The sequence below is a fragment of the Fertoeibacter niger genome, from assembly GCF_009380135.2.
GTDB lineage: Bacteria > Pseudomonadota > Alphaproteobacteria > Rhodobacterales > Rhodobacteraceae > Fertoeibacter > Fertoeibacter niger.
Genome location: NZ_WHUT02000003.1, coordinates 223,472 through 279,007, shown reverse-complemented (window position 1 = coordinate 279,007; position 55,536 = coordinate 223,472). Strand labels below are relative to the sequence as shown.

Below are 55,536 nucleotides of genomic sequence, written 5' to 3'. Positions count from 1 at the left end.
CGGTCATCGAGGCCGATACCGCCGTCACCCCGTGGTAGGAATTGACCCGGGTGATGATCTTGCGGCGCTGCGGCTTGCCTTCGGCTCCGGCCAGAAACCACAGCATCTTGACCATCGTGTCATTCGCCTCGGACCCCGAGTTTGTGTAGAACACCCGGCCCCGCTCAAACGGCGACACCTCCACCAGTTTTTCCGACAGCATCACCGTCTGGTCGGACATCCGGCCAAAGAACGCGTGATAGCCGGGGAATTTGTCATACTGGTCTTTCGCCGCCTGCGTCAGTCCCGGATGGTCAAACCCTGCGACCATGTTCCACAGGCCCGAATTGGCATCCAGATACTGCCGCCCGTGCACATCGAACACATAGGGGCCCTTGCCATGGGTCAGCACCACCGCGCCGCGTTCGACAATCGAGGGCAGGTCGGTAAAGCCGTAAAGCGAATAGGCATCGGCGCGCGATTCCCAGCTGTTCGGTGCGTCGTCACGCATGGTTTGCATCCTTTGGTTAGGGTTTCGCGCAACGCTATCCGGGTGCGCATGCCGGTTCAATCGGGCTGAGGCGGGCAATGGGCGAAATGGCGGGCTGGCCCGGCGCTTTGCCGCAAATAAACCCGCTCTGCCCGGCATTCTGCCAGCAAGCGCCCGCGATTGCCAGCGTGCTGCCAAGGCCCTAGCGTGGCGGCGAACAGGAAAGGGCGCGGACAATGGCCGAGACACAGGGGCGCGTGACGCTCTGGGGCATCGAGGTGTTCCTTGCCGCCGCCGAGGAAGGCTCGATTTCGGCGGCTGCACGGCGGCTGGGGGCCAGCCCTTCGGCGGTCAGCCAGCAGCTTGCAGGGCTGGAAGGCGCCCTGGGGGCCGTGTTGCTGGACAGGGGCGCAAGGCCCATGCGGATGACACCGGCGGGTGCCATGTTCCGCCGTCATGCGCAAACCATCCTGAACGCCGCGACCGAGGCGCGGGCCGAACTGGCGATGGCCGACCTGTCTGGGCTGACCACGCTGCGGCTGGGCATGATCGAGGATTTTGACTCCGATGTGACGCCGCGCCTGCTGTCGGCGATGGCGGGCGAATTGCGTGGCTGCCGGTTCCTGCTGGAAACCGGGGCCAGCCACCGCTTGCTTGACCTGCTGGATGCCCGCGCGCTGGATATCGTGGTGGCCGCCGATCTGGGCGCGGAAACCCCCGATGCGGGCGAGTGGATGGAGGTTCACCCGCTGCTGGCCGAGCCCTTTGTGGCCGTGGCTCCGCCCGGCACCGGCGACCTGCTGGACCTGCCGCTGATCCAGTATACCGCGCGGCACCATATGGGCCGCCAGATCGCGGCGCATCTGGCGCGGCAGAACCTCCGGCTGGCGCATCGGTTCGAGCTGGACAGCTATCACGCCATCATGGCGATGGTGGCGGCGGGTGCGGGTTGGACAATATTGACCCCGCTGGCCGTGCTGCACGCCGACCGTTTTCGCGACGCGGTAGAGGTGCGGCCCTTGCCCTTTGCGCCGCTGATGCGGACCATTTCCCTGTCGGCCCGCGCGGGGGTGATGCGCGACATGCCCGGCAACATGGCGGGCCTGCTGCGCCCGCTGTTGCAGGCGCAGGTGGTGGACCCGGTGGTGGCGCGGTTGCCATGGCTGAAGGATGCGCTGCGGGTGGTGTAGCGCGACAAGCATCGGAACATTGCCTGCGCCGGGCGGCGTCAGGCCATCACGCTTTCCGCGGCACCCAGGATCACATCGGCGATCACATCCAGTTCCGGCACGGTTAGCCGTGTGGGCAGGCGCACGTCGCAGGCGCGCATCAGCATGGCGCGAGTCTGCGGCAGGTCGGGCTGCGGGCCAAGGAACTGCCAGTTCCAGAAGGCGCGGGCATTGCCCTCGGTCAGACCGAAAATCTGCACCGAAACGCCGCGCGCCTTGGCCTCGGCCTGAAAGGCCAATGCCTGCGCATCGCTGTCAAATCCCACAAGGTTGAATTGGATGGAATCCGGTGCGCGCATTTCGGGGGCCAGGGGCGGGGGCACATCGAACCAGGCCGATCCATTCAGCCGCTCGGCCACATGATCATGGTTGGCGCGGCCCTGCGCCACGCGGCGTTCCACCTCGGGCAGTTGCGGGCGGATCACCGCTGCGCTGAGGTTCTGCATGCGCATGTTGTAAAGCGGCAGGCGGTTCTGCCAATGGCCGAAACTGTTCTGCAAACCGGGATGCTTCTTCCAGTTCTGCTCGTAAGCGCCTGACATGATGATGGCCCGGGCGGCAATTTCGGGGTCATCCGTCACCAGAATGCCGCCTTCGCCCGCATTCACCATCTTGTAGGACTGAAAGCTGAAACAGCCCACCTTGCCGATCGTGCCGATGTTCCGGCCATTCCAGACCGTGCCCAGCGAATGCGCCGCATCTTCGACCACCGGCACGCCGCGCGCATCGCACAGCGCCATGATCGCATCCATGTCGGACGTGTGGCCGCGCATGTGGCTGATCAGCACCGCGCCGATGCTGTCATCCAGTTTGGCCGCGAAATCCGCCATGTCCACGCGGTAATTCACACCCACCTCGACCAGCACCGGCTCACACTCGGCATGCACCACGGCCGAGGGCACGGCGGCAAAGGTAAAGGCCGGGATCAGCACACGGGCGCCGCGCGGCAGATCCAGCGCCTTCAGCGACAGGAACAGCGCGGCGGAACAGGAAGATACGGCCAGCGCGTAACGCGACCCCAACAGCGCGGCAAACTCGGCCTCCAGCAGGGCCACCGGGGCACCTTCGGGCGCGGTGTAGCGAAACAGGTCGCCCGAGGCCAACAGCCGGTCAATCTCGATCCGGGCGGCATCGGGGATCGGTTCGGCATCATAGACATTGGGGGTGAGGGTCTGTCCATCATGGGCCATGTTGCGGCTTTCCTGAATGTCTTCTTCGGGAAAGCTGTAAAGGCTGGTTGTCACATTGGGAAGCGGGAAGTTGGCCGATGGGTCAATCTTCGCCGAAACGTCACAATTGGCCTTGGCGGTGCAGGCCTCCGGCGGGGATACTTGAGGGCAGAAAATGCGTTAAAGGCCCAGGCGGTCGCGCATCGCATACCATGTCATCGCCAGCACCAGAAGCGGCCAGCGCAGCGCGGGGCCGCCCGGAAAGCGGGATTGCGGCAGGTGGGCCAGCAGGTCAAACCGCTCGGCCTGGCCAGCCACGGCCTCGGCCAGCACCTTGCCCGCCAGCGTGGCCATGGCAACGCCGTGGCCGGAATAGCCCGAGGCCGACAGGACGTTGGCATGGGTGCGCGTGAAGCAGGGCAGGCGGTTCATCGTGATGGCCAATGTGCCGCCCCAGGCATGGTCGATGCGGGTGCCGCCGAGTTGCGGATAGACTTGGAGCATCGGTTTCAGCACGGTTTTCGCAATATCGGCAGGAAAGCGGTAGCCATAGCTTTCGCCGCCGCCGAACAGCAGGCGGTTGTCATCCGACAGCCGCCAGTAGTTGACCACGAATTTCGTGTCGGCCACGGCCACGGGCTCGGCCAGAATGTCACGCGCCCGGTCGCCCAAGGGTTCGGTGGCGATGATGAAATTGTTGATCGGCATGACGCGGGCGGCCACCTGCGGCTCCAGCCCGCCCAGATAGCCGTTGCAGGCCAGAATGACATGATCGGCGCGGATCTGGCCTGCGGCGGTATGGACCACCGGCATCGGGCCGTGGTCGATGCGGGTGACGGCGCTGTTCTCATGCAGGCGCACGCCCGCCGCCGCCGCCGCCTGCGCCAGACCGATGGCATAGTTCAGCGGATGGATATGGCCCGCGCCCCGGTCAATCGCCCCGCCCTTGTAGACATCAGACCCGATCAGCGCGCGGATACCCGCGCGGTCCAGCGGTTCGACCAGCGGGTAGTCATAGTCGCGGGCCAGTTTTTCGGCGATGGCATGGGTATGGGCCACCTCGCGGTCGTGCCAGCAGGCATGGGCCACGCCGGGGCGATAGGTGACGGGCATGGCATGCGTGTCGATCAGGCCGCGCAGCAGGGCCTTGGCCTCTTCCGCCAGATCCCACAACCGGCGGGCCTGTTCGCGGCCCATCATGCGTTCCAGCTCGTCCTGTTCCAGCCGCTGACCCGATCCGACCTGCCCGCCGTTGCGCCCCGACGCGCCAAAGCCCACGCGATGCGCCTCCAGCAGCACCACGTCAAAGCCCTTTTGCGCCAGATGCAGCGCGGCGGAGAGGCCGGTATAGCCGCCACCCACCACGCAGACATCGGCCCGCGCCGCCCCCGCCAGCGGGGCAAAACCGGCCAGCGGCGTGGCAGTAGCCGCATAGTAGCTGGGCGGATAGCGGCCCTGCCGGTCGTTGGCGTAAAGCAGGTTCATACGTTCAGCAGCAGATGTTCGCGTTCCCACGGGCTGATGACTTGCAGGAATTCCTTGTATTCGTTGCGCTTGACGGAATCGTAGATGCCGCAGAACTCGGCCCCCAGCACCTGTTGCAGGGCGGTGTTCTCTTCCAGCAGATCCAGCGCGTCGCCCAGATTATAGGGCAGATCGGTTTCCGACATATAGGCGTCGCCGATGCATTCGGGGCGGGGGGTCTTGCCTTCTTTCAGGCCCAGATAGCCGCAGGCCAGTGATGCCGCCAGACCCAGATAGGGATTGCAATCCATCCCCGCCAGCCGGTTTTCCAGCCGCCGCGCCTCGGGCCCGGAAATGGGGATGCGCAGGCCGGTGGTGCGGTTGTCGCGGCCCCATTCCAGATTGATCGGTGCAGCAAAATCAGGGACATAGCGGCGATAGCTGTTCACATAGGGCGCCAGCAGGGCGATGGCCCCGGGCAGGTGGTTCTGCATGCCCGCGATGAAATGGTGAAACGCCTCGGTTTCGCCGCCTTTCTTGTCGGAAAAGATGTTCTTGCCGGTTTTCATATCCACCACGGAATGATGGATGTGCATGGCCGAACCCGGCTCGCCCTCGATCGGTTTGGCCATGAAAGTGGCGAAACAATCATGGCGCAGGGCGGCTTCGCGGATCAGGCGCTTGAAGAAGAATATCTCGTCGGCCAGACGGATCGGGTCGCCATGGGCAAGGTTGATTTCCACCTGCCCCGCGCCACCCTCTTGCAAGATGCCATCAATTTCAAAGCCCTGCGCCTCGGCGAAATCATAGATGTCGTCAATCACCTTGCCGTATTCATCCACCGCCGACATCGAATAGGCCTGTTTGCCCGCCGCCCTGCGGCCCGAGCGGCCCATCGGCGGCATGACCGGCATATTGGGGTCAAGGTTGCGGGCGGTCAGGAAAAATTCCATCTCGGGGGCCACGATGGGTGCCCAGCCTTCGGCGTTGTAAAGCTCGACGATCCGGCGCAGCACGTTGCGCGGCGCGGTGGGCACCGGGTTGCCCTTTTGATCCTGCGCGTCGTGGATCACCTGCAAGGTCACGTCCGCCGTCCAGGGCGCGGCGGTGGCGGTGGTGAAGTCGGGCACCATGATCATGTCAGGCTCGGTGAAGGCACCCGAGGGGTTGTCGGCCCATTCGCCGGTGATGGTTTGCAGGAAAATCGAGTTCGGCAGGAAAAAGAACGCCTGCTTGCCGAATTTCGACGCTGGCATCGCCTTGCCCCGGGCAACCCCGGCAATGTCGGACACGATGCATTCCACTTCATCCAGACGGCGGCCTGCGATGTAATCACGCGCGGCTTCGGGCAGTTTGTTGGTCCAGTCGGACATGGGTCACACTCGGGGGTTTGCCGCGCGTCAGGTGCGCGGCTGTTTGAAGAAAGCGGCGATGCGGGCGGCGATGGTCTGGTCATGCACGGGCGTGCCCAACCGCGCCCCGGCATCGGCCAGCACCTGCTCGGGCACCAGACCCTTGCCACGGGTTTTCATCAGCCCGTCAACAAAGGCGTCCTGAAACTCGGGGTGGGCCTGCACGGTATAGGCGCGATCATCATAGACCAGTGCGGCATTGGCGCAGAAATCGCTGCTTGCGATGACCCTGGCTTGTGGCGGGGCCACCGTCACCTGATCCTGATGCCAAGCGTTCAGGGTCAGCATCGTGCCATCAAAATCATAGTCGGTTGGGCCGACCGACCAGCCGCCCTTGTATTTTTCGACCTTGCCACCCAGTGCCTGCGCGATGATCTGATGACCAAAGCACACGCCGACCAGAGGCACGCGGGCCGCATAGGCGCGACGAATGAAATCTTCCAGCGGCGGGATGAAGGGCAGATCCTCATAGGCGCCGTGGCGCGAGCCGGTCAGCAGCCAGCCGTCGCATTCCGCCACATCGGCGGGAAACTCCATCTCCACCACGCGCCAGGTGCGAAAGGTAAAGCCCTGACCGTCCAGCAGGCGGGCGAACATGTCGGGGTAGTCGCCCATCGCACCCGACAGACTGTCGGGCGCAAGGCCGGTTTGCAGGATGCCGATCAGCATGAAATATCCGTGGTTGTTTGCCGCAGCCTAACCCCGCGCCCCGGGCGGCGGCAAGGGGCGGCTGTCAGACCGTATCCAGATACAGTTCCACCTGCTCTTCGGGCGAAAGCTCTGCCAGATAATGCGCCTCCTGCCGTTTGGTCAGCACATAGTTGCGGATCAGTTCGCGCGGCAGGATGCGGGGCAAGACGGCGCTTTTCTCAAACGCGTCGATCGCCGCATCCCATGTGGCCGGAATCTGTGGCAGATTTTCAATGGCATAGGCATTGCCGGTGACGGGGGCAGGGGGCTCATCCCCGTCCTCGATGCCGGTCAGGGCCGCGCCGAGGATGGTGGCCAGCAGCAGATAGGGGTTCACATCGCCCCCCGCCACGCGATGCTCGATCCGCCGGGCTGAAGGGTTGCCCGCCGGAATGCGCACAGCAGAGGTGCGGTTTTCATAGCCCCAGGAAATCGCCGTGGGCGCATGCATGCCGGGCACCAGCCGATCATAGCTGTTGGCATGCGGGGCGAAGATCAGCGTGCTGTCGTGCATCGCGCTGAGACAGCCTGCCACGGCATGCCGCAGCATCGCCGTACCCTTCGGCCCGCCGGAGTCGAAAATGTTGTCGCCCTTTTCATCCAGCACCGAAAAATGCACATGCAGGCCCGAGCCGGAGTATTCCGCATAAGGCTTGGCCATGAAGCTGGCGGCAAAGCCGTGCCGCCGCGCCAGGCCCTTGACCAGCATCTTGAACAGCCAGGCATCATCGGCGGCGCGCAGCGCGTCATCCGAATGCATCAGGTTCACCTCGAACTGCCCCAGCCCGGTTTCCGAGGTGGAGGTGTCGGCGGGAATGTCCATCGCCTCGCACGCGTCATAAAGATCGGTGAAGAAGGTATCAAACGCATCCAGCGCCCGGATGCTGAGCGTTTCCGCCGCCTTGCGCCGCTTGCCCGACCGGGGGGAAAGCGGTGCCTGCAACGTCTTGCCGGAATCGTCGATCAGGAAAAACTCCAGCTCCACCGCGCAGACCGGGGTCAGCCCGCGCGCCTTGTAGCGTTCCAGCACCGACCGCAGGGCGTGGCGCGGATCGCCGTCATAGGGGCGGCCATCCTCGCGGAACATCCAGATCGGCAGCAGGGCGGTGGGTGCCTCGAGCCAGGGCATCGGCATGAAGCCGCGTTCGGTGGGTTTCAGGATGCCATCGGCATCGCCCTGTTCAAACACCAGCGGGCTGTCGTCGATATCCTCGCCCCAGATGTCGAGGTTCAACACGGAAAACGGAAACCGTGTGCCATCCTTCACCACCTTGTCGGCGAACCGCGCGGGAATGCGCTTGCCGCGCGCCTGCCCGTTCAGGTCAGCCGCTGCCACACGGATCGTGCGCACTTCGGGGTGCTTTCTCAGCCAGTCTTTCATGTTTCACCTGATGATCTGCGGTCGCAACCTGATGCGCGCCCGCGTATTGGCCGGCAGATGCCGGTTGAGCCGCGTGTTCACAACCCCGAACAGCCAGATGACCAGCAGTGTCAGACAAATGAAATAGAAGGCGACGATGGGATAGGGGATGAAGGGGTTGAAGGTCTTGTCAGCAAAGTAATTGGCATAGTACAGCGCATCGCCCCGCTGCTGAAAGGCCGGAAAGCCGGAAAAGAACACCAATGTCGTGGCGTGAAACAGAAATATCGCCTCATTCGTGTATCCGGGCCAGGCCAGCCGCAGCATTGTGGGCCATTGCACCCGAATGAACTTGTTCCAGCCGGTCAGGCCATAGGCATCAGCAGCCTCCAGATCGCCCTTGGGGATCGCGCGCAGCGCGCCATAAAAGATCTCGGCCGAATAGGCGGCGGTGTTCAGGAACAGCACGATCAGCGCGCCCGCCCAGGCCCGGGTCAGCCATGCCGTTTCAACCGTGATGCCGAAGACGTCGATGCCCGCGCGGGGCAGCATCACCAGCGCCTCATAGGCCAGAAAGAACTGGATGAAGAGTGGCGAGCCGCGAAAGACAAAGATGAACCATTCGGCAGGTTTGCGCAGCGCCGCATGTCGGCTGGCCTTGGCCATGGCCAGTGCGTTGGCAAAAAAGAACCCGCACAGCAGCGCCAGCAGGCCGAAATAGATGTTCCAGATCAGCCCCGACCCGATCAGCGTGAATTGCTGGCACAGGGTGAAATCGCTGCGCGGCAGCAGTTTCTCGCCATAGCCCAGGCTGCGGAACGCATAGCCGGTGACAGTTTCCCAGCAGGTCATGCGGCGGCCTTTCGCTGCGCTTCGCCCGCCGCCGTGGCCTGCCCCAGGCTGAGCCGCTGCGACACCCGGCCCAGCACACGCTCTGACCCCCAGGTCATCAGCAGGTAAAAACACAGCAAAAACAGGAAGTAATACAGCCGCCAGTCCGGATGCGGGTATTCATAAGCCTGCGTCTTTGACCCGCCCAGTTCGCGCGCCCAGTAGACGATATCCTTGACCCCCAGCAAAAACAGCAGCGGCGTGGCCTTTATCAGGATCATCCACAGGTTCGACAGGCCGGGCAGCGCGTAAACCCACATCTGCGGCACCATGATGCGGCGAAACACCTGCCGCGGCGTCATGCCATAGCTTTCCGCGGTTTCCAGTTGCGCGCGCGGCACGGCGGCCATCGCGCCGGTCAGCACATTGGCGGCAAAGGCCCCGAACACCAGCGCAAAGGTGAAGACCGCCAGCCCGAAACCATACAGGCTGTGCCAGGTCTGCGCGGCATTGCTGCTGGGCACCTTGGCCTCGGGGCAGACGCGAAACTCCAGCCCCTGCCGCACGGGTTCGGTCCAGTCAGGGCAGCGCACCTGATGCACCATCCATTCGATGCCCTGATCCAGCGCGATGACGAAAAACAGGAAAAACACGATGTCGGGAATGCCCCGCACCATGCCGGTATAGCCTTGCCCCAGCAGCCGCAGCGGCAGCATTGGCGAACGCGCCGCCATCGCCCCGAAAAAGCCAAAGGCCAGCGCGGTGGGCGCGGTAATGGCCAGCAGCGCCAGCACCGTGCCGAAAGACGCATAGAAATCAAGGTGCTTGCCCGAGGTCAGGTAGCACAAAAGCCAGGTCAGGCCCTCGATGGCCTTGGGGTCGGCACAGCTTGAAAACATGGGATATGCGCGGGCAGGGTGCGTGGCCCCGCCCGTCCTTTTGCTGCGATCAGAACTTCGCGGTTTCCGGGCCGAAGTGCTTTTCGATCAGCGCGTTCAGGCTGCCGTCATCCTTCATCGACTGGATGGCCGCGTCGAACTTCGCCTTCAGCTCGGTGTCGCTTTCGCGCAGGCCCAGACCCACGCCGCCGCCCAGTTGCACAGGCTCGCCCACTTCCATCAGTTCGCCATTGGACTCTGCCACGATCGGCGCCAGGAAATCCTTGTCGGCGAACACGGCCACAGCCTCGCCGTTGCGCACGGCGGCCACGGTTTCGTCCGGCGTGGCGAATTCCAGCAGCGTCGCGCCCGATTCAGCCACATGGCCCGCCTGGATCGTGCCGACCTGTGCCGAGACGACGCCGGTGGCCACATCGGCCGCCGGATCGGTCGCGACATAGACCGAAGCTGCCGGCGGGAAGTAGTTCTGGCTGAAATCAATCACCTTGTCGCGCTCTTCGGTGATGCTCATGCCCGCGATGATCACATCATAGTTCCCCGATTGCAGGTTGGGGATGATGCTGTCCCACTCGTTCGTCACCCATTCGCAGGTCAGTGCGGCGCGCTTGCAGATTTCGTCGCCCACGTCACGCTCAAAACCCGCAACCTCGCCCGCGTCGTTGATGAAGTTGAAGGGCGGGTAGGCGCCTTCGGTGCCCAGCCGCACGGTCTGCGCCGCAGCGGCCCCGGTGGTCAGCGCCAGCAGGGCGGTGGTGAGAAGGATGTTTTTCATGGTCGTCTCCCGGTTGGTGGTTTCTTGATTATGACAGGCTCAGGCGGTGGCGGAAAGGAAGCCGCGCAGCCGTTCGGTCTGCGGATTGGCGAACAGCCGGTCCGGCGGGCCCTCTTCCTCGATCCTGCCCTTGTGCAGGAAAATTACATGGTCCGACACGTCTGCGGCCAGTCTCATGTCATGCGTGACCAGAATCATGGTGCGGCCTTCTTCGGCCAGCGCCTTGATAACCTTGACCACTTCCTGTTCCAGTTCAGGGTCCAGCGCCGATGTGGGCTCGTCGAACAGCAGGGCGCGCGGCTCCATGCACAGGGCACGCGCGATGGCCGCGCGCTGCTGCTGCCCGCCCGACAGCATGGCCGGATAGGCATCGGCCTTTTCCGCAATGCCCACCTTTTCCAGATACTTGCGCGCCGAGGCCTCCACCTCTGCTTTCGGGCGGCCCAGCACTGTCACCGGCGCCTCCATCACGTTTTGCAGGATGGTCATATGCGCCCAGAGGTTGAACTGCTGGAACACCATCGACAGGTTGGTGCGGATGCGGATCACCTGCGCGCGATCGGCGGGGTGCCGGGCAAGGCCCGCGCCCTTCCAGGCCACGCTCTCGCCCTCGAACAGTATGTCGCCATCCTGGCTGTCTTCCAGCAGGTTGCAGCAGCGCAGCAGCGTCGATTTGCCCGACCCGGATGACCCGATCAGCGACACCACATGGCCGCGCGGTGCCGTCAGATCGACACCCTTCAACACCTCAAGGCTGCCGTAGCTTTTGTGAAGGTTGCGGATGGCGATGACGGGCACGTCAGACGGCTGGGGTGCAGGGCTGGGGCGGGCTGTCACGATGTCTCGCATCTTGGGTGTCTTGGCATGGCAGTAGGGCTGAATTCCGGCCCCTTTGCAACGCTCTTTGTGGCAATTCGGGCAGGGGTATGTGCCGGATCGGTCAATGACCTTGCGCAAACTGGTCAGGTGCTGGCGGCGTGGGCACGGCAAGGTAGCTTTCGGGCGGAATGCGAACCAGGCCGCGCAGGCCCAGAACCGCCATGTCATCGGCGCCGAGTGCGGCAATGGCGCTGCTGATCGTGGCAAACATCAGGTCGGCATCCGCACCCTTGGCGCTGATGAAGGGCAGTCCCGGGGTGGGCTCGGTCTGCGCAATCACCCGCAACTCGGTCGCGACCGGATCCCAGCGTTCCAGCATGCGCCAGGTGACGGCATCCAGTGCGGCGATGTCGGCCCGCCCCCCGGCAACGGCCAGCGCCGACAGCCGGTGGCCCCCGGTGGCCAGCGCAGGCGGCAGGCGCAGGCCCAGTTTTGCCGCATGGGTCTGCGGCGCGGCCCAGCCCGATTGCGACATTGGCTCGTTATAGGCGAAGGGCGCGCCGCTGAAATCTGCCAGAGTTTCGCGCGCATCGTCGCGGCGTGTCACGAAAACCGAACGGTAGTGCCCGGGCGCGCAACCCACGACCCCATAATCCGGCGTTCCGATCAGCGTGACCTGGCCATGCAGGCGGGCGCGGTAGGGAAAGCCACAGGTTTGCGACAGCACCAGATCCGGCGCTGTCCATTGCGGCCACAGCGTTTCCGCGCCCCTTGTCAGCGCATCGGGGGCGTCGTGCCCCCCGTGCCGCAAGCCGTCACGGATCAGCGCCCAAAGCCGGTCATTTGCTGGGGCGGTTTCCGGGCGGTCATACATCGGCAAAGAAGCTGTCATCAGCGCCCCGTCTGGTTCTTGCAGGTTGCATGGCTGGCCAGCCCTGCCTGGGCGGCAGGACCAGCATAAAAGGAATTCCCGTGAGAGATGGATCGGCTGGCACGAACGGATTGCGTCAGAACCAGGGGGTGGGGCCGTTGCGGCATTGCGATCAGGCTTCCCGCGCCGCGCGCTGCCTGGCCAATGCCGATTCCTGGTCTGTCAGCCCCAAGAGGCTGGCCACCAGCCGCAATAGCTGATCCTCATCATCATCGCGTTGCCCGTCTGCCAGTGCCACAGCCCAAAGAGCCTGCATAAGGGCTGCACGATCATCACGCGCCACGGCGTCCTTCAGCGCGCGGGTGAACCGCACGGTGTCAGGCGCTTCGGCCTCCAACGCCTCGGCCTCGCGCCGCAAAGCCGCCGCTTCAAACGCGGACATAGCGTTGCGATTGGCCAGCACCCGGTCAATCCGCGCCGTCTCGGCGGGGTCATAGCGCCCATCGGCGCGGGCGATACGCACCAGCAGCGCCGCTAGCGCTACTCGCGCATCGGGTTCTGGCAGGCGGGCGGGGGCGGGGGCCAGCAAGCGGCGCAGCAGGTTATCCAACATGGCGCAGATATAGGAGGGGACTGCGGCCTTGCCAATGCCGTAGCTCGGGGCAAAAACTCCTTTGCTTGTTGAGCCATGATTGGCCCGGTGCCGTGGGTGCGGATTGATGCGCGCGAATCGTCCATGGTTTCGTTGCACAAGTCTGCAGAAGAAGCGCTAACAGGACGTTACCTTTTGCAAACGCCCCGCTTTTGCCCGGCTGCGACGGATATCATCACAAGCTGCTGAAAACGCGTGTCAATTCTGCGGTTTGCTCGGCTGTGCCATAGGGCGGGTTCACGATGAAAAGGCCCGAGCCCAGCATCCTGTGCCCCTCGCGCGCGGGGGGGAAGCGGACTTCGTGGCACAAAGCCTCAGGGAAGGTCTGGTGCAGCGCATCGGTCATCGGGCGGTGCGGGGCATTGGCCAGCAGCGGATACCACAGGGCCAGCGTGCCCACGTTCCATTTCCGAGCAACTGCTGCCAAGTGGCTGGGAATATTAAGATAATCGGCCTTCACCTCATAGCTGGGATCAACCAGCATCAGCCCGCGCCGGGGCGTCGGGGGGGCGATGGCAAGGGCCATTTGAAACCCGTCCTGCTGGTGGATATGCGCGCCCCAGGGGGCCAGGTTGTCACTCAAGATGCGGTGTTCCTGAGGGTGCAATTCAGCCAGATGCAGTGTATCTTGCTCGCGCAGCGTCATCACCGCCAGCAAAGGCGAGCCGGGATAGGCCGCCGCCCCATGCCGCGCGCGCACCTCGGCCAGCCGCAGCCGGTAGGGGTGATCCGGAGCAAGCCGTTGTTCCAGAACGCCGATTCCCTGCGCCGCCTCGCCTGTTTTCGCCGCCTCTGCGGCGTCAAGATCATAGAGCCCTCGCCCGGCATGGGTTTCGATATAGGTCAGGGGTTTGTCTTTTTGTGCCATGTAATCAAGCATATGGCACAAAAGCGCATGCTTGTGGACATCGGCCAGATTCCCGGCGTGGAAATGGTGTTGATAACTGAGCATGGCCCGTGGGGTAATGCGGATCACCGGATAACGCAATCCGCCCTGTGATCGGCAGGCACGCCAGATGCTCTGGGCGCGCGACTGGTAAGGCCGCAGGGACGGGGAACAGCGCGCATCCGGCCGAACGGCGAAGGCTAGACCAGCCGCGACACCTCGACCGCCGCGCGCACGAAATCGGCAAACAGCGGGTGAGGGGCGAAGGGTTTCGACTTCAGTTCGGGATGGAACTGCACACCGATGAACCACGGGTGGTCGGCAATCTCGACGATTTCCGGCAGCCGGCCATCCGGCGACATGCCCGAAAACGACAAACCACAGGCCTCCAGCCGGTCGCGGTAGGCGATGTCCACCTCATAGCGGTGGCGGTGGCGTTCCTCGATTTCCGTTGCGCCATAGATGTTTGCAACCCGCGACCCGGCCGTAAGGGTGGCGGTGTAGGCCCCAAGGCGCATGGTGCCGCCCTTGTCATCGCCCAGTTTGCGCGCGACGATGTGGTTGCCCTGCACCCATTCCTTCAGATGATAGACCACCGGGGTAAAGCGTTTCGCGCCGCTGTCGTGGTCAAACTCTTCCGACCCCGCATCGGTGACATGGGCCAGATTGCGGGCGGATTCGATCACCGCCATCTGCATGCCCAGACAGATGCCCAGATAGGGAATCTTTTTCTCGCGCGCATATTGCGCCGCGCGAATCTTGCCCTCGGTGCCGCGTTCGCCAAAGCCGCCGGGCACCAGAATGGCGTGGAACGGCTCCAGATACGGCCCCGGATCTTCGCGCTCGAAGATTTCGGCGTCGAACCATTCGGCCTTCACCCTTGTGCGGTTGGCCATGCCGCCATGGGTCAGCGCCTCGGCGATGGATTTGTAGGCATCTTCAAGCTGGGTATACTTGCCGACGATAGCCACCCGCACCTCGCCCTCGGCCTGGGTCAGACGTTCCATCACGTCGGTCCAGCGGGCCAGATTGGGGCGGGGGGCGGGGGAAATGCCGAACGCATCCAGCACCGCCTGGTCAAAGCCCTCGCGGTGATAGGCGAGGGGGGCCTCGTAGATGGTTTTCAGATCGGGCGCGGCGATCACCGCCTCTTTGCGCACATTGCAAAACAGCGAGATTTTCTCGCGTTCCTTTTCCGGGATCGGATGTTCCGAGCGCAACAGCAGCACATCGGGCGCGATGCCGATGGAGCGCAGTTCCTTGACCGAATGCTGGGTGGGCTTGGTTTTCAGCTCACCCGAGGCGGTGACATAGGGCAGCAGCGTGAGGTGCACGAAAATGCACTGGCCGCGCGGGCGGTCCTGCGCGAACTGGCGGATCGCCTCGAAGAAGGGCAGACCCTCGATGTCGCCCACCGTGCCGCCGATCTCGCACAGCATGAAGTCAACCTCGGCGTCGCCGACGCGCAGGAAATCCTTGATTTCATTGGTGACATGCGGGATGACCTGAATGGTCTTGCCCAGATAGTCGCCGCGCCGTTCCTTTTCCAGAACGTTGGAATAGATGCGCCCCGAGGAGACTGAATCGGTCTTGCGTGCCGACACGCCGGTGAAACGCTCGTAATGGCCCAGATCAAGATCGGTTTCCGCACCGTCGTCGGTGACAAACACTTCGCCATGTTCAAAGGGCGACATCGTGCCGGGATCGACGTTCAGATAGGGATCAAGCTTGCGCAGCCGCACGGAAAAACCGCGCGCCTGCAACAATGCCCCCAGCGCCGCCGAGGCGAGGCCCTTGCCAAGGGACGACACCACCCCGCCGGTGATGAAAACGTAACGTGCCATGCGGAGGGCCTCCCGTGACTGCGGTGCGAACTGCGGTTTTGAGTGCGGGGATCCGCCGGGGCGAATCAAAGCATCACGGGATTTGAGATATAGCGGAGGAAATGGAAATCCGCAACCTGACCGCAAGATGCAGTCATTTTCCCGGTGATGCCGTCAAAAGGTTGTGGCGCGTCAGTTGCCTGCGCCGGTGGCCGGTGCCGGTGCCGGTGCCGGTGTTGCGGGTGCGGTTTCGGCGGGGGCTGTTTCTGCCGGGGCCGGTGTGGCTGCGGGTGCTGCGGCCTCGGGGGCCGGTTCCGCGGCTGGCGCTGCCGGTTCGGATGCGGCGGGTTCGGCGGCGGGGGGTTCGGTGGCAGGTGCATCCGCAGCAGGGGCTTCGGTTGCGGGCGCGGTTGCCGCGGGGGCGCCATCCTCGGCGCGCGGCGGGGTCAGGGGCGCATCGGTTGGCGCCGGGGGCAGCAGGTCGGTGCCAAGCGGGGCTTCGGCCTCGGGTGCCCGTGCCGTGCCGCCGATCTGGTCGATGACCGAGCCGCCGGCCGAATTCTGTGCAGCGATCACCGTCAGCGTGATCGAGGTGCCGATGAAGGCCGCCGCGAAAATCCATGTCAGCTTGGTCAGGGCCGTGGCCGCAGCCCGGCCCGACATGGCACCGCCGCCACCGCCGCTGCCCATCCCCAGGCCACCGCCCTCGGACCGCTGCAACAGCACGACGCCGATGAGCAGAAGGGCCAGAATGAGGTGGATGGTGAGGATGACGTTTTCCATGCGGGGCCTTCCGGTGCTGACGCGCCTATCTAGGCGGATGCGCCCCCGCCCGCAACCCCTTCACGTGGCCGGGCGGCGTCACTCGTCCAGATCATCCACATCGACCTGGCCGGTCAGGCGACGCTGCACGATGCTCCACGACAGGCCGATGCCCAGGATCAGCGACAGCACAAGGATGCCCAACCACAGGTTCACATCCTTGTTGGCCAGCGTCAGCACGCCCCAATCGACCAGCACCCAGATGGTGCAGCCGAAAATCGCGGCGATCGTGACCATGCCGAAGGCCCCGATGGAGCGCAGCGTGGCATGCAGGCAAAAGGCATAGCCCACCGCCAGCAAGAGGCCCAGCAGCATGGTCAGCGGCAGCTCGTCGGTGTAATGGCCCTGCGCCCAGCGGACAAAATTCCACTCGGTCGGGTTGAAGGTCAGGGCGAGCAGCATGAACGCCCCCAGCCAGCGCAGAAAAATGCCCATCGGCCCCTCCGGTGTTTTGCCTTTCCTGCCGCAGGCGGTGGCGGCTGTCCAGTGGTGCGCGCCCGTCACGGCGAATTAGCTGTTTCACCGGGGCGGAGGGGCGTTTATAGGAGGGCGGGTTTCATTCAGTGAAGGATCAGCCATGGCCAATGTCGTCGTCGTGGGCGCCCAGTGGGGCGACGAGGGGAAGGGCAAGATCGTTGACTGGCTGTCCGAACGCGCCGATGTGATCGCGCGCTTTCAGGGCGGTCACAACGCCGGGCATACGCTGGTGATCGACGGCAAGGTCTATAAGCTGTCGCTGCTGCCAAGCGGAATCGTGCGCGGCGGCAAGCTGAGCGTGATCGGCAACGGCGTGGTGCTGGACCCCTGGCATCTGGTGCTGGAGATCGACAAGCTGCGCGGGCAAGGGGTGGAGATTACGCCGGAAAACCTGATGATCGCGGAAAACGCCCCGCTGATCCTGCCGGTGCATGGCGAACTGGACCGCGCGCGCGAAGGTGCAGTGGGTGTGGCCAAGATCGGCACCACCGGGCGCGGCATCGGCCCGGCCTATGAAGACAAGGTGGGCCGCCGCGCCATCCGCGTGGCCGATCTGGCCGACAATGCCACGCTGGAGCTGCGGGTGGACCGCTTGCTTGCACATCACGACGCGCTGCGCCGGGGGCTGGGCATCGCGCCGATTGACCGTGACGGCCTGCTGGCGGCGCTGCGCGAGATCGCGCCGCAGGTGCTGCCCTATGCCAAGCCGGTCTGGAAGGTGTTGCAGGACGCGCGCCGGTCGGGCAAGCGCATTTTGTTCGAAGGGGCGCAGGGCGCGTTGCTGGATATTGATTTCGGCACCTATCCCTTTGTCACCTCGTCCAACGTGATTGCCGGGCAGGCGGCGACGGGCACCGGTCTTGGCCCCACGGCGATTGATTTCGTGCTGGGCATCGTGAAGGCCTATACCACGCGGGTCGGCGAAGGCCCGTTCCCGGCGGAACTGAAGGATGCCGATGGCGAACGTCTGGGCGAGCGGGGGCATGAATTTGGCACAGTCACGGGCCGCAAGCGGCGCTGCGGCTGGTTTGATGCGGTGCTGGTGCGGCAGACCTGCGCGACATCGGGCGTGTCGGGCATCGCGCTGACCAAGCTGGATGTGCTGGACGGGTTTCCGGTGCTTAAAATCTGCGTAGGCTATGAGCTGGACGGCAAGCGGCTGGATTACCTGCCCACGGCGGCGGATGCGCAGGCGCGCTGCACCCCGGTCTATGAGGAAATGGAAGGCTGGTCGGAATCGACCGCCGGTGCGCGGTCCTGGGCGCAACTGCCGGGTGCTGCGATCAAATATGTGCGGCGGATCGAGGAATTGATTCAATGTCCGGTGGCGCTACTTTCGACCTCACCCGAGCGGGACGACACCATCTTGGTGACGGATCCTTTCGCGGATTGAACCTGCCATTCTTCCGCCCTGCCGGGCGATGTCATCGCCCTGCGACATCGCCCGGCAGGGCGGAGGAGCGGCCAGACCGGAGGTACCGATGGCCCTGAGTTACCGCGCGCGCAAGCGCCTTTCGCTGCTGATCCTGCTGGTGGGCATGCCGCTTTATATCGTGGTGGCCGTCAACCTGGTGGGGTTGATCGACCGCCCGCCGATCTGGCTGGAACTCGTGATCTATGTGGCGCTGGGCGTTGTCTGGGCGATCCCGTTCCGCGCGGTGTTCAAGGGCGTGGGGCAGGCCGACCCCGATGCGCAAACGAAAACGGAGGGGCAGGGCCCCTCCGCATGATCGGTTTTTGGCAGGGTTCAGCGCGCCAGCTTGCGCGCCTCCAGCAGGAAGTGTGACGATTCCGTCAGCGCGAACTGGCCGCGTTTCACCTTTTCGATCCGGCCCGTGCGCATCAGCGTGCCAAAGCTGCGCAGGCCCGCCTCGCGGGTGTATTCGCCTTCGGGGGCCAGGGCCGCGACATGGCGCATCAGTTGCGGGCGCGAGAAATGCGGGCGGCCCTCGATGCAGGCGGTATAGGCGGCAGCCGCCTCCATGATGTCGGGCAGGCCATGGGCACCCAGACGTTCGGCGAATTCGGCAAAGTCCTTGGCATCACCGAACAGGTTCTCGCCATCATCCTCTTCGTCTTCATCCTCCAGCACGGCGGTTTCCATGGCCAGATTGCCCGCCGCTGTCACGCGGCGCGGGCGCACATAGGCCCCAGTGCTGGTGGCCATGGCGGGTTGCGCTGCTATGGCCTGGGTGGTGGGCGTCTGGAAGGCCGATCTGTCAAACGCGGGTGTATAATTGACCGGCGGGGGTTTCGGGCGGTCGATGCGCTGTTCCGACACCAGCACCAGGGGCGCGGGGCGTTCGCCATCGGCGGGGCGCGAGGGGCGCACCACGCGGGCCAGATCGCTGCGGTAGGGGGTCATGCGCGCCGCCTCGGACGGGCCGGTGCTGCCGCCTGAGAGGCGGTCGGCGACGGTGGCGGCCACAGCGGCCTTCAGATGCGCCAAGGCCGACAGGCGGCGGCGGTTTTCGGGTTCGTGCATCTCGCTGTTGGTCTGTTCGATCAGCCGGCTGACCGATTCGGCACCTGTGGCGGTCGCCACCTGCCGGCGCGCGGCGGTATCGGGGCGGGCGGTATCGGCGCGCGGCGCGGTTGCGGCCGGTGTCTCGCTTTGCAGTTCGGCCAGTTCGCGCATCAGATCGGCCTCGGCCTCGGCTGACAGCGTTGCGGCCACGGGTGCCGGTGAAGGGGCCGCGGGTGCCGGGGCCGGGGTTTCCAGAGCCGGGTCGGCACGGCGGATGCGGATGACCCGTGCCCGGGCACGCTGCGCCTTTTCCGAAATCGCGGCAGCGGCGGGCGCAGCCTCGGCTGTCATCACGGCGGCAATCGCGGCGTCGGGCGTGCCGCTGTCCGTCGTCACTGGTGCGGCTTCGGTCTGCGCCGGGGCTTCGGCCGCGATGTCTGCAACCGGATCCTCTTGCGTGTCGGCAAGCGTCGTTTCCGCTGCGGGCAGGTCCGAAAGGGGCGCAACTGCCGTTTCTGCGGCTGCCGGGGCTTCGGTCGGCGACAGTGCTTCGGTCGGCAACAGGGCTTCGGGGATCAGCAGGGCGTCGAGTGTGGCGCGCAGCGTGTCGTCATCGCGCGTGGCCGCAGTCATCAGGCCATCGTCCAGCAGGTCATCCTCGTCGGGGATGTCGAAGCTGGCGGCAAAATCCTGCGTCTGCGGCGCGTCAGCGGGCTCGAATTCCCAGGAGCCAGAGATTTCCGGCAGATCCGCCGTGTCAGCCACAGCTTCCGGTGCGGCTTCGGCATCAAGGGCGGGTGCAGCTTCGAAGCCCCAGCCCTGCTCTGCCACGGCAGCCGGTTCTGCGTCATGTTCCAACACCGGCTCGGCAACCGGTTCTGTCGTCGCATCCGGCACCGGCTCGGCCACAGCCTGGGGTTCGGCCGGAACTTCGGCCAGGAACTCGGCGGGAACTTCGGCCAGGCCCTCGGGCTGGTCGTCGGCGGGTGAGACCGGGGTGACGGCATCCGCGGCGGTTTGCTGCGGCAGGTCATCTTGCGCGGCCATAGCCTGCACAGGGTCGGCTTCGGTCATCAGCGGTGCGGCGGGCGCAAATCCGGTTTCCGGAATGGCGTCATCGGCCAGCAGACCGGCAATCATCGCAGCATCATCATCCTCGGCCAAAGCTGTGGGCGCGGCGGATGCGGGCAGGTCGCTGGCATCTGTGACCACCAAAGCCCAATCTTCGGCGATGGCGCCTGTTTCTGCCACGGCCCCTCCCACGGCCTCTGCCACGGAAGCCGCCTGCTGTGCGGCGGTTTCGGTGGCCGGTTCCAGACAGGCGCCGGTGTCGGATGCAAGGGCTTCCGGCGCGCCGTTGTCGTCTGCCAGCGCCGGTGGCTGGGCGGCGTGCAGGTCTTGCCCGCTCTCGGCCTGACCGGTCAGTGCGGTGTGGATGGCGGCGGCGACCGTGGCTTCGGGCTCCGGCTCCACCAGCACGGGATCGGCGACGGTATCCGCTGCGGCCGGGGCCGGGTCAGCGGCAAAGGAGGCGGCTGCGGTATCGGCAACCGGATCAGTTGCTTCGTCCTCGACATAGTCGGCCGAGGCGAGCGCCGCACCGAAACCGGCCAGCGGTGCCGCGACCGGGGCGGATACGGTTTCGGCCTCGGGCACATCGCGCACCTGGGCCACGGCGGCGCGGATGCGCATCAGCTTGGCCGCCACGCTTTCCGACATAACCGGGGCGACGGGGGCGGGCGGTTCAGCCGGGGCCGGTTCGGGCGTTGCTGCCCGGGGTTCGGCGGGGGCAGCTGCGGCTTCGGCCACCGGGGCCGCGATTTCGCGCCGCGGGGCGGGGCTTTCCTCGGCCCGCAGGATCACGCCGTTCTCGTTGATCTTGGCCTCGACCCGGCGCTGAATCTCGCGTTCCGCGATCTTGTGCAGCATGGCGGCGTCGGGGGTGGGCGGCTCGGCCCCGAAATAGCGGTCTTCCGCCGCAAGGTCGCGGAAATACTCCGCAATGGCCTTCATCGTGTTGAATGGCTCGTCGAACCCCTCCAGAGTGCAGGAGAAGGTGCCGTAAGAAACTGTGAGGATTTTACTCGCCCCGATCATCGGATGCTCGCCTTCTACCAAACTATTCCTCCCAAACTCACCACCTTCCTGTGCAATTCCGTGGACAGAAGGGGGTAATTTGAAGGATTGATTGTGACCCTCGCACCGGCATTTCGCCTTAATTGAGCACAGTATCCCTATGAATCACCCGATTGTCGAATCTTCCGAAGGGGTCACGCTGGTGGCGGGTGGGCCGGTTTCCGCCCGCGACCTGGCCTTTGCCCGCGCGCGTGCCCCGCGTCTGGTGGCGGCGGATGGCGGGGCCGACCGGGCGATTGCGCGGGGGCATCTGCCCGAGGCGGTGATCGGCGATTTCGATTCCGTGTCGGATGCGGCCAGGGCGGCGGTGGGGCCGGCCGGGCTGCACCCGATCGCCGAACAGGACAGCACCGATTTCGACAAGGCGCTGCGTAGCATTGCCGCGCCTTTCGTGCTGGCGCTGGGGGTGGCGGGCGCGCGCATCGACCACGGGCTTGCGGTGATGAACGTGCTGGTGCAGCGGCGCGAGCGTGTCTGCCTGCTGATCGGGCCCGAGGATGTGGTGTTTCACGCCCCGCCCGAACTGACGCTGCGCATGGGTGTGGGCGAGCGCGTGTCGCTGTTTCCGTTTCTGCCGGTCACGGGGCAAAGCGAGGGGCTGCGCTGGGCGATCAACGGGCTGAACCTGGCACCCGGGGGGCAGACCAGCACGTCAAACGAGGCGGCGGCGCGCGAGGTGCGGCTGCGGTTCGACGGGCCGGGCATGTTGGTGCTGCTGCCGCGCAAGCGGCTGGATGCGGCGCTTAACGCGCTGCTTGCACCGGGATGGCGGCCTGCGCAGCCGTGGCGCGGTGGGTCATCCGCTCGCGGTGGATGATGTAGAGGCCGGATGCCACGATGACGGCGATTCCCGCCCATGTCAGCGCATTGGGGAAATCGCCGAACACGAGGTATCCCAGCGCCACCGCCGCCACGATCTCCAGGTAATGCAGTGGGGCGAGGGTGGCCGAGGGCGCGAATTTCAGCGCATAGGTCATGCAGATGTGGCTGACCGCCGCCCAGAACCCCACGCCGAACAGCCACAGCCATTCGCGCCCCTGGGGCATCACCGGGTCAAGCGGCCCGATGCCTGATCCGTCGAACAGCCACAGCACGGGCAGGACAATCGCCATGCCCGCCAGCGAGGTGTGCAACTGCATCGTGACCGGATGCAGGTCGCTGGCCAGTTGCCGCGTGACCAGCATGTAGAAGGCAAAGAAGAACGCCGTGCCCAGCGGGTAAAGCGCCACCAGACCAAAGGCAGCCAGGGAAGGCTGGATCACCAGCAGCGCACCGCCAAAGCCGACCAGGCTGGCGACTATGCGGCGCGGGCCGACCTGATCGCCAAAGATCAGATAGCCCAGGATCAGCAGCACGAAAGGCTCGACAAAGGCGATGGCCAGCGCGTCGGCGATGGGCATCACCACCACGGCGGCAACGAAACTGTAGGTCGAGGCGATGAGGAACACCGCCCGCAACACGATCAGCCCCAGCACGCGCGGGCTGACCTGCCAGCCAAGGCCCATGACCAGCACCACCGGCAGCATCAACGCGCCCTGCACCAGAAAGCGCGCGGCGGTGATCTGGCCCACAGGGATCGTGGCGGTTGCCAGCTTGGCCGATACGTCCAACAGCGGGGCCAGCAGGCAGAAGGCGAGCATCAAGGCCACGCCGGTCAGGATATTGTCGGTTTTCATCAGGCAGGGTTAGCCTGCCGGGCAGGGCGCTTCCCGCCCAAAGGCGACCTTTGCGTCGCGGCCAGACACATTGCGCAGGCTTTGGCCGACCTTGCCACGGGGCATGCACCCCGTGGCGCGGGATGGGCGGGGGAGCGCCGCACCATCCGCAGGTCGCGCCCCGCCGGAACACCGCATTCCGGCGGGGGCCGCCCGCAAGGCGCAGGCGGCGCGGCCACAGGCAGGCCCATGGCCGAACCGGCGCGGCATCGGGGGAACGCCGCGCCGGAACGCGTCAATGCCCGGCGGGGCCGAAATGCGCCGACACGATGTTGGAATGCCCGCTGCCGCCGGTGGGCGTGAACGGGGTGAATTCCACCCGTGCATAGACCTCGTCCTTGTTGCCGATCACCCAGCCGAAAATGATCGTGTCGGGGTCTTCGTCCAGCACGTCATTCGACACGGTGGCAGTCACCGACCGCTCCACGCAGCCTTGCGTGGCGCGCACGCAGCCCGACCGCAGGGTGATCAGATGGTCATCCCAGATCGGGTCATCGCCGCGCAGGGTGATCGTTTCGCGGAAGGTTGATCCCGCCATAGCCTCGCAGGAACTGAAACAGACCACATAGGTCACGGTGACGCGGGAACTGCGTTTTCCGGCGCCGTCAATCGACAGGCGCACATTGCTGATGGTTGCCATGTTGAAAATCCTTGAGAAAAAAATGTGTTCCAATGAACACGCCCATCCTGCACCCTGCGCTGTCTGTGGCCAAGTCGGTGCAACCGGACTTGACACGCATAAGTTGTGGTGATTCCCGTATGCCGTGCTGCGCGGGCTGGAACGATTGCCCCTCGCCCCGCGTTGCAGCATTGCCTATAACGTTGAACAATCGGACAGGAGACGAGCATGGCGGCAGAGCTTTCCCCCATCGACAAGGCGAAATTCGTGGCCGCCCGGCGCGCGGTTGATTTTGTCAGCGATGGCATGAAGCTGGGCCTTGGCACCGGGTCAACCGCCGCATGGATGGTGCGCTGTCTGGGTGAGCGGATCCGCGAAGAGGGGCTGCGTGTTACGGGCGTTCCCACCTCTCGCCGCACGGCGGAACTGGCCCGGCAGGTGGGCGTGCCGATACAGACGCTGGACGAGGCGAAGTGGCTGGATCTGACGATTGACGGCGCCGACGAGATCGACACGCAACTGAACCTGATCAAGGGCGGCGGGGCCGCGCTGTTGCAGGAAAAGATCGTGGCCACGGCATCCGACCAGATGATCGTGATCGCCGATGCCGCGAAAGAGGTGGCGCATCTGGGGGCCTTTCCCCTGCCCATCGAGGTGATCCCCTTTGGCTGGCGCACCACCATGGCGCTGGTCGAGGAAACGCTGGTCAGCCTCGATGTGCTGAACCGCGAATGCACGTTGCGCATGACCGGCGACCGCCCGCTGGTGACGGACGAGTCGAATTACATCATCGACCTGCACTTGAAACGCATCGGCAACCCCCGGCAACTGGCGCTGGTGCTGAACCAGATCCCCGGCGTGGTGGAAAACGGGCTGTTCATCGACATCTGCGACATCGTGGTGATCGGGCAGGGCGACGGGCGGGTGACGGTGCGCGACATCAACAGCGGCTCGGAAACAGAGGGCCGGGTGGATCTGACGCCTAACGACAACATCTTTGCCGATCTGGGCGATTGAGCGCATTCCGGCGTTGCGCCTGATGATGGGTCTGCGGGCCCACGCGGGTCTGGCCATCGTGCAGGCCTTGTGAAATACCAAGGCCAGCAAGCCGGAGGCACAACATGACATTCGACTATGACCTGTTCGTCATCGGCGGCGGCTCGGGCGGGGTGCGCGCGGCGCGGATCGCCTCGGCCGAGGGCGGGGCCAGGGTGGGTCTGGCCGAAGAATCGCGCATGGGCGGCACCTGCGTGATCCGGGGCTGTGTGCCGAAAAAGCTGATGGTCTTCGCCTCAGGCTATGGTGCCATGGCTGCCGAGTCGCAGGCCTATGGCTGGAACGCGGTGATCGACGGGTTCGACTGGCCCCGGTTTCAGGCGCATTTGCACAGCGAACTTGGGCGGCTGGAAGCGGCCTACCGCATCACGCTGAAAAATGCCGGTGTCACGATCCACGACAGCCGCGCGGTGCTGGAGGATGCGCATAGGGTGCGGCTGGCCTCGGGTGAGGTGTTTACCGCGAAACATATCCTGATCGCGACCGGCGGGCGGCCCTTCGTGCCCGATCTGCCGGGTGGTGAACTGGCCATCACCTCGAACGACATCTTTGATCTGCCCGAACTGCCCAAGCGGATGCTGGTGGTGGGCGGCGGATACATTGCGTCGGAATTTGCCTGTATCATCAACGGGCTGGGGGTCGAGGTGGCGCAGTATTACCGTGGCGCGCAGATCCTGCGCGGGTTTGATGACGAGGCGCGGGGGCTGGTGGCCAGCACGATGCAGGCCAATGGCGTGGGGCTGAAATGCGGCAATGACGTGCTGCGGCTGGAAAAGACCGCCACCGGCATCCGCGCCGTATCCACCGACGGGGCCGATCTTGAATTTGACGCGGTGATGTATGCCACGGGCCGCAAGCCCAATTCCGCCGGGCTGGGGCTGGAGGCGCTGGGCGTCGAACTGGGCCGCAACGGCCAGATCATCGTGGATGATTACAGCCAGACCGCAGTGCCATCCATCTTTGCGGTGGGCGATGTGACCGACCGCATCAACCTGACCCCCGTGGCGATCCGCGAGGGGCATGCTTTTGCCGATACGGTGTTCCGGGGCGTGCCCACCAAGGCCGATCACGAACTGGTGGCCAGCGCGGTGTTCACCCAGCCCGAACTGGGCTCGGTCGGGCTGTCGGAAGAGGCGGCGCGTGACCTTGAACCGATCGAGGTTTATGCCACGGCCTTCCGCCCGATGCAGACGGCCTTTGCGGGCTTTCCCGACCGGGTGCTCATGAAACTGATCGTCAGCCAGAAAACGCGGCGCGTTCTGGGCTGCCATATCGTCGCACCCCATGCCGGCGAAATGATCCAGCTTGCGGCCATCGCCATCAAGATGGGTGCCACGAAAGAGGATTTTGACCGGACGGTGGCGGTGCATCCGACCATGGCCGAAGAACTGGTCACGCTGCGCAAGCCGGTCAGGACCGCTTGATTTTCGCGCGCCGATGACCAGTTAAGAGAACAAGAAAACAAAAGGGAAGATGGCGTATGGCGAACGGAGGGCCTTGGGGCGGCGGCGGATCGGGTGGCGGTGACAACCGCGACGGACGCGGCGATGGGCGCGGTGACGGCCGGGGCGACAACAGGGGCACCGGCGGGCGCAAGCCCGAGGGCAGCGGCCCCCAGATCCCCGAGATCGAAGATATCGTGAAACAGGGGCAGGAACGCCTGCGCGTGCTGATGGGCGGGCGTGGCCGGCCCGGCGGCCCGGGTGGCGGCGGCAACGGTGGCCGTGGCGGCAACCCGATGGGGCCGATCTTTACCCGGCAGGGCTTTGCGCTGGGCGCTTTGGTGATCGCGGGGCTCTGGGCTTTCCAGTCGTTCTACACGGTGCGGCCTGAAGAACGTTCGGTGGAACTGTTTCTGGGCGAATTCAGCGCCATCGGCAATCCGGGGCTGAACTTTGCGCCCTGGCCGCTGGTGACGGCCGAGGTCGTGTCGGTGACGGGCGAACGCCAGACCGATCTGGGCACCGGGCGCAACAATGCGCAGGAATCCGGCCTGATGCTGACCCGCGACCAGAACATCGTGGACATCGGCTTTCAGGTGGTCTGGAACATCAACGATCCGGCGAATTACCTGTTCAATCTGGCCGACCCCGCCGACACGATCCGCGCGGTTGCGGAATCCGCGATGCGCGACATCATCGCACGGTCCGAACTGTCGCCCATCCTGAACCGCGACCGGGGCATCATCGCATCCGATCTGCGCACCGCTGTGCAGGGCACGCTGGACACCTATGAGGCCGGGATCACGGTGATCCGGGTGAACCTTGAAACCGCCGCCCCGCCCAGCGAGGTGATCGACAGCTTCCGCGCGGTGCAGGCCGCGCAGCAGGAACGTGACCGGCTGGAAAAAGAGGCCGATGCCTATGCCAACCGCGTGACCGCAGGCGCGCGCGGCGAGGCCGCCCGTCTGGCCGAAGAAGCCGAGGCTTACCGCGCGCAGGTGGTCAACAACGCATCCGGTGAAGCCAGCCGGTTCCTGGCCGTCTACGAGGAATATGTGAAGGCCCCCGAGGTGACTCGCCGCCGGATGTATTTGGAAACGATGGAAAAAGTGCTGGGTGGCATGAACAAGGTCATCCTTGACGGCGTGGATGGCGGCGCAAACGGGCAGGGCGTGGTGCCCTTCCTGCCGCTGAACGAGCTGAACAACCGACCCGCGGCTGCCGCCGCTTCGACCCAGACCGGAGGCAACTGAGATGGCCCGCGCTGCATACATCCTTCCGGCTTTGGCCGTGGTTGCCGTGGTGGCCATGTCATCGGTGTTCATCGTGGACGAGCGTGAAAAGGCGCTGGTGCTGCAATTCGGCCAGGTCCGCGCCGTGAAGGAAGATCCGGGCCTTGGCTTCAAGATCCCGCTTATCCAAGAGGTTGTGCGCTACGACGGCCGCATCCTGGGCCTGCCCACGCAGCCGCTGGAAGTGACGCTGCTGGATGACCGCCGCCTGGTGGTCGATGCGTTCGCGCGCTGGCGGATCGTCGATCTGGTGGAGTTCCGCGAATCCGTGGGCGCAGGGGGCGAGACAACCGCCCAGATCCGGCTGGACAACATCCTGAATGCCGCCATCCCCGAGGTTCTGGGTTCGGTGCCGTCCAGCCGCGTTCTGTCAGAAGACCGCACCGGGCTGATGAACCAGATCCGCGACATTGCCCGGCGCGAGGCGATGGCGCTGGGGGTTGATGTGATCGACGTGCGGCTGACGCGCACCGACCTGCCCGACCAGAACCTTTCGGCCACCTACGCCCGGATGCGGGCTGAACGTGAACGCGAGGCGACGGACGAGATCGCGCGCGGTAACGAGGCCGCATCGCGGGTGCGGGCATCGGCTGACCGGACGGTGGTAGAGCTGACCTCGGAAGCGCGGCGCGAGGCCGAGGTGATCCGCGGTGAGGCCGATGCCGAGCGCAACGGCATCTATGCCGAGGCCTTCGGGCGCGACCCCGAGTTCTTTGCCTTCACCCGTTCGCTGACATCTTATGAGCGGGCGTTGCAGGGCGACAATTCGTCGATCGTGATGCAGCCCGACAGCCAGTTCTTCGAATATCTGCGCGGGGATACGGCGGCAATCGGTGCTGCGCCCGCCGCAGCGGCGCCCGTGACCCCCTGACCCGGCGCGCCGGTGTGATGGCCGCCGCCGGAACCCGGTGGTGGTCACGGTTGCGAAAGATACCAGACGCGCCGGCATGTTGGCCGGCAAACTGCCGCCCGCCCTTGCACAATTGCAGGGGCGGGCGTTTTGCTGACTTGCGTCGCAAATCCGGGCGTTACAGAATGACAAACAGCTTCACATCCATTTGACACGGCGCGACGGGGTTTGCATTGCGCCGCAGGCTACCTAACTGTTCATGTATGATCACAGGCGGCGGCACTCGCCCTGCCGTGTTTGCCATTCGAAAAGGAGTTCGGGGTGCAATCCAACGCAGTTTCCCTTGTCCGCAAGGCCGAGGACATCCCTCGGGACGTGTTTCGTCTGTTCCTTGCGCTGATCCTCGGTGCATCGCTGGTGCTGGGCCAGGCCGTCCGGGCCGATGCGCGCGGCGCACCGGAAAGTTTTGCCGATCTGGCACAGCAGATCAGCCCCTCGGTGGTCAACATCACCACTTCCACCACTGTCGCGGCCTCTACCGAACGCGGGCCGATCATTCCCGAAGGCTCGCCCTTCGAGGATTTCTTCCGCGATTTCATGGATCGGCAGGGGCGTGGCGATGACGGTGCGCCCCGCCGGTCCGAGGCGCTGGGCTCGGGCTTTGTGATTTCCGAAGACGGGTTCATCGTCACCAACAATCACGTCATCGAAGGCGCCGACGATATCGAGATCGAGTTTTTCTCGGGCAACCGGCTGAACGCCACGCTGGTCGGCACCGATCCGAAAACCGACATCGCGCTGCTGAAGGTGGACAGCGATGCGCCGCTGCCCTTCGTGCCGTTCGGCGACAGCGACCTGATGCGCGTGGGCGACTGGGTGGTGGCCATGGGCAACCCGCTGGGGCAGGGGTTCTCTGTCTCGGCCGGGATCGTTTCGGCGCGCAACCGGGCGCTGTCGGGCACCTATGACGATTACATCCAGACCGATGCCGCGATCAACCGGGGCAACTCGGGCGGGCCGCTGTTCAACATGGATGGTCAGGTGATCGGGGTGAACACCGCCATCCTGTCACCCAACGGCGGGTCGATCGGCATCGGGTTCTCGATGGCGTCGAATGTCGTGACCAAGGTGGTTGCGCAACTGAAGGAATTCGGCGAAACGCGGCGCGGCTGGCTGGGTGTGCGCATCCAGGACGTGACCCCGGATGTGGCCGAGGCGATGGGCCTTGCCGACGCCAAGGGCGCGCTGATCACCGATGTGCCGGATGGCCCGGCCAAGGATGCGGGCATGGTGGCGGGTGACGTGATCCTGTCATTCGACGGTGCCGAAGTGGCTGACACGCGCGAGCTGGTGCGCCGCGTGGCTGATGCCCCCATCGGCGAGGCTGTACGCGTGCTGGTGATGCGCGAGGGCAAGACGCAGACCCTGTCGGTCACGCTGGGCCGCCGCGAAGAGGCCGAGGCGGATGAGGCCGTGCCCGCCGTGGCCGTGCCCGAAACCCCGACCGAGGCCGAAGTGCTGGGTCTGACCGTGCAGCCGGTGACGGCCGAAATGGCCGAGGCTCTGGGCCTGCCTGCGGGCACCGAGGGGCTGGCCGTGACGGCGGTGGACCAGGTGTCCGAAGCCTATGCCAAGGGACTGCGCGAAGGTGACGTGATCACCGAGGCCGGGCAGCAGAAGGTGGTGCGCATCAAGGATCTGCAAGACCGGATCGACGAGGCGCAAGAGGCGGGCCGCAAATCGCTGCTGCTGCTGATCCGCCGCGGAGGCGATCCGCGCTTTGTGGCGCTGTCGATCGAGGAATAGGCGGGGCTTTTCCCGTGACAAAGGGGCGGCGGGGCAACCTGCCGCCCTTTTTGGTTTGCCGCACGTTCGCAACAGGTTCAGCCCGCAGATTTGTGGCGCGTGCGGATTGCGTGGGCGTCCGCGCGCGGGATGCGGCCTTGGCGAGGGATGCGGCCTTGGCAGATGCCCGGCGGGAAAAGCCCGGTCAGTCCCGCCCGAAATCCGCCGCCACGATACCCAGCGCCCGGGCCGCCGCCAGTGACAGCACCGCGCTGTCCATGCCCAGCGGCTGCTGGAACCGGCGGATCGCATCGCCGGTGGCGGCATCCATCTGCCCGGTCAGCGGCAGCATGTAGAACCCCCGCGCCTTCAGCGCCCGCTGCACGGTGGCGATGAAATCCACGGTCAGTTCGTCAGGGCAGGGTGTGCGGAACCACACCGATTCGCGGTCGGTCAGGATGCGCTGGTGCGTGCTGCTGCGATAGGTCGCGGGTGTGATCACTGTGCCGTCGGGGCCGATGACGGCGGGTGACACCTCGACCTGTTCCGTCACCGTCTCGATCACGGCGGGGGCTGTGTCATTGGCCCAGCAGGCCCCGTCGGGTTTCGGGGGCGGGCCGTCTTCCGGGGCGCGGCGCACCAGTTCGCTGGCCAGATCGGCGCGGGTCGGGGCCTCGGGCACGGAAACCGACTGGCAGGCCGCCAGCATCAAGGCCGGGGCGAAAAGGAAATATCTGGTCATTCTGCCTGTTGTCTGGTCCGGTCGTCCCCGCAACCAGCATAGCCGCAAAAAGCGGGTGCTGAAAAGCCCCGCTGCGGCTGCGGCATGGTGCAGGCCTCTGGCAAAAGCCGGAATTTTCGCTTATGTCGCGGGATATTCCCGCATCGGGGCCTGGCAAACGAGGGCAAGCAATGGCGAAGATCACCTATGTCGAATTCGGCGGCAAGGAGCATGTGATTGATGTTCCGAACGGGCTGACCGTGATGGAGGGTGCGCGCGACAACGGCGTGCCGGGGATCGAGGCCGATTGCGGCGGCGCCTGTGCCTGTTCCACCTGCCATGTCTATGTGGCCCCCGACTGGGTGGCAAAGTTGCCCAAGAAGGACGCGATGGAAGAGGACATGCTCGATTTCGCCTGGAAGCCCGACAGCGCCCGTTCGCGCCTGACCTGCCAGCTGAAAGTCAGCGATGCGCTGGACGGGCTGGTGGTGCATATGCCCGAAAAGCAGATCTGATGCGCCGCGCGCTGGCCCTGCTGTTGACCCTGATGGCCGGGGCGGCGCTGGCGCAAACTGGGCGGCCCGCCCAGGTCACGGCGGAATGGCAGGGGGCGGAGCCTGCGGGCGATCACCCGGCCTATCTGATCGAGGCCCGCTTGCAGGAGCCGACCAGCCGCTACCGGCATGACGTGCTGGGCAACCTGCCGGTCTGGGGCGCGCTGGAGGTGCGGGCCCGGGCCTGCGCCGCCTGCCGCCACTGGGCCGAGGGCGACGGCGTGGCCCTGCCGCCGGAACTGGTGTTCGAGGATGTGGCCCCGCGCCTGTGGGATGTGACGGGCGACGGCCTTCCCGAAGTGGTGGTGGTGCAAAGCCATGTGGACCGTGGCGCGCGGCTGACGGTCTGGGGCTATGGCGAAGGGTTGGAGCAGATGGCCGCCACCCCGTTCATCGGCCAGCCGCAGCGCTGGCTGGCCCCGGCCGGGATCGGCGATTTTGACGGCGACGGGCAGGCCGAGATCGCCTATGTGGACCGCCCGCATCTGGCCCGCGAACTGGTGTTCGTGCGGTTGCAGGACGGTGCCCTGCGCGAGGTTGCTCGGCTGCCGGGGCTGACAAACCACCAGATCGGCTGGAATTACATCGCAGGCGGCACACGCAACTGCGGCGCGGGCGATGAGGTGATCGTGGCGGATGCAGGCTGGCAACAGGCGGTGGCCGTGCGGCTGTCAGGCGGCAAGGCGGAGCAGCGCGTGCTTGGGCCGTTGCAGGGGCCGCAGGATCTGGCGGGCTATCTGGGCTGCTGAGGGGCTGCTTGTCTGCCCTGTCCGGGCATCTTCGCTGGCCCTTGCCCCGGATGCCAGCGAAGTCGGCCCGTCAGGGCGGGCGCGCCCCCCGCTCAATACGGATGCGCGCGCCCGTCCCATGTTTCGAAACAGCCCGATGTGGCCAGCGACAACGCGGCAAAACGGGCCATCAACCCCTGTGCCGCCGCATCCGGCGTGATCTCGGCCCCGCTGCCGCCCATGCCGGTCTGCACCCAGCCGGGGTGATAGATGCCCACCGCCACCCCATCTGCCCGCAGGTCCGAGGCCAGATTGCGCCCCAGGTTCAGCGCCGCCGCCTTGGTCGCGCGGTATATATAGCTGCCACCCGGCGCGCGGGTCGTCGATCCCATCTGGGATGAGATGATCGCCACTTTGCCCCGTGCGGCGCGCAGGTTGGGCAACAGCGCCTGCACCGACAGGAAAACCCCGGTCACATTGGTGGCAAAACCCGCCGCCCAAAGGTCGGGCGCATAGCCATCCTCCAGCCTCTGCCCCCGGTCGGGATAGACGCCCGCATTGCACACCAGCAGATCCAGCGGCTGACCGGCCAGCGCGGCGGCCAGCCGGCCATGGCTGGCGGCATCGGTCACATCCAGCCTTTCCCAGCGGCCCGGCGCGTCAACCTGCTGGCGTGTGGTGCCGATGACCGCAACACCCGCCACGCGGTAGCCGTCAAACAGCGCGCGCCCGATGCCGCGGTTCGCGCCGGTGATCAGGATGGTGGCCATGCTCAGTTGGTCCGCCGCGCGGGCAGGAACGGCAGCGGCGCCACCGGCACGCCATCTTCGATCAGTTTGCGTGCATCCTCGGGCCGCGCTTCGCCGAAGATGGCGCGTTCGGGGGCCTCGCCATCGTGAATCGCCCGCGCCTCGGTTGCGAAATTCATGCCGACATATTCCGAGTTTTCCTCGATCTTGCGGCGCAACTCGGCCAGAGCCGCCTCTTGCGGCGAGGGTTCGGACAAAGCGCGCGGCGCCACCACCTCGCGGCCCGGCCGCACCGCCGGGGCCATCAGCGATTTCTGCACCGCCGTGCTGCCGCAGACCGGGCAGGCCACCATGCCCCGCGCCACCAGCGCGTCGCAGGCGTCAGCCGACTGGAACCAGCTGTCAAACGCATGGTCGTCCGGGCATTTGAGACTGTAGCGGATCATGCGGCATCAGACCTTGGGCGATCAGGAAACACAAGGCAGTTAACCGCTGTGGCGCGGAAATCAAGCCTGAGCGGCAGGACTGGCCGCATCGGGTTGTGGCACGAAGGCCGCCAGAAGCACCTGCAATTCCGGTTCGGCCACACGTTCTGCCGCTTTCGGGCAGGTAAACCACTTGCGGCGCCGCTGCCCCGCCTCGGGGTAGCGGTCAACCATCCGGCTGACCTGCAACGCATAGACCGCCACCATGCAGGGCACCGAACTGGCCTCTGGCCCCGGGCCGCGCACCAGCGCTTTGTCATAGGCAAACATCCCCAGACAGGTGTCGGACACTTGGCCCATCACGCCCGCCTCTTCGAACGCCTCTTGCGCGGCGCATTGCGCGGGGGAAAGACCCTCCATCGGCCAGCCTTTCGGAATCACCCAGCGCCCGGTGTCGCGGCTGGTGATCAGCAAGACCTGCACCCGCCCGCGCAGCATGCGCCAGCAGATCGCGCCATATTGGTTGCGCAGATCGTCCCCTGTGTTCAGGGGGGGCGGGATGGATGCGTTCTTCACTGTCTGACTGCCTGACTGCTGTCTTTTGTCGATACCGGGGTCTTGCCGCCCAGCCTTGCGCTCTTGCGAACGGTTATAACTCTTTTGCGGCGTAATGGTTCCATCATGCCACAACGGCGGGGAAGTGCCCAGTGCCGCGCAGATCACAAACCGGGGCTTTGACAGCGGGCCCGCACGTATTATGCTCGGTCTGTTGCAGTCTGGGCGCAGGAGACCGGCATGGCAGGATATCTGGCGGCGGCGCAGGCAAGGGCCTTGGGCCTGATTGTGGCGGTTGCCGCGGCGCTGGCTGCGGGCACGGGCGTGGCTGCCGAAGGGCACGGCTTTCGTTTCGGGTCGATCGACGGCGGCGAGATTGATCTGGCAGCCTTGCAGGGCCAGCCGGTGCTGGTGGTGAACACCGCCTCGATGTGCGCCTTTACCCCGCAGTATGACGATCTTCAGGCGCTGTCAGACCGCTATGCGCCGCAGGGGCTGACCGTGCTGGCGGTGCCGTCGGATGATTTCCGGCAGGAACTGGCAAACGAAGAACAGGTCAAGGAATTCTGCGCGGTGAATTTTGATCTGACGATCCCGATGACCGGCATCACCCCGGTGACGGGGCCGTTGGCGCATCCGTTCTATGCCTGGCTGGCGCGCGAGCATGGCTTTGTGCCGGCGTGGAATTTCAACAAGGTGTTGCTGGGGCCCGCGGGCGAGCTTGTGGCGACCTGGGGGTCGGGCACCGCGCCGATGGCCCCCGCCATCACCGACCGGATCGAGGCGCTGTTGCAGTGAGCATGCGGCGGTGAACCTGCCTGCCGCGCCGCTGCCGGGTGCCATTGCGGCGGGTGCCGGGCTGGCGCAGCCGCTTTTCATAGGGTCTGAAATCTATCGTGGATCGACCTATGGCAGCGCCCACCCTTTGCGGGTGCCGCGTGTGTCCACGGTGATGGATCTGGCCCGCGCGCTGGATTGGCTGCCGCCTGCGCAGTTTCGCACCAGCCCGCGCGCCCGGCCTGCTGCTTTGGCGTTGTGGCATGACCCGGCCTATGTCGCCGCGCTGGAGGCAGCCGAGGTGGCGGGCGCAGTCAGCGATGCCGTGCGCGCGCGCCACCATCTTGGCACGCTGTCGAACCCGGTGTTTCCGCAGATGTTCCGCCGCCCGGCCACGGGCGCGGGTGGCGTGATGCTGGCGGCAGAGCTGCTGAGGGGTGGCGGCGTGGTCTATGTGCCCGGGGGCGGCACGCATCACGGCATGCCCGACCGCGCCAACGGGTTCTGTTACCTGAACGATCCGGTGCTGGGCATGCTGGCGCTGCGCCGCATGGGCCTTGGCCGCATCGCCTATGTCGATATCGACGCGCATCATTGCGACGGGGTGCAGCATGCCTTTGCCGGCGATGCCGAATGCCTGCTGATCTCTGTGCATGAGGAAGGGCGCTGGCCCTTTACCGGCCTCCTGGATGACACGGGGGGCGGCAATTGTTTCAACCTGCCGGTGCCGCGCGGGTTCAACGACACCGAAATGCAGGCGGTGCTGGAGGGGTTGATCCTGCCGCGTCTGGCGGCCTTCCGCCCCGAGGCGCTGGTGCTGCAATGCGGGGCCGACGCGCTGGAGGAAGACCCGCTGGCCCGCCTGTCACTGTCAAACAACGCGCATTGGGCGGTGGTGTCGGCCTTGCGCGCCATGGCGCCGCGCTATCTGGTGCTGGGCGGCGGGGGGTATAATCCGTGGTCGGTGGGCCGGTGCTGGGCCGGGGTCTGGGCCACGCTGGCGGGCCATGCGGTGCCCGACCGCCTGCCGCCGGGGGCCGAGGCGGTGCTGCGCGCATTGCACTGGGGCGGTGGTGGCCGTGCGCCCGCACCCGAGGCGATGCTGACCACGCTGCGCGACGCGCCCCGCAACGGCCCCTTGGGTGCAGAGATCCGCGAGCGTCTGGCGGTGCTGGCCGCCCGGCCCGATCCGGGCTGAGGCACAGGGCTTTCCGGGTGGCCTTGCGGCCCGGCGTGCCATAGGGAAACATGGCCCCGCGCCCCACCGCCCGCCACCTGGCCCATGGACACCCGATGCTCCGCACCTTTCTTGCCATCCCCTTGCCTGACAATATCCGCTCGGCCCTTGTGGTGCAGCAGTTCCTGCTGCCGATGCCGCGCCGGGTGGAGCCTGCGGGCTTTCACCTGACGCTGGTGTTTCTGGGCGAACAGCCGGACCGGGTGCTGGAAGCCGCGCATGAGGGGTTCGAGGCGCTGCGCATGCCCGCCTTCGATCTGGAGATGCGGGGGCTGGGCCTGTTCGGCGGTGCGCGCCCGCGCGCGGCCTATGCCGCAGTGGCGCCGTCCGACCCGCTGGCGCGGTTGCAGGCCAAGGTGGAACGGGTGGCGCATGTGGCGGGGGCCAGCCCGGAAAGCCGCCGTTTCGTGCCGCATGTCACGCTGGGCCGCTTTGCCCCGCCGCTGCCCGACGAGGCGCTGCGGCTGGAACGCGCGGTGGTGGCCGGGGCGGGGTTTCGTGCCGGGCCGTTCACGGTTCGGTCGATGGTGCTTTACCGCTCGGTCCCCGGGCCGCAGGGGTCGCAGTATGATGCGCTGGCGGAATATGCCTTTGCCGGTGGGCCTGCGGCTGGTGCGGACTGGCAGAATTAATCCCGCGCCAAAGCCCGGTCGATGGCGGCCAGCAGGGGTGCGGTATCACCCATCGCGGGCAGGGCGCTGCGGGCGGACTTGGCCATGCGCGCCTGCGCTTCCGCATCCAGCGTGCACAAAGCCGCACCAAGGCTGGCGGCATCGGCCACCGCCAGCGCGCCGCCCGCTGCGTCCAGTGCCACGAACACCTCGGCAAAGTTGAACACCGACGGGCCGTGCAGCAGCGCCGACCCCTGCGCGGCAGGCTCGAACGGCGTATGGCCGCCCTTGTCGGCAAATGTGCCGCCGATGAAGGTCACGCCCGCCATGGCATACCACAGCGGCATTTCGCCGAATGTATCGGCCAGATAGACCGCCGTTCCGGCCTGCGGCATCTGGCCAAGTGATCGCTGCGCCATGGGCAGGCCGCTTGCCGCCACCAGCGCCGCAATGGCGGGCGCGCGGGCCGGGTGGCGGGGGGCCAGGATCAGCAGATCAAACGCCCCGGCATCGCGCGCCTGCCGGAAGGCGTGCAGCACGGCCTCTTCCTCGCCCTCATGGGTCGAGGCGGCCAGCAGGCAACGGTGCCGTGCCACGGGGGCCGTGGCCGTGACCGGCTGGGCATGGCCCGCCTGCGCCTTCAGCATCAGTCGTGGCCCCAGCCTTTCGGGCGGCAGGCCAAGCGCCACCAGCCGCGTCTCGGACGCCGCATCCTGCGCGGTGGCAAAGGTAAGGCTGCCCAGCATGCGCCGCATCAGCCCCGGGGCCAGCCGCGCCCAGTTGCGCGCCGACCCCGCCGACATCCGCGCCCCGATGGCGATCACCGGCACGCCCGCTGCGGCGCAGGCGGCCAGCCGTTCCGGCCAGAGTTCATTCTCGATGACGATCATTGCGCGGGGCTGCCAGTGGCGCAGAAACCGCGCCACCGCGCCGCGCGTGTCCCAAGGGGCCAGCGCCGCCTGCACGCCCGGCAGCCCCCAGCCCTGCACCATGGCCCGGGCCGTGGGGTTGTTGCAGGTGATCAGCACCGCCAGCCCCGGATGCGCCGCCATCACCGCACCCACGAGCCAGCGGGCCGAGGTGATCTCGCCATGGCTGGCACCGTGCAGCCACAGCACCGGTCCGTTGCCGCCACGGCCCAGCCGTTCGGCCAGTTCCCCCGGCACCGCGCGGCCGCGCAGATACCGCACCAGCCACCCCGCCAGCAGCAGGGGCAGGGCCAGCGCCATCACGATCCGGTAGACAGTCACGCAGCACCCCCTTGCCTTGCCGCAGGATTAGGCGGCGTCAGGCGGCGGGGCAAGCGTTACAGCAACGGCGGGCGACGCCCCGGCCAATCGGTTGCGCGGTGATAGGCCTGCCCCAGTTGCAGCAGCGCCCGGTCGGCCCCACGCGGGCCGAAGATCTGCACACCCATCGGCAGACCGTTCGTGCCAAACCCCGCTGGCGCGGCCAAGGCGGGCAGGCCCACAAGGCTGACGGGAATCACCACCTCCATCCAGCGGTGATAGGTATCCATGCCCGTGGTGCCGATGGTTTCAGGGTAACGCCAATCCTTCGGAAACGGCCAGACCTGCGCGGCAGGCAGCACCAGCGCATCAAACCGGGTGAAGAGGCTGGCAAGAGCGGTGAACCATTCGGACCGGACGACCGAGGCGCGATGCACCTGCATGGCGCTGAACGCATTGCCGCGCTCGATTTCCCAGATCGCCTCGGGCTTCAGCAGGGCGCGGTGCGGTGCATGGGCGTAAAGCGGGCCAAGCCGCGCGGCCACGGCCCAGCTGCGCAGGGTGATCCAGGCCTCCCATAGTTTTGCGGCGGGGAAGGGGGGTGGCACATCCTCGACATGGCAACCCAGATCGGCTAACGTTTTCAGCGCATTGCCGCAGGTGTCCAGTATCCCGGGCTCCATCGCATAGGCCCCGCCCCAATCACCCAGCCAGCCAATCGCCATGCCTTTCACATCGCGGTCCAGCCCTTCGGCAAAGGGTTCGGTGGGCCGCGAATGCGGGTCGGCGGCATCGGGCTGCGACAGGGTTTCCAGCAGGCGGGCCATATCCTCGACATTGCGGGCCATCGGGCCGTCGGTGGCCAACTGGTGCAGGAACGTGTCGCCAACCGGGTCGGAAGGCACAAGGCCATAGGACGGGCGGAACCCGTAGACATTGCAGAACGCCGCCGGGTTGCGCAGGCTGCCCATCATGTCGGACCCGTCGGCCACCGGCACCAGCCGCGCTGCCAGAGCCGCCGCCGCCCCGCCCGATGACCCGCCCGCCGTGCGGGTGCTGTCATAGGGGTTGCCCGTCACGCCATGCACCGGGTTGAAACTGTGCGAACCAAGGCCGAATTCCGGCGTGTTGGTCTTGGCGGCCAGTATCGCCCCCGCGCCGCGCAGCCGACGCGCCAACATGTCATCGGCATCCGGCACATGATCGGCAAAGACCGGCGAGCCCCAGGTGCTGCGAATGCCCTTGACTGCCACCAGATCCTTCACCGCCAGCGGCAGGCCATGCAGCCAGCCCTGCGGGGGCGCATCATCCGCCGCCCGCGCCTCTGCCATCAGGTCAGCCGGGTTGCGCTGTGCAACAATCGCGTTGAGACCGGGGTTCACCGCCGCGTTGCGCGCAAGAAATGCTGCCATGATCTCGGACGGGGCCGTCTGCCGTGCGGCCACCAGCCGCGACAGGTCGGAGGCGGACAGCGCTGTAAGGTCGGTCATGGCGTTTTCCCGGATGCAAAAGGCGGGGCCGGTGTGGCCCCGCCAAGGTGTGTTGCTGCCGCGATTACTTTTGCAGTTCGGTCCAGATCGCGGTCATGTATTCCTGCGATTTGGCGGAGCAGGTGGGCAGGAACGTGCCCGCCGCCACATGTTCGGCCGGGATGATCACCTCGGGCGCGGTTTTCATGTCTTCGGGCATGAATTCCGCCGAACCGGCGATGCCGTTGGAATAGCGCGCAAAGGCGGAAATCATGGCCGCATTCTCAGGCTCCATGATGAAGTTGAGGAACGTATACGCCTCGTCCACATTCGTCGCGTCTTTCAGCAGGGCGACCGAATCCATCCACAGGATATAGCCCTCGCGCGGATAGCCATAGGCGGCTGTCGGTTTGGCCAGACGCACGCGCATCGACGACCCCGACCAGTTGACCGAGGCCGCCCAGTCGCCATTCGCCACCTTTTCGGTCGCGCCGTAATCCATGCTGATCCAGTCGGGTTTCGCGGCAATCAGCGCGTCGCGGGCCTGTTTCAGCACCTCAAGATCCTCGGAACACGGCTCGCCGCCCACATACATGACGGCCAGGTTCACGATATCCATCATTTCCGGCACGACGTTGATCTTGCCTTTCAACTCGTCCGGCACCTCCAGCCAGACGGCGGAGGTGTTGATGTCGCCGCCATAGATCGCGGTATCCACCACCACGCCGGTTGACCCCCATTGCCACGGGATGGATACCTTGCGCCCTTCGTCCCATTGCACATTCATCCATTCCGGGGCGATGTTGGCGTGGTTGGGCAGTTTCGCCATGTCGAATTCCACGATCAGCCCCTTGTCGCGGAAGATGCTGATGTAGTTGGCCGAGGGCACCACCAGGTCAAACCCGCTGCCCCCGGCCTCGATCTTGGCAAGCGCGGTATCGTTGCTGTCGTAATCGGTGACGGTCACGGTGATGCCGGTTTCGGCCTTGAATTTCTCCAGCAGCTCGGGGCTGGTGTAGTTGCCCCAGTTGTAAAGGTTCAGCACCCCTTCGGCACTTGCCAGCGAGGTGGTGGCCAGCAGCAGGCCAAGGGCGGGGATCAGGCGTTTCATCAGACTCTCCATGTTGGTTTTGCAGGTTGGCCCTGCGGGGTTGGTTTCGCGGGTTAATCCCGCTTGCGCGTCAGTAGGAAGAATGCGGTCAGCAGCAGCACCGTCAGCGCCAGCAGCGCCGAGGATATGGCGTTCACCTCGGGCGTGATGGCGCGACGCAACTGGCCCAGCATATAGGTGGGCAGCGTATCCTGACCTGCCGATTTTACAAACTCGGTGATCACCACGTCATCCAGACTGATGACAAAGGCCAGCATGGCCCCCGCGATGATGCCCGGGCCCATCAGGGGCAGGGTGACATGGCGGAAGGTCTGCCAGGGGTTTGCGTAAAGATCGGCGGCGGCGGTTTCCAGGCTCAGGTCCATCCCCTCCAGCCGGGCGCGGATCGGAAGGTATGCGAAGGGGATGCAGAACGCGGCATGCGCGATGATCAGATACATCAGCCCGTTGTATCCGGTAGCGACCTTCACGCTGGCGAACACGATCAGAAGCGCCACGGCGGTGACAATTTCCGGCACCATCAGCGGCTGGTTTATCATCACATAGATGAAGGTCTGGCCCCGGAACGCGCCGCGCCGTGTGGTGCCAAGGGCGGCCATGGTGGCGCAGACAGTGGCGATGGCCGAGGCCGAGCAGGCGATGGTCAGCGACCGCAGCGTGGCCTCTTGCACCGCCGTGTTGGCCCACGCCGCCTCATACCAGCGCAGGGAAAACCCGCCCCATTGGCTGATCGCATTGGAATCGTTGAAGGAATAAGCCACTAGCGTCAGGATAGGCGCGTAAAGCGCGAAAAAGGCAATGCCCGCGACAATGGCAAAGCCGGGGATCGTGGTGGCCGCAAACGCCCTAGTGGCCATGCCCCGCCCCCTTGTTCGCCGCGCGCACATAGGCCAGCAGCGCCACCATCACGATGACCAGCAGCAGCATCGACAGCGCTGCCCCCAGCGGCCAGTTGCGGCCCTGCCCGAATTGCAATTCAATGAAATTGCCGATCATCATGTTCTTGCCGCCGCCCAGCACGCGGGGGGTGACATAGGCCCCGAGGCTGGGCACGAACACCAGGATCGACCCCGCCACGATGCCCGGTTTCACAATCGGCAGGATCACCCGGCGCAGCACCTGCAAACGGCTGGCGTAAAGGTCATAGGCGGCCTCCAGCAGCTTCATGTCGAAACGGTCGATGGCGGCGAACAGGGGCAGCACCATCAGCGGCAGATAGACATAAGCCATGCCGATCAGCACCGCCGTATCGGTGTAGATGATCTGGATCGGGGCGCTGATGACGCCCGCCCACAGCAGCAGTGAGTTCAGGATGCCCTCGTTGCGGATCACCTCGTTGATGGCGAAGGTGCGGATCAGAAGGTTGGTCCAGAACGGGATAGTTATCAGGAACAGCCACATGGCCCGCGCCCGGGGTGCCCGCGTGGCGATGAACCACGCGGTCGGAAAGCCTACGGCAAAGGTGATAAGCGTGGTCAGCAGCGACAGTTTCACCGACCGCCAGAAGATCGCCAGATGGGCATCGGCGAGCATGGTCTCGTCGGTGAAGATGTCCTTGGAAAACAGGATGCCGAACCAGGCATCGGTGGAAAACGCCCATTCCACCCCGCCATATTGCCCCGCTTCCAGAAAGCTGTAGACCAGCACCACCAGCAGCGGCCCCGCCGCCGCCATGGCCAGCAGCACCAGCGCGGGCGCTGACAACAGCCAGCCGTTGCGCACCCGTGCCCTGTCCTGCGGCGATGGCATGGTCAATCCTCCAGCACTTGCGCGGCGCCTTCGGTAAAGACCAGCCCGACCCTTGCACCGGGTTCCAGCCCGGCCTCGCCCGACACGCTGCTTTGCAGGCGGGCCACCACTTCGCTGCCGTCGCTCAGCGCCATGTGGCAATGCGTGTCGGTGCCGAAATAGACCAGATCGCGAACGGTGGCTGGCAGCGAACCCGGCGCATCGGCGGCGACCAGCCGCACCTGTTCGGGGCGCACGGCCAGCGTGACTGTGCTTCCCTCTTTCGTGCCAGCGGCCACCGGCACATGGCCACCTGCCAGCGCCACCTGCCCATGCGCATAAAAGCCGGGCAGAAAGTTCGTCTCGCCGATGAAGCTGGCGACAAAGCGGTTGGCGGGGCGGGTGTAGATGTCGCGCGGGCTGCCGACTTGCAGGATCTTTCCGGCGCTCATCACGCCGATGCGGTCGCTCATCGTCAGGGCTTCTTCCTGATCGTGTGTGACGAACACGAATGTGATGCCGGTTTCATGTTGCAGGCGTTTCAGCTCGATCTGCATTTCCTTGCGCAGCTTCAGGTCCAGCGCCGACAGGGGTTCATCCAGCAGCAGCACCTTTGGCTGCGGGGCCAGCGCGCGGGCCAGCGCCACGCGCTGTTGCTGGCCGCCCGACAACTGGCTGGTCTTGCGCTGCGCCAGATGGTCCAGCCGCACCAGCGTCAGCATTTTCGCGGCGCGGTCGGCAACCTCGGCCCGGGGCCGCCCCTGCATCTGCAAGCCGAAGCCCACATTCTGCGCCACGGTCAGATGCGGGAACAGGGCATAGCTTTGGAACACAGTGTTGACCGGGCGGCGGTTGGGCGGGTCGGCGGTGATATCCTTGCCATCCAGCAGGATCTGGCCCGAGGTGGGCGTCTCAAACCCCGCGATCAGCCGCAAGAGCGTGGTCTTGCCGCAGCCTGACGGTCCCAGCAGGGTAAAGAACTCACCCTGCCGGATCTGCACCGACACATCATCCAGCGCCCTGACCGCCGCCTCGCCCTGGCCAAAGGCCTTGACCGCATTGCGCGCTTCGACCGCTATGGAAACTGTCACCCCTGGCCCCGCTGTCGTTTCATCCGATGTTAAGCTGGCGTTTCGCGACCTGTCCACCCTGACGCTCAAACATTGGGCGGGCGACGGGTGAACCAGGGGGCGGCCCGCTCAATTTCTGCACACAGCGCCATCAGGTCTTCATCCGCGCCAAAGCGCGCGGCCAGATGCACACCGATGGGCAGGCCATCCGCCGACATGCCCAGCGGAACCGAGGCTGCGGGCTGGCCGCTGGCATTGAACACCGCACAGAACGGCGAATAGGCGAAGACGCCCTTGGGGCCGATGCGGTAGTTCAGGTAATCCTCGTTGTCATGGGCAAAGCGGCCGATCCGGGCGGGCAGTTCGGCCAACGTGGCCGACAGCAGCACATCCGGCCCCGCGCCCTGACCGGGGTCAAAGAACGCCGCCATCTGGCGGCCAAAGGCGTGAATCTCGGCCACAGCCTCCAGATACCTCTCGCCGCTGATCGTGGCGGCATGGGCGATGGCCCCGCGCGCCACGCTCTCGACATCGCCGGGTTGCAGGCTGCGACTCCGTGCCGCCAGCGCCTTGCGGATGCCCAGTGCCGTGCCGCAGGCGACGATATCGGTCCAGGCACGCATCATGCCTTCGAAATCCGCCCGGGGCCGCAGCGGTTCGATGTGGTGGCCCAAGCCCTCCAGCAGCCGTGCGGCATCAAGCACCGCCGCCCGCACCTCGGGGTGGATCGCCCCGCCGGTAAAGGTGGTGTCGCAGAGTGCAATGCGCAGGCGGCGCGGCGGGCGGCTGATGGCTTGCGCATGGCCCCGTGCCAGCGGCGGTGCCCAGTAGGGCGCGCCAAGGTCTGCGCCTTCGCAGGCATCCAGCATCACCGCCGTGTCGCGCACTGACCGGGTCAGAAAGCCGTCAATCGCCATACCCGCCCAGCCTTCGCCAGCATACGGCCCGTCAGGCAGGCGCGCGCGGGTGGGTTTGAAGCCGAACAGCCCGCAGGACGAGGCCGGGATGCGCACTGATCCGCCGCCATCCGACCCATGGGCAAAGGGCACGATGCCAGCAGCCACCGCAGCCCCAGCCCCGCCGGATGACCCGCCCGGCGTATGGGCCAGGTTCCAGGGGTTGCGCGTCGGCCCGCCATAGACGGCGGATTCGGTGGCGGGGCCGATGCCGCCCTCGGGGGCCGTGGTGCGCCCGAATGTCACCACGCCTGTTGCGCGGATGCGCGCGAAAATCGCGGAATCGCGCGGCCAGCGGGTATTGGCCAGCAGGGCAGATCCGTTGTGGGCGGGAAAATCCACCGCCTCGCAGCCCAGATCCTTCAGCAGGAACGGCAAGCCGCAGAACGGCCCCGGCGGCAGGCCCGCCGCGATGGCCGCCCGCGCGGCAGGTTCCTGCACCAGAACCACGGCGTTCAGCACGGGGTTCAGCCGGTCAACCGCCGCCAGCGCCGCATCCAGCAATTCGGCGGGCGACACCGCCCCGCTGGCGACCAGTCCGGCCAGAGCGGTCGCATCCGCCGCGCCATGATCCTGCATCATTGCTGTGGCCCCCTTTTGCCACATGCTGCGGCGGGGTGGCGGGGCTTTCCACCCGGATTCGCCGCCTAAGGGTTCGAAACCGACCCCGCGACAGGATCAGCCCGGCGCCCGACCGGGCCGCGCCGGCAGCACGCGCAGCAATTCCCTGGCCAGACCGTCGGGCGACATCGGCTTTGACACATAGCCATCCATTCCCGCGTCCAGACAGGCGCGGCGGTGTTCGGGCATGGCATCGGCCGTCATCGCCACCACGGGCAGCGCCGCTGCGGCCCCCTCCATCGCGCGCAGGCGGCGAAAGGTTTCCAGCCCGTCCATGCCGGGCATGTTCATGTCCAGCAGCACCAGATCCAGCGCCGCATCGCTGGCCAGTTCCAGCGCGCGGGTGCCGCTGGCCGCCTCGACGCTTTGCGCGCCCAGAAGGCCCAGATAGGCGCTGGCCACCATGCGGTTGGTGGCAATGTCATCAACCACGAGAATCCGTCGCCCCGCCAGCAGGCCCGGGCCGTGGGCGGGCGTCGCGTGAGGGGCAAAGGGGCGCTGCGTATCAGGCATCACATCAGTCTTGACCAAAGGCTGCGCCAGCACAAGCCGCTTGCCGGGCGGGCCTGGTGGCAACGCCAGTGGAACCCGATCGCTGCCCATCTGCTTCGCCAACGCCCGCGCGATTGAAAGGGTGAGCGCCGGGCCGCCGTCTGCCAGCAGACACAGGGCCGAGGCCTCGCCTGGCCCATCGGCAAGGGGATGGCGCGCACCGTGGCGCGGTGCAGCATCGCACTGGCCACCAGCCCCGCGGTCTGCGCCTTCACACAGTTGCCCATGTGCCAGATGACGGCGGGGGGCGGGGGAAGGCTGCCCTCGGACCCAAGGACAGCCGCCAGATACGCCCGGTGGCGCAGGGGCGGGTGCCGTTTTTTCCGGGTTGCGCCACCGGCGCGCGGCCAGCGCAGCACCCCGCAAGATCGGTGCTGCGTTCTGCCGAAGGTCACTCGGCGCCCGGCGCGATGGCCACTTCCTGCCGCAATGCGCCGGTGCTGCTGTCAAACACCAGTATCCGTTCATCGGTGGTGACGATGGCCACCCAGCCCTGCCCGAATGTGACGGCGGCGGGGCTGGTGCCTGCCGGCAGCGCCAGCTTCTCGGGCAGGGCAAGGCTGGCGGACGGCCCGGCAGCGGGACCGGCCGATTGCGGCAAGCGGATGACAATCACCGCAACGATGATTATGAGACCCACAATCATCACGGCGGTCAGAATGATGACCAGCCATTTCAGCAACCTCACGCTGGGCGGAAGCCCGTCGTCTGCCGGAGCCTGTGCCATGGCGATCCTTCCTGACCCGGATACGGGCGTGCTGTTTGTGACCATCGGGGACGACCCCGCCGACCGCCTTGATAAGGCGCTTGCGCGCGGGGTGCCAGAAGAAGCGGCGCTGTCACGGTCGCGCCTGATGCGGATGATCGCCGATGGCGACGTCAGCCTTGACGGCGTGGCGGTGACAGACCCCAAGGCCAAGGTGGCCGAGGGGCAGGTCTATGCCATCACGCTGGGCGAGGCGGTGGAGGTGGAAACCCTTGCCGAGGACATTCCGCTGTCGGTGGTGTGGGAGGATGACGACCTGATCGTGATCGACAAGCCGGTGGGCATGGTGGTGCATCCGGCACCCGGTTCCTACTCGGGCACATTGGTGAACGCGCTGCTGCACCACTGCGGTGACACGCTGTCGGGTGTGGGCGGCGAAAAGCGCCCCGGCATCGTTCACCGCATCGACAAGGACACGTCGGGCCTGTTGGTGGTGGCGAAATCCGACCGGGCGCATCACGGGCTGGCCGCGCAGTTCGAGGCGCATACCGTGACGCGGCATTATCTGGCGCTGGTGCATGGCCGCCCCGATGCCGCCGACCCGCGCCTGCGCGGCACCAAGGGCGTGACATTCGAGACGGGCGGCATCGTGAAGATCGCCACCCAGCTTGCCCGCCACAAGACCGACCGGCAGCGGCAGGCGGTGCTGTTTCACGGCGGGCGGCACGCGGTGACGCGGGTGCGGATACTTGAGGATTTCGGCACGCCCCCGGTGGCGGCGCTGGTGGAATGCTGGCTGGAAACCGGGCGCACCCATCAGATCCGGGTGCATATGGCCCATGCGGGCCACGGGCTGATCGGCGACCAGACCTATGGCGGCAAGCGCAAGGTGGCGGCTGCGGCGGCCGGGCTGGCGGCGGCCGAGGCGGCGCTGGCCTTTCCCCGGCAGGCGCTGCATGCGGCGTCATTGGGCTTTGAGCATCCGGTGACGGGCGAAGACCTGCTGTTCGAGGCGCCGCTGCCCGCCGACATGCAGCAATTGCTGGACATCCTGCGCGCGGGCCAGCCCCTGAAGCGATGATGTCATATGCAAACCGGGCGGCAGGTGGCGGTTCAGCCGCCCGATGCAAGATGTCGCCGGGTGACATTCACGTGAAGCGACGCAACATTCGTGGCAGAGCGACGGTATCATGTTCATCTGACGTTAATCCTGTGATGTTAGCGCCTGAACTGCGCCCGTCACCGAACAGAACAACAGGCCGCTGTCGCCGGAATCCGCCGGGGCAGGGGCCGCAAAAGGGGGTCACGCATGAGCACCTATACCAATCTTCCCGCGCCCAGCCCGGAACAGGGCCTGAACCGTTACATGCAGGAAATCCGCAAGTTTCCGCTGCTGGAACCGGAAGAGGAATACATGCTGGCCAAGCGCTGGGTGGACCATCAGGACACGCAGGCCGCGCACCGCATGGTCACGTCGCACCTGCGGCTGGCGGCGAAAATCGCCATGGGCTATCGCGGCTACGGCCTGCCGCAGGCCGAGGTGATTTCCGAGGCGAATGTGGGCCTGATGCAGGCGGTGAAACGCTTTGACCCGGAAAAGGGCTTTCGTCTGGCGACCTATGCGATGTGGTGGATCAGGGCCAGCATTCAGGAATATATCCTGCGGTCCTGGAGCCTTGTGAAGCTGGGCACCACCAGCGCACAGAAAAAACTGTTCTTCAACCTGCGCAAGGCCAAGGCCAAGGTCGGCGCGCTGGAAGAGGGCGATCTGCGGCCCGAAAACGTGGCACGCATCGCCACCGACCTGAACGTGACCGAGGCCGATGTGATCGACATGAACCGCCGGCTGTCGGGCGGCGATGCGTCACTGAACGCGCAGATCGGCTCGGATGGTGACGGATCGACCCAGTGGCAGGACTGGCTGGAGGACGAGGACAGCGATCAGGCCGCCGATTATGCCGAAAAGGACGAGATGGACGCCCGGCGCGAACTGCTGATGCAGGCGATGGGTGCGCTGAACGACCGCGAAAAGGACATTCTGGTGCAGCGCCGTCTGGCCGACACGCCGGTGACGCTGGAAGACCTGTCGGAAAGCTATGGCGTCAGCCGCGAGCGCATTCGCCAGATCGAGGTCAGGGCGTTTGAAAAGCTGCAAACCCGGATGCGCGAACTGGCGCGCGGCAAGGGCATGGTCATCCCGGCGTAGGGGCGAATTTTCTGCGAAAATTCAGGGGGCCCTCGGGCCCCCTCGTCGCTTCGCGCCTCACCCCCGAGGATATTTCTGAACAGGAAATGCGCGAAAGGCGCAGGCTTGCTCAGAAGGCGCGGGGAAGGGCAAAGGCCGCGGGGCGGACAAGGCCCAGAACCCCGCGCAGCAGGATCAGCATGACAAGGCCGAAACCGGCCGCGACGTCGGATCCGACGACCTTGGCGGCGATCATGCCAGCCGTAGCCCCGGTAGCGGCGGCGGGCAGCCAGCCAAACCAGCCGCGGTGCAGCAGAGCCGCCACGACCGGCAGCGCGATCAGCCAGCCGATCCAGGAAAACGCCGGTGACAGCGCCAGTGCGGTTCCAACGACAAGCAGCACAAACGTGCCTCCGCCGTCTGGCAACAGACGGGCAAGGGCCAGTCCCGCAGCGCCCAGCGGTGCAGGGGCCAGCCAAAGGATGCCGGTGGCGGCAAGCAGCGGCGGCCAGCCCACCAGCGCCAGACCGCCGGGGACCGAGCGCAGGTGCCTCATGCCGCCGATCCGCCCACTGTAAGCCCGCCGATCAGCAGCGTGGGCTGGCCCACCCCCACCGGCACCCATTGCCCGGCCTTGCCGCAATTGCCGATGCCCGGGTCAAGTGCCATGTCATTGCCGGTGGCGCGGATATGCTTCAGCGCGGTGGCGCCGTCGCCGATCAGGGTGGCACCCTTGACCGGGGCGCCGATGTTGCCGTTCTGCACCCGGTAAGCCTCGGTGCAACTGAACACGAACTTGCCGTTGGTGATATCCACCTGCCCGCCGCCGAAGCCCACGGCATAGATGCCGTCCTTCAGCGAGGCCAGAATGCCTGCCGGGTCGTCATTCCCGCCCATCATGTAGGTGTTTGTCATGCGCGGCATCGGGATATGGGCGAAACTTTCGCGCCGCCCGTTGCCGGTGGGCGCCACACCCATCAGGCGCGCATTCTGGCGGTCCTGCATGTAGCCCACGAGAATGCCGTCGTCGATCAGCACATTGCGGGCCGAAGGCGTGCCCTCGTCATCCACCGAAATCGAGCCGCGCCGGTCGGGCAGGGTGCCGTCATCCAGCACCGTGACCCCGGGTGCCGCGATACGCTGGCCCAGCAGACCGGCAAAGGCCGAGGTCTGCTTGCGGTTGAAATCGCCCTCCAGCCCGTGGCCGATGGCCTCGTGCAGCAATATACCGGGCCAGCCCGGCCCCAGCACCACATCCATCGTGCCTGCGGGGGCAGGAACGGCCTCAAGATTGACCAGCGCGATGCGCAATGCCTCACGCGCCACGGCCTGCCAATGCGCGGGCTGCATCAGCGGGGCCAGCCCATGACGCCCGCCGCCGCCCATGCCGCCGGATTCGCGCCGCCCGTTCTGTTCGACGATGACAGATATGTTGATGCGTGCCATCGGGCGGATATCGGACAGGCGCAAGCCTTCGGGGCGCAAAATCTCCACCTCCTGATAGCTGGCGCTGATCGTGGCCGAGACCTGGATGATGCGCGGATCCAGCGCGCGGGTGAAGGCGTCGATCTCGCGCAGAAGGTCGATCTTGACCGCGAAAGTGGCGTCGGCCATCGGGTCGGCATCGGTGTAGAGCCGGGCATTGGTGCCCTTCGGCGCATCCGCCAGTGTGCCGCCACCATCGCCCACCGCCAGCCGCGCCGTTTCGGCGGCGCGTTTCAGCGCGGTTTCGGAAATGGTGGTGGTATGGGCATAGCCCGCCACCTCGCCCCGCACGGCGCGCAGGCCGAACCCTTCGGAGGCGTCATAGCTGGCGGTTTTCACCCGGCCGTCATCCAGAACCAGCGCCTCGGACCGGCGGCGTTCCAGAAACAGCTCGCCGTCATCGGCCCCTGCCGTGGCTGCGCGCAGGATCGTCAGGGCCGCGCCTTCGTCAAGCTGCGTGTCGAAGGGGCGGAAGGGCGCGTCGGTCATCGGGTATCCTTGCTGCGGTGTCGGGCTGTGTGACGAGGGGCGGCGCGATTTGCCGCAACTGTTTTGCTTGTCGATCAGGCTCTAATATGGTTTCAGAGGGGTCAGAAACAACGGGATTCTGCCCCAACGCCGGGCAGTCGGGCAAGGCGCGGCAAGTCTGCGCCCTCGGACGGGATAAAAACATGCGCGCTTTGACCTCTTTCTTCGGTTCCACCGCCACGCTGGGGGCCCTGTTGGCCGCCGGTGCCGCCATGGCGCAGGAAAGCCTGCCGGTGGTCGGCCGCCCGGTGGACGGGCTGATGGGTTTTCAGCCGGCCGCCACCGAACTGGCCCGTGATTTGCAGGCGCTGGATCACATGCTGCTGATCCTGATCACCGTGATCACGTTGTTCGTGACCGGTCTGCTGGCATGGGTGATCATCCGCTACAACCGCAAGCGCAACGCAACACCGGCCACCTTCACCCACAACAGCCCGCTGGAAGTGGCATGGACGGTGGTTCCGATCGTCATTCTGGTGTTCATCGGTGCGTTCTCGCTGCCCGTGCTGTTCAAGCAGCAAGAAATTCCCACCGCCGACATCACCATCAAGACCACGGGTTTCCAGTGGTACTGGGGCTATGAATATGTCGATGAGGGCGTGGCCTTTGACAGCTTCATGCTGCCGCGCGAGGAACTGGCCGCCTATGGCTATGCCGACAGCGATTACCTGCTGGCCACCGACACCGCCATGGTGGTGCCGGTGAACAAGACCGTCGTGGTGCAGGTGACAGGCGCCGACGTGATCCACAGCTGGACGATCCCGGCCTTTGGCGTGAAGCAGGATGGTGTGCCGGGGCGTCTGGCCGAATTGTGGTTCAAGGCTGAGCGCGAGGGCATCTATTTCGGCCAGTGTTCGGAACTGTGCGGCAAGGACCATGCCTACATGCCGATCACCGTGAAAGTTGTGTCGGAAGAGGTTTACGCCGCATGGCTGGCCGCCGCGAAGGAAGGCAATGTCGAACTGTCGTCGATTGCCACGCCGGTGGAACTGGCCTCGGCTGACTGACCGACACCCAATGCCTAGGAATGGTGCGGGCGGCCATGCACCCCATGGCCGCCCGCCGCCTGCCAAGCCACCGCCAGAGGCGGAGCCCGGATCCCGGAGTGATGACATGACCGACACCCACGTTTACGCGCCGACGGGCGACGCCGGATTCGGCGATTACGTCGCGCTGCTGAAACCGCGCGTCATGTCGCTGGTGGTGTTCACCGCGCTGGTCGGGCTGCTGGTGGCGCCTGTGGGCGTGCATCCGTTCGTGGGCATGGCGGCGATCCTGTTCATCGCGTTGGGGGCAGGGGCCTCGGGGGCGCTGAACATGTGGTGGGATGCCGACATTGACGCCGTGATGCGCCGCACCCGCAACCGGCCTGTGCCTGCGGGCAAGGTTTCGCCGGGCGAGGCCTTGGGTTTCGGTCTGGCGCTGTCGGGCATTTCGGTGGTGATGCTGGCGCTGGCGACCAACCTGTTCGCGGCGGGGCTTCTGGCCTTCACGATCTTTTTCTATGCGGTGGTCTATTCGATGTGGCTGAAACGGCTTACGCCGCAGAACATCGTCATCGGTGGCGCGGCCGGGGCCTTTCCGCCGATGATCGGCTGGGCCGTGGCGACGGGCGGCGTGTCGGTGGAATCGGTGCTGATGTTCGCCATCATCTTCATGTGGACCCCGCCGCATTTCTGGGCGCTGGCGCTGTTCATGAAGGAAGATTACCACAAGGCCGGTGTGCCGATGCTGACGGTGACGCATGGCCGCAAGGCGACACGGGCGCATATCCTGATTTACACCATCCTCTTGATGCCGGTGGCCGTGGGTGCGGGTTTCACCGCGATCGGGGGCGTGTTCTACACCGCAGTCGCCGTAGTGCTGAACCTGATGTTCCTGGCCGGTGCGATCCGCATCTGGCGACGCGATGAGGCTGTGGCCGAGGCCGATGGCTATGCCGTGGAAAAGAAGGTGTTCCGCTTCTCGCTGTATTACCTTTTCCTGCATTTCGGTGCGTTTCTGGGGCAGGCTGTGCTGGCCTCTTACGGGCTGGGGGGCTGGTGATGGCGTTCAAACCGGAGCACGAGATCTACAAGCGCCGCTTTGGCCGCAATCTGGGCCTGGGTCTGGTGCTGGTGGCCTTTGTCTTTCTGGTGTTCGGCCTGACGGTGGTGAAAGTGACGCAGGTGGGGCAGGTGCAGGGCTTTGACCATGTGGTGCGCCCCGAACTGGTGCCCGTCGAAGCCGAAGAAGGGGTGTCGGAATGAAGGTGTTCGGAAACCTGACCGGGCCACAGAAAACTGCCGCGCAACTGGCCGGGGTGGCAGCGCTGATGCTGTCGTTGTCATTTGCCGCCGTGCCGTTCTACGACTGGTTCTGCCGGGTCACGGGCTATGGCGGCACGACGGGCGTGGCCGAGCAGGCCTCGGACGTGATCCTGGATCAGACGATGACCGTGCGGTTCGATGCGTCGAAAGAGGCGGGCATGCCGTGGGATTTCGTGCCCCAGCAGCGTGAGATGACGATCCGCATCGGTGAAACCGGGCTGGCGTTCTACGAGGCCTACAACCCCACCGACCGGGTGGTGGCGGGCACCGCCAGCTACAATGTCAGCCCCGACCAGGCGGGCGGCTATTTCACCAAGATCGACTGTTTCTGCTTTGAGATGCAGGTGCTGCAACCCGGCGAGCGGGTGCTGATGCCGGTGACATTCTATGTCGATCCGGGCATCGTGACCGACCGCGAGGGCAAGTTCGTCAAGCACATCACCCTGTCCTACACTTTCCACGTCACCGATCTGCCCGAGGAACAGGCGGCCCTTGCCCCTGCCACCACGGCTGACGTAAACTGATGCCACACCCGGCCCGCAAGGGCCGTTGCAGACCATAGGAACCGCACCATGGCCCATGCCAAGAACCACGATTACCACATTCTGCCGCCGTCGATCTGGCCGTTCCTTGGCGCGGTCGGGGCCTTTGTCATGCTGTTCGGTTCCGTCCTGTGGATGAAGGGGTCGGGCCCCTGGCTGGGCCTGATCGGGCTGGCGCTGGTGCTGTATGTCATGTTCGCCTGGTGGTCGGACGTGATCCGCGAAAGCCAGGTCGGCGACCACACGCCGGTGGTGGTGATCGGCCTGCGCTATGGTTTCATCATGTTCATCATGTCGGAAATCATGTTCTTTGCCGCATGGTTCTGGAGCTTTTTCAAGCATGCGATCTACCCGATGGACCCGACGGGCCTGTCGCCCGCCGTTGACGGCGTCTGGCCGCCCGCGGGGATCGAGACGTTCGACCCCTGGCACCTGCCGCTGATCAACACGCTGATCCTGCTGTGTTCGGGCGCTGCGGCCACCTGGGCGCACCATGCCCTGGTGCATGAGAACAACCGCAAGGATCTGGTGAATGGCCTGATCCTGGCCATTGCGCTGGGCGCGGTGTTCACGGTGTTCCAGATCTATGAATACAGCCATGCCGCCTTTGGTTTCGCGGGCAACATCTATGGCGCGAACTTCTTCATGGCGACCGGCTTCCACGGTTTCCATGTGCTGATCGGCACGATCTTTCTGACCGTTTGCCTGATCCGCGCGCTGAAGGGCCATTTCACGCCCGAAAAACATGTCGGGTTCGAGGCGGCTGCCTGGTATTGGCATTTCGTTGATGTGGTCTGGCTGTTCCTGTTTGCCGCCGTCTACGTTTGGGGCCAGTAAGCCTGACTGCGCGGGGGCTGACCCCGCGCGCACCACCGCAAGGCGCGGGCCGCAGGGTGCCGCGCCTTTCCCATTGAACACCCTTCCCGAAAGCCGCTGATGCCCCGCCACATGATCCTGCCCCTGCTGTTCGGCCTTGTCGGGGCTGCGATACTGGTGGGTCTGGGTGTCTGGCAGGTGCAGCGGCTGGCGTGGAAAGAGGCCATTCTGGCGCAGATCGACGCCCGCATCGCCGATGCGCCCCTGCCCTTGCCCACAACGCCTGACCCTGTGGCCGACCTTTATCTGCCGGTCACTGTGACGGGCCGGTTCGCAGGGCCGGAAATCGAGGTGCTGGCCAGCGTGAAGGATCGTGGCCCGGGCACGCGCATCATTGCCGCCTATGAAACCACCGAGGGACGGCGCATCCTGATCGACCGGGGATTCGTGCCCGAGGCGCTGCGCGGCCAGCCCCGCGATGCGGTGGATGTGCCCGTGACCGGCAACCTGCACTGGCCCGATGAGGTGGACAGTTTCACCCCCGCCCCCGATGCGGCATCCGGCCTGTGGTTCGCGCGCGATGTGCCGGCCATGGCGCAGGCCTTGCAGACGGAACCGACACTGATTGTCGCGCGCAGTTCAACCCGTGACGGGATCGAGCCTTTTCCGGTGGATTCATCTGCTATTCCCAACAACCATCTGACCTACGCCCTGACCTGGTTTTCGCTGGCTGTTGTCTGGCTGGGGATGACAGGGCTGTTGCTGTGGCGTATCAGGCGGCGGTGCCTATGAAAGCGATGACAATGCAGTATATCTCGACCCGTGGTGCGGCCCCGACCCTGGGCTTTGACGAAGCGATGATGACCGGCCTTGCGCGCGACGGCGGGCTTTACGTGCCCGATGCCGTGCCGGTGATGGCCGAAGCTGACATTGCGGCGCTTGCGGGCCTGCCGTATGAGGAGATCGCCTTCCGCGTGATGCGGCCCTATATCGGCGGGGCGTTCAAGGATGACGAGTTCAAGGGCCTGATAGACGCCGCCTATGCGGGCTTTGGCCATGCCGCCCGCGCGCCCTTGGTGCAGCTGGCCCCCAACCATTTCCTGCTGGAGCTGTTTCACGGCCCGACGCTGGCGTTCAAGGATTTCGCCATGCAACTGATCGGCCAGTTGTTCCAGGCGTCTTTGGCGCGGTCGGGGCGGCGGGTGACGATCGTGGGGGCCACTTCGGGCGATACCGGATCGGCGGCGATCGAGGCGTTCCGTGGGCTGGCCGGGGTGGATGTGGTGATCCTTTACCCGCATGGCCGGGTGTCGGATGTGCAGCGCCGGCAGATGTCCACGCCCTCCGAGGCCAACGTGCATGCCATTGCCATGGACGGCGATTTCGACGATTGCCAGGCCCGCGTGAAAGACATGTTCAATGATTTCGCCTTCCGCGACGAGGTGGGCCTTGCGGGCGTGAACAGCATCAACTGGGCGCGGGTCCTGGCGCAGGTTGTCTATTACTTCTCCTCCGCCGTGGCTTTGGGCGCGCCGGGGCGGGCGGTCAGCTTTACCGTGCCTACCGGCAATTTCGGTGACATTTTCGCAGGCTACATCGCCCGGCAAATGGGCCTGCCGATTGAGAAACTGGTGATCGCCACCAACCAGAACGACATTCTGGACCGTGCGATAAGGTCGGGGGCCTATGTGACCGACGGGGTGAAGCCGTCGATCAGCCCTTCGATGGACATTCAGGTGTCGTCGAACTTTGAGCGCGCTCTGTTTGATGCCTATGGCCGCGACGGTGCGGCGGTGGCGCAACTGATGGCCGAACTGAAAGCGGGCGGATTCCACATCAGCCAGGGCGCGCTGGAAACTTTGCGC

General features: G+C 65.8%; 57 protein-coding genes (2 of these 57 only partly in view). 23 read left to right on the top strand and 34 right to left on the bottom strand.

Annotated elements, in window-relative coordinates; genetic code table 11:
* Positions 1-490: the 5' end (the start) of an aminotransferase gene (locus GEU84_RS06980; protein WP_152824656.1), read on the bottom strand. The gene continues 878 nt to the left of window position 1, outside the view; the window shows 490 of its 1,368 coding nt (coding positions 1-490); it begins with the start codon at positions 488-490; the stop codon falls past the left edge of the window.
* Between the two features lie 215 nt (positions 491-705).
* Here GEU84_RS06980 and GEU84_RS06975 point away from each other — a divergent pair, with 215 nt between their 5' ends.
* Positions 706-1,659, top strand: a complete 954-nt coding sequence (locus GEU84_RS06975) for a LysR family transcriptional regulator (protein ID WP_152824657.1) — start codon at positions 706-708, stop codon at positions 1,657-1,659.
* A 38-nt stretch (positions 1,660-1,697) separates the two neighbouring features.
* Here the strand turns inward: GEU84_RS06975 and GEU84_RS06970 are convergent, their stop codons facing one another.
* The 15 genes from GEU84_RS06970 to GEU84_RS06900 form a co-directional block, all read right to left on the bottom strand.
* On the bottom strand, positions 1,698-2,888 hold the full coding sequence (locus GEU84_RS06970) for a DegT/DnrJ/EryC1/StrS family aminotransferase (protein WP_152825104.1): 1,191 nt from the start codon (positions 2,886-2,888) through the stop codon (positions 1,698-1,700).
* Positions 2,889-3,047: 159 nt separating this feature from the next.
* Positions 3,048-4,352, bottom strand: a complete 1,305-nt coding sequence (locus GEU84_RS06965) for an NAD(P)/FAD-dependent oxidoreductase (RefSeq protein ID WP_152824658.1) — start codon at positions 4,350-4,352, stop codon at positions 3,048-3,050.
* Positions 4,349-5,704 (bottom strand): glutamine synthetase family protein, encoded by a 1,356-nt coding sequence (locus GEU84_RS06960; RefSeq protein ID WP_152824659.1) that lies wholly within the window; start codon positions 5,702-5,704, stop codon positions 4,349-4,351. Before GEU84_RS06960 ends, GEU84_RS06965 begins: the two co-directional genes overlap by 4 nt.
* 27 nt (positions 5,705-5,731) lie before the next feature.
* On the bottom strand, positions 5,732-6,412 hold the full coding sequence (locus GEU84_RS06955; RefSeq protein ID WP_152824660.1) for a type 1 glutamine amidotransferase: 681 nt from the start codon (positions 6,410-6,412) through the stop codon (positions 5,732-5,734).
* A gap of 64 nt (positions 6,413-6,476) precedes the next feature.
* On the bottom strand, positions 6,477-7,814 hold the full coding sequence (locus GEU84_RS06950) for a glutamine synthetase family protein (protein ID WP_152824661.1): 1,338 nt from the start codon (positions 7,812-7,814) through the stop codon (positions 6,477-6,479).
* 3 nt (positions 7,815-7,817) lie between these two features.
* A complete protein-coding gene (locus GEU84_RS06945) occupies positions 7,818-8,645 on the bottom strand; it encodes an ABC transporter permease (protein WP_152824662.1) in 828 nt (275 codons plus the stop codon).
* The gene (locus tag GEU84_RS06940) at positions 8,642-9,523 is read right to left on the bottom strand and encodes an ABC transporter permease (protein WP_152824663.1); all 882 of its coding nucleotides are present in this window, start codon (positions 9,521-9,523) and stop codon (positions 8,642-8,644) included. The genes GEU84_RS06945 and GEU84_RS06940 overlap by 4 nt, the downstream gene beginning before the upstream one ends.
* Before the next feature lie 49 nt (positions 9,524-9,572).
* A complete protein-coding gene (locus GEU84_RS06935; protein ID WP_152824664.1) occupies positions 9,573-10,295 on the bottom strand; it encodes a transporter substrate-binding domain-containing protein in 723 nt (240 codons plus the stop codon).
* Between the two features lie 39 nt (positions 10,296-10,334).
* Complete coding sequence (locus GEU84_RS06930) at positions 10,335-11,144, bottom strand: ABC transporter ATP-binding protein (RefSeq protein ID WP_152824665.1); 810 nt, start codon at positions 11,142-11,144, stop codon at positions 10,335-10,337.
* A gap of 91 nt (positions 11,145-11,235) precedes the next feature.
* A complete protein-coding gene (locus GEU84_RS06925) occupies positions 11,236-12,006 on the bottom strand; it encodes a phosphate/phosphite/phosphonate ABC transporter substrate-binding protein (protein WP_152824666.1) in 771 nt (256 codons plus the stop codon).
* Positions 12,007-12,157: 151 nt separating this feature from the next.
* On the bottom strand, positions 12,158-12,598 hold the full coding sequence (locus tag GEU84_RS06920) for a tellurite resistance TerB family protein (RefSeq protein ID WP_152824667.1): 441 nt from the start codon (positions 12,596-12,598) through the stop codon (positions 12,158-12,160).
* A 214-nt stretch (positions 12,599-12,812) separates the two neighbouring features.
* Positions 12,813-13,589 (bottom strand): 23S rRNA (adenine(2030)-N(6))-methyltransferase RlmJ, encoded by a 777-nt coding sequence (locus tag GEU84_RS06915; RefSeq protein ID WP_152824668.1) that lies wholly within the window; start codon positions 13,587-13,589, stop codon positions 12,813-12,815.
* A gap of 134 nt (positions 13,590-13,723) precedes the next feature.
* Positions 13,724-15,367 carry a CTP synthase gene (locus tag GEU84_RS06910; RefSeq protein ID WP_152824669.1) on the bottom strand — a complete coding sequence of 548 codons (1,644 nt, stop codon included), beginning with the start codon at positions 15,365-15,367 and terminating at the stop codon, positions 13,724-13,726.
* A 171-nt stretch (positions 15,368-15,538) separates the two neighbouring features.
* Positions 15,539-16,129: a preprotein translocase subunit SecG gene (secG, locus tag GEU84_RS06905; RefSeq protein WP_152824670.1), complete on the bottom strand. Its 591-nt coding sequence runs from the start codon at positions 16,127-16,129 to the stop codon at positions 15,539-15,541.
* Between the two features lie 78 nt (positions 16,130-16,207).
* Positions 16,208-16,603 (bottom strand): DUF6524 family protein, encoded by a 396-nt coding sequence (locus GEU84_RS06900; RefSeq protein WP_152824671.1) that lies wholly within the window; start codon positions 16,601-16,603, stop codon positions 16,208-16,210.
* Positions 16,604-16,745: 142 nt separating this feature from the next.
* Between GEU84_RS06900 and GEU84_RS06895 the strand changes: the two genes are divergently transcribed.
* Together GEU84_RS06895 and GEU84_RS06890 are read left to right on the top strand one after the other, a co-directional pair.
* Positions 16,746-18,038, top strand: a complete 1,293-nt coding sequence (locus GEU84_RS06895) for an adenylosuccinate synthase (RefSeq protein WP_152824672.1) — start codon at positions 16,746-16,748, stop codon at positions 18,036-18,038.
* Positions 18,039-18,126: 88 nt separating this feature from the next.
* Complete coding sequence (locus tag GEU84_RS06890) at positions 18,127-18,375, top strand: DUF2842 domain-containing protein (protein ID WP_152824673.1); 249 nt, start codon at positions 18,127-18,129, stop codon at positions 18,373-18,375.
* Between the two features lie 17 nt (positions 18,376-18,392).
* Here the strand turns inward: GEU84_RS06890 and GEU84_RS06885 are convergent, their stop codons facing one another.
* Complete coding sequence (locus tag GEU84_RS06885) at positions 18,393-21,230, bottom strand: hypothetical protein (protein ID WP_152824674.1); 2,838 nt, start codon at positions 21,228-21,230, stop codon at positions 18,393-18,395.
* 118 nt (positions 21,231-21,348) lie between these two features.
* Here GEU84_RS06885 and GEU84_RS06880 point away from each other — a divergent pair, with 118 nt between their 5' ends.
* On the top strand, positions 21,349-22,065 hold the full coding sequence (locus tag GEU84_RS06880; RefSeq protein WP_152824675.1) for a thiamine diphosphokinase: 717 nt from the start codon (positions 21,349-21,351) through the stop codon (positions 22,063-22,065).
* Here GEU84_RS06880 and GEU84_RS06875 read toward each other — a convergent pair.
* Together GEU84_RS06875 and GEU84_RS06870 are read right to left on the bottom strand one after the other, a co-directional pair.
* Positions 21,992-22,924 (bottom strand): DMT family transporter, encoded by a 933-nt coding sequence (locus GEU84_RS06875; protein ID WP_241427604.1) that lies wholly within the window; start codon positions 22,922-22,924, stop codon positions 21,992-21,994. The two genes, GEU84_RS06880 and GEU84_RS06875, sit on opposite strands and share 74 nt — an antisense overlap.
* A gap of 274 nt (positions 22,925-23,198) precedes the next feature.
* Entirely contained in the window at positions 23,199-23,603 is a 405-nt protein-coding gene (locus GEU84_RS06870) for a hypothetical protein (RefSeq protein ID WP_152824676.1), read from the bottom strand.
* A 207-nt stretch (positions 23,604-23,810) separates the two neighbouring features.
* On the opposite strand from GEU84_RS06870, the gene rpiA reads away from it, so the two are divergent.
* The 5 genes from rpiA to GEU84_RS06845 all read left to right on the top strand — a co-directional run bounded on the left by rpiA (position 23,811) and on the right by GEU84_RS06845 (position 30,028).
* Positions 23,811-24,599, top strand: a complete 789-nt coding sequence (rpiA, locus tag GEU84_RS06865; protein ID WP_152824677.1) for a ribose-5-phosphate isomerase RpiA — start codon at positions 23,811-23,813, stop codon at positions 24,597-24,599.
* Positions 24,600-24,703: 104 nt separating this feature from the next.
* On the top strand, positions 24,704-26,062 hold the full coding sequence (gorA, locus tag GEU84_RS06860) for a glutathione-disulfide reductase (RefSeq protein ID WP_152824678.1): 1,359 nt from the start codon (positions 24,704-24,706) through the stop codon (positions 26,060-26,062).
* A 56-nt stretch (positions 26,063-26,118) separates the two neighbouring features.
* On the top strand, positions 26,119-27,333 hold the full coding sequence (hflK, locus tag GEU84_RS06855; protein ID WP_152824679.1) for an FtsH protease activity modulator HflK: 1,215 nt from the start codon (positions 26,119-26,121) through the stop codon (positions 27,331-27,333).
* A gap of 1 nt (position 27,334) precedes the next feature.
* On the top strand, positions 27,335-28,243 hold the full coding sequence (gene hflC / locus GEU84_RS06850) for a protease modulator HflC (protein ID WP_152824680.1): 909 nt from the start codon (positions 27,335-27,337) through the stop codon (positions 28,241-28,243).
* 300 nt (positions 28,244-28,543) lie between these two features.
* Positions 28,544-30,028: a Do family serine endopeptidase gene (locus GEU84_RS06845; protein WP_174539368.1), complete on the top strand. Its 1,485-nt coding sequence runs from the start codon at positions 28,544-28,546 to the stop codon at positions 30,026-30,028.
* Positions 30,029-30,212: 184 nt separating this feature from the next.
* On the opposite strand, the gene GEU84_RS06840 is transcribed toward GEU84_RS06845, so the two are convergent.
* Positions 30,213-30,749 (bottom strand): peptidoglycan-binding domain-containing protein, encoded by a 537-nt coding sequence (locus tag GEU84_RS06840; protein WP_152824682.1) that lies wholly within the window; start codon positions 30,747-30,749, stop codon positions 30,213-30,215.
* 170 nt (positions 30,750-30,919) lie between these two features.
* Between GEU84_RS06840 and GEU84_RS06835 the strand changes: the two genes are divergently transcribed.
* Complete coding sequence (locus GEU84_RS06835) at positions 30,920-31,243, top strand: 2Fe-2S iron-sulfur cluster-binding protein (protein ID WP_152824683.1); 324 nt, start codon at positions 30,920-30,922, stop codon at positions 31,241-31,243.
* Complete coding sequence (locus GEU84_RS06830; protein WP_241427603.1) at positions 31,243-32,031, top strand: FG-GAP repeat domain-containing protein; 789 nt, start codon at positions 31,243-31,245, stop codon at positions 32,029-32,031. The genes GEU84_RS06835 and GEU84_RS06830 overlap by 1 nt, the downstream gene beginning before the upstream one ends.
* Positions 32,032-32,123: 92 nt before the next feature.
* On the opposite strand, the gene GEU84_RS06825 is transcribed toward GEU84_RS06830, so the two are convergent.
* The 3 genes from GEU84_RS06825 to GEU84_RS06815 are packed head-to-tail and all read right to left on the bottom strand — an operon-like array spanning position 32,124 to position 33,760.
* On the bottom strand, positions 32,124-32,780 hold the full coding sequence (locus GEU84_RS06825) for an SDR family NAD(P)-dependent oxidoreductase (protein WP_152824684.1): 657 nt from the start codon (positions 32,778-32,780) through the stop codon (positions 32,124-32,126).
* 2 nt (positions 32,781-32,782) lie between these two features.
* Positions 32,783-33,205 carry a DUF1178 family protein gene (locus tag GEU84_RS06820; protein ID WP_152824685.1) on the bottom strand — a complete coding sequence of 141 codons (423 nt, stop codon included), beginning with the start codon at positions 33,203-33,205 and terminating at the stop codon, positions 32,783-32,785.
* A gap of 60 nt (positions 33,206-33,265) precedes the next feature.
* Positions 33,266-33,760 carry an NUDIX hydrolase gene (locus GEU84_RS06815; RefSeq protein WP_338144768.1) on the bottom strand — a complete coding sequence of 165 codons (495 nt, stop codon included), beginning with the start codon at positions 33,758-33,760 and terminating at the stop codon, positions 33,266-33,268.
* Positions 33,761-33,979: 219 nt separating this feature from the next.
* Between GEU84_RS06815 and GEU84_RS06810 the strand changes: the two genes are divergently transcribed.
* The 3 genes from GEU84_RS06810 to thpR all read left to right on the top strand — a co-directional run bounded on the left by GEU84_RS06810 (position 33,980) and on the right by thpR (position 36,385).
* Positions 33,980-34,537 (top strand): glutathione peroxidase, encoded by a 558-nt coding sequence (locus tag GEU84_RS06810; protein WP_152824686.1) that lies wholly within the window; start codon positions 33,980-33,982, stop codon positions 34,535-34,537.
* A gap of 10 nt (positions 34,538-34,547) precedes the next feature.
* Positions 34,548-35,714 carry an arginase family protein gene (locus GEU84_RS06805; RefSeq protein WP_338144767.1) on the top strand — a complete coding sequence of 389 codons (1,167 nt, stop codon included), beginning with the start codon at positions 34,548-34,550 and terminating at the stop codon, positions 35,712-35,714.
* A 95-nt stretch (positions 35,715-35,809) separates the two neighbouring features.
* The gene (gene thpR, locus GEU84_RS06800) at positions 35,810-36,385 is read left to right on the top strand and encodes an RNA 2',3'-cyclic phosphodiesterase (protein WP_152824687.1); all 576 of its coding nucleotides are present in this window, start codon (positions 35,810-35,812) and stop codon (positions 36,383-36,385) included.
* Here the strand turns inward: thpR and GEU84_RS06795 are convergent.
* The 9 genes from GEU84_RS06795 to GEU84_RS06755 form a co-directional block, all read right to left on the bottom strand.
* On the bottom strand, positions 36,382-37,614 hold the full coding sequence (locus GEU84_RS06795) for a glycosyltransferase N-terminal domain-containing protein (RefSeq protein ID WP_174539367.1): 1,233 nt from the start codon (positions 37,612-37,614) through the stop codon (positions 36,382-36,384). The two genes, thpR and GEU84_RS06795, sit on opposite strands and share 4 nt — an antisense overlap.
* 56 nt (positions 37,615-37,670) lie before the next feature.
* Complete coding sequence (locus GEU84_RS06790; RefSeq protein WP_152824688.1) at positions 37,671-39,083, bottom strand: amidase; 1,413 nt, start codon at positions 39,081-39,083, stop codon at positions 37,671-37,673.
* 64 nt (positions 39,084-39,147) lie between these two features.
* Positions 39,148-40,173: an extracellular solute-binding protein gene (locus GEU84_RS06785; protein WP_152824689.1), complete on the bottom strand. Its 1,026-nt coding sequence runs from the start codon at positions 40,171-40,173 to the stop codon at positions 39,148-39,150.
* 53 nt (positions 40,174-40,226) lie between these two features.
* Positions 40,227-41,030 (bottom strand): ABC transporter permease, encoded by an 804-nt coding sequence (locus GEU84_RS06780; protein ID WP_152824690.1) that lies wholly within the window; start codon positions 41,028-41,030, stop codon positions 40,227-40,229.
* Positions 41,020-41,922, bottom strand: a complete 903-nt coding sequence (locus GEU84_RS06775) for an ABC transporter permease (protein ID WP_152824691.1) — start codon at positions 41,920-41,922, stop codon at positions 41,020-41,022. Before GEU84_RS06775 ends, GEU84_RS06780 begins: the two co-directional genes overlap by 11 nt.
* Positions 41,923-41,924: 2 nt before the next feature.
* Positions 41,925-42,992 (bottom strand): polyamine ABC transporter ATP-binding protein, encoded by a 1,068-nt coding sequence (locus GEU84_RS06770; RefSeq protein ID WP_174539366.1) that lies wholly within the window; start codon positions 42,990-42,992, stop codon positions 41,925-41,927.
* A 65-nt stretch (positions 42,993-43,057) separates the two neighbouring features.
* Positions 43,058-44,509, bottom strand: a complete 1,452-nt coding sequence (locus GEU84_RS06765; protein ID WP_152824693.1) for an amidase — start codon at positions 44,507-44,509, stop codon at positions 43,058-43,060.
* Between the two features lie 96 nt (positions 44,510-44,605).
* Positions 44,606-45,151: a response regulator gene (locus GEU84_RS06760; protein ID WP_174539365.1), complete on the bottom strand. Its 546-nt coding sequence runs from the start codon at positions 45,149-45,151 to the stop codon at positions 44,606-44,608.
* Positions 45,152-45,491: 340 nt separating this feature from the next.
* Positions 45,492-45,827 carry a DUF6476 family protein gene (locus tag GEU84_RS06755; RefSeq protein WP_152824695.1) on the bottom strand — a complete coding sequence of 112 codons (336 nt, stop codon included), beginning with the start codon at positions 45,825-45,827 and terminating at the stop codon, positions 45,492-45,494.
* Between GEU84_RS06755 and GEU84_RS06750 the strand changes: the two genes are divergently transcribed.
* Complete coding sequence (locus GEU84_RS06750) at positions 45,826-46,887, top strand: RluA family pseudouridine synthase (RefSeq protein ID WP_152824696.1); 1,062 nt, start codon at positions 45,826-45,828, stop codon at positions 46,885-46,887. The two genes, GEU84_RS06755 and GEU84_RS06750, sit on opposite strands and share 2 nt — an antisense overlap.
* 228 nt (positions 46,888-47,115) lie before the next feature.
* Positions 47,116-48,012 carry an RNA polymerase sigma factor RpoH gene (rpoH, locus tag GEU84_RS06745; RefSeq protein ID WP_152824697.1) on the top strand — a complete coding sequence of 299 codons (897 nt, stop codon included), beginning with the start codon at positions 47,116-47,118 and terminating at the stop codon, positions 48,010-48,012.
* A 109-nt stretch (positions 48,013-48,121) separates the two neighbouring features.
* Here rpoH and GEU84_RS06740 read toward each other — a convergent pair whose 3' ends face one another.
* Both GEU84_RS06740 and tldD read right to left on the bottom strand, forming a co-directional pair.
* A complete protein-coding gene (locus tag GEU84_RS06740) occupies positions 48,122-48,547 on the bottom strand; it encodes a hypothetical protein (RefSeq protein ID WP_152824698.1) in 426 nt (141 codons plus the stop codon).
* Positions 48,544-49,965, bottom strand: a complete 1,422-nt coding sequence (tldD, locus tag GEU84_RS06735; protein WP_152824699.1) for a metalloprotease TldD — start codon at positions 49,963-49,965, stop codon at positions 48,544-48,546. The genes GEU84_RS06740 and tldD overlap by 4 nt, the downstream gene beginning before the upstream one ends.
* Before the next feature lie 182 nt (positions 49,966-50,147).
* Between tldD and coxB the strand changes: the two genes are divergently transcribed.
* From coxB to thrC, 7 genes are all read left to right on the top strand, one after another.
* On the top strand, positions 50,148-51,011 hold the full coding sequence (gene coxB, locus GEU84_RS06730) for a cytochrome c oxidase subunit II (protein WP_152824700.1): 864 nt from the start codon (positions 50,148-50,150) through the stop codon (positions 51,009-51,011).
* Positions 51,012-51,117: 106 nt separating this feature from the next.
* The gene (gene cyoE / locus GEU84_RS06725) at positions 51,118-52,050 is read left to right on the top strand and encodes a heme o synthase (protein ID WP_152824701.1); all 933 of its coding nucleotides are present in this window, start codon (positions 51,118-51,120) and stop codon (positions 52,048-52,050) included.
* Complete coding sequence (locus tag GEU84_RS06720) at positions 52,050-52,253, top strand: hypothetical protein (protein WP_152824702.1); 204 nt, start codon at positions 52,050-52,052, stop codon at positions 52,251-52,253. Before cyoE ends, GEU84_RS06720 begins: the two co-directional genes overlap by 1 nt.
* Entirely contained in the window at positions 52,250-52,837 is a 588-nt protein-coding gene (locus GEU84_RS06715; protein WP_152824703.1) for a cytochrome c oxidase assembly protein, read from the top strand. Before GEU84_RS06720 ends, GEU84_RS06715 begins: the two co-directional genes overlap by 4 nt.
* Positions 52,838-52,885: 48 nt before the next feature.
* Entirely contained in the window at positions 52,886-53,692 is an 807-nt protein-coding gene (locus GEU84_RS06710; RefSeq protein WP_152824704.1) for a cytochrome c oxidase subunit 3, read from the top strand.
* 99 nt (positions 53,693-53,791) lie between these two features.
* Positions 53,792-54,463, top strand: a complete 672-nt coding sequence (locus GEU84_RS06705; protein WP_152824705.1) for an SURF1 family protein — start codon at positions 53,792-53,794, stop codon at positions 54,461-54,463.
* Positions 54,464-54,474: 11 nt separating this feature from the next.
* Positions 54,475-55,536, top strand: the 5' portion of a protein-coding gene (gene thrC, locus GEU84_RS06700) for a threonine synthase (RefSeq protein ID WP_152825117.1). It continues 324 nt past the right edge of the window; only the first 1,062 of its 1,386 coding nucleotides appear in the window; the start codon lies at positions 54,475-54,477; its stop codon lies off the right edge, out of view.

Excerpts from the sequence above, each read along its gene's own strand:
- GEU84_RS06975 (WP_152824657.1), top strand. The coding sequence starts at position 706 with ATGGCCGAGACACAGGGGCGCGTGACGCTCTGGGGCATCGAGGTGTTC.
- GEU84_RS06970 (WP_152825104.1), bottom strand. The coding sequence starts at position 2,888 with ATGGCCCATGATGGACAGACCCTCACCCCCAATGTCTATGATGCCGAA.
- GEU84_RS06965 (WP_152824658.1), bottom strand. The coding sequence starts at position 4,352 with ATGAACCTGCTTTACGCCAACGACCGGCAGGGCCGCTATCCGCCCAGC.
- GEU84_RS06960 (WP_152824659.1), bottom strand. The coding sequence starts at position 5,704 with ATGTCCGACTGGACCAACAAACTGCCCGAAGCCGCGCGTGATTACATC.
- GEU84_RS06955 (WP_152824660.1), bottom strand. The coding sequence starts at position 6,412 with ATGCTGATCGGCATCCTGCAAACCGGCCTTGCGCCCGACAGTCTGTCG.
- GEU84_RS06950 (WP_152824661.1), bottom strand. The coding sequence starts at position 7,814 with ATGAAAGACTGGCTGAGAAAGCACCCCGAAGTGCGCACGATCCGTGTG.
- GEU84_RS06945 (WP_152824662.1), bottom strand. The coding sequence starts at position 8,645 with ATGACCTGCTGGGAAACTGTCACCGGCTATGCGTTCCGCAGCCTGGGC.
- GEU84_RS06940 (WP_152824663.1), bottom strand. The coding sequence starts at position 9,523 with ATGTTTTCAAGCTGTGCCGACCCCAAGGCCATCGAGGGCCTGACCTGG.
- GEU84_RS06935 (WP_152824664.1), bottom strand. The coding sequence starts at position 10,295 with ATGAAAAACATCCTTCTCACCACCGCCCTGCTGGCGCTGACCACCGGG.
- GEU84_RS06930 (WP_152824665.1), bottom strand. The coding sequence starts at position 11,144 with ATGCGAGACATCGTGACAGCCCGCCCCAGCCCTGCACCCCAGCCGTCT.
- GEU84_RS06925 (WP_152824666.1), bottom strand. The coding sequence starts at position 12,006 with ATGACAGCTTCTTTGCCGATGTATGACCGCCCGGAAACCGCCCCAGCA.
- GEU84_RS06920 (WP_152824667.1), bottom strand. The coding sequence starts at position 12,598 with ATGTTGGATAACCTGCTGCGCCGCTTGCTGGCCCCCGCCCCCGCCCGC.
- GEU84_RS06915 (WP_152824668.1), bottom strand. The coding sequence starts at position 13,589 with ATGCTCAGTTATCAACACCATTTCCACGCCGGGAATCTGGCCGATGTC.
- GEU84_RS06910 (WP_152824669.1), bottom strand. The coding sequence starts at position 15,367 with ATGGCACGTTACGTTTTCATCACCGGCGGGGTGGTGTCGTCCCTTGGC.
- secG (WP_152824670.1), bottom strand. The coding sequence starts at position 16,129 with ATGGAAAACGTCATCCTCACCATCCACCTCATTCTGGCCCTTCTGCTC.
- GEU84_RS06900 (WP_152824671.1), bottom strand. The coding sequence starts at position 16,603 with ATGGGCATTTTTCTGCGCTGGCTGGGGGCGTTCATGCTGCTCGCCCTG.
- GEU84_RS06895 (WP_152824672.1), top strand. The coding sequence starts at position 16,746 with ATGGCCAATGTCGTCGTCGTGGGCGCCCAGTGGGGCGACGAGGGGAAG.
- GEU84_RS06890 (WP_152824673.1), top strand. The coding sequence starts at position 18,127 with ATGGCCCTGAGTTACCGCGCGCGCAAGCGCCTTTCGCTGCTGATCCTG.
- GEU84_RS06880 (WP_152824675.1), top strand. The coding sequence starts at position 21,349 with ATGAATCACCCGATTGTCGAATCTTCCGAAGGGGTCACGCTGGTGGCG.
- GEU84_RS06875 (WP_241427604.1), bottom strand. The coding sequence starts at position 22,924 with ATGAAAACCGACAATATCCTGACCGGCGTGGCCTTGATGCTCGCCTTC.
- GEU84_RS06870 (WP_152824676.1), bottom strand. The coding sequence starts at position 23,603 with ATGGCAACCATCAGCAATGTGCGCCTGTCGATTGACGGCGCCGGAAAA.
- rpiA (WP_152824677.1), top strand. The coding sequence starts at position 23,811 with ATGGCGGCAGAGCTTTCCCCCATCGACAAGGCGAAATTCGTGGCCGCC.
- gorA (WP_152824678.1), top strand. The coding sequence starts at position 24,704 with ATGACATTCGACTATGACCTGTTCGTCATCGGCGGCGGCTCGGGCGGG.
- hflK (WP_152824679.1), top strand. The coding sequence starts at position 26,119 with ATGGCGAACGGAGGGCCTTGGGGCGGCGGCGGATCGGGTGGCGGTGAC.
- hflC (WP_152824680.1), top strand. The coding sequence starts at position 27,335 with ATGGCCCGCGCTGCATACATCCTTCCGGCTTTGGCCGTGGTTGCCGTG.
- GEU84_RS06840 (WP_152824682.1), bottom strand. The coding sequence starts at position 30,749 with ATGACCAGATATTTCCTTTTCGCCCCGGCCTTGATGCTGGCGGCCTGC.
- GEU84_RS06835 (WP_152824683.1), top strand. The coding sequence starts at position 30,920 with ATGGCGAAGATCACCTATGTCGAATTCGGCGGCAAGGAGCATGTGATT.
- GEU84_RS06830 (WP_241427603.1), top strand. The coding sequence starts at position 31,243 with ATGCGCCGCGCGCTGGCCCTGCTGTTGACCCTGATGGCCGGGGCGGCG.
- GEU84_RS06825 (WP_152824684.1), bottom strand. The coding sequence starts at position 32,780 with ATGGCCACCATCCTGATCACCGGCGCGAACCGCGGCATCGGGCGCGCG.
- GEU84_RS06820 (WP_152824685.1), bottom strand. The coding sequence starts at position 33,205 with ATGATCCGCTACAGTCTCAAATGCCCGGACGACCATGCGTTTGACAGC.
- GEU84_RS06810 (WP_152824686.1), top strand. The coding sequence starts at position 33,980 with ATGGCAGGATATCTGGCGGCGGCGCAGGCAAGGGCCTTGGGCCTGATT.
- thpR (WP_152824687.1), top strand. The coding sequence starts at position 35,810 with ATGCTCCGCACCTTTCTTGCCATCCCCTTGCCTGACAATATCCGCTCG.
- GEU84_RS06790 (WP_152824688.1), bottom strand. The coding sequence starts at position 39,083 with ATGACCGACCTTACAGCGCTGTCCGCCTCCGACCTGTCGCGGCTGGTG.
- GEU84_RS06785 (WP_152824689.1), bottom strand. The coding sequence starts at position 40,173 with ATGAAACGCCTGATCCCCGCCCTTGGCCTGCTGCTGGCCACCACCTCG.
- GEU84_RS06780 (WP_152824690.1), bottom strand. The coding sequence starts at position 41,030 with ATGGCCACTAGGGCGTTTGCGGCCACCACGATCCCCGGCTTTGCCATT.
- GEU84_RS06775 (WP_152824691.1), bottom strand. The coding sequence starts at position 41,922 with ATGCCATCGCCGCAGGACAGGGCACGGGTGCGCAACGGCTGGCTGTTG.
- GEU84_RS06765 (WP_152824693.1), bottom strand. The coding sequence starts at position 44,509 with ATGATGCAGGATCATGGCGCGGCGGATGCGACCGCTCTGGCCGGACTG.
- GEU84_RS06760 (WP_174539365.1), bottom strand. The coding sequence starts at position 45,151 with ATGGGCAGCGATCGGGTTCCACTGGCGTTGCCACCAGGCCCGCCCGGC.
- GEU84_RS06750 (WP_152824696.1), top strand. The coding sequence starts at position 45,826 with ATGGCGATCCTTCCTGACCCGGATACGGGCGTGCTGTTTGTGACCATC.
- GEU84_RS06755 (WP_152824695.1), bottom strand. The coding sequence starts at position 45,827 with ATGGCACAGGCTCCGGCAGACGACGGGCTTCCGCCCAGCGTGAGGTTG.
- rpoH (WP_152824697.1), top strand. The coding sequence starts at position 47,116 with ATGAGCACCTATACCAATCTTCCCGCGCCCAGCCCGGAACAGGGCCTG.
- GEU84_RS06740 (WP_152824698.1), bottom strand. The coding sequence starts at position 48,547 with ATGAGGCACCTGCGCTCGGTCCCCGGCGGTCTGGCGCTGGTGGGCTGG.
- tldD (WP_152824699.1), bottom strand. The coding sequence starts at position 49,965 with ATGACCGACGCGCCCTTCCGCCCCTTCGACACGCAGCTTGACGAAGGC.
- coxB (WP_152824700.1), top strand. The coding sequence starts at position 50,148 with ATGCGCGCTTTGACCTCTTTCTTCGGTTCCACCGCCACGCTGGGGGCC.
- cyoE (WP_152824701.1), top strand. The coding sequence starts at position 51,118 with ATGACCGACACCCACGTTTACGCGCCGACGGGCGACGCCGGATTCGGC.
- GEU84_RS06720 (WP_152824702.1), top strand. The coding sequence starts at position 52,050 with ATGGCGTTCAAACCGGAGCACGAGATCTACAAGCGCCGCTTTGGCCGC.
- GEU84_RS06715 (WP_152824703.1), top strand. The coding sequence starts at position 52,250 with ATGAAGGTGTTCGGAAACCTGACCGGGCCACAGAAAACTGCCGCGCAA.
- GEU84_RS06710 (WP_152824704.1), top strand. The coding sequence starts at position 52,886 with ATGGCCCATGCCAAGAACCACGATTACCACATTCTGCCGCCGTCGATC.
- GEU84_RS06705 (WP_152824705.1), top strand. The coding sequence starts at position 53,792 with ATGCCCCGCCACATGATCCTGCCCCTGCTGTTCGGCCTTGTCGGGGCT.